The sequence below is a fragment of the Lamprobacter modestohalophilus genome, from assembly GCF_016583905.1.
Taxonomy (GTDB): domain Bacteria; phylum Pseudomonadota; class Gammaproteobacteria; order Chromatiales; family Chromatiaceae; genus Lamprobacter; species Lamprobacter modestohalophilus.
On the sequence record NZ_NRRY01000004.1, the window covers coordinates 113,232 to 170,902 of the forward strand.

Annotated in this window: 52 protein-coding genes and 1 pseudogene (2 of these 53 cut by a window edge); 17 read left to right on the forward strand and 36 right to left on the reverse strand. The window is 59.4% G+C overall.

All coding sequences use genetic code 11. The features are described 5' to 3' along the window. From CKO42_RS04415 to CKO42_RS04440, 6 genes are all read left to right on the forward strand, one after another. Positions 1-944: the 3' portion of a pyridoxal phosphate-dependent aminotransferase gene (locus CKO42_RS04415; RefSeq protein ID WP_200239788.1), read on the forward strand. It extends 286 nt beyond the left edge of the window; 944 of the gene's 1,230 nt are visible here — the last part of the coding sequence; its start codon lies off the left edge, out of view; the stop codon is at positions 942-944. 151 nt (positions 945-1,095) lie between these two features. Beyond that, complete coding sequence (locus CKO42_RS04420) at positions 1,096-1,977, forward strand: class I SAM-dependent methyltransferase (protein WP_200239790.1); 882 nt, start codon at positions 1,096-1,098, stop codon at positions 1,975-1,977. A 145-nt stretch (positions 1,978-2,122) separates the two neighbouring features. Continuing rightward, the gene (locus tag CKO42_RS04425; protein ID WP_200239793.1) at positions 2,123-6,019 is read left to right on the forward strand and encodes a glycoside hydrolase family 99-like domain-containing protein; all 3,897 of its coding nucleotides are present in this window, start codon (positions 2,123-2,125) and stop codon (positions 6,017-6,019) included. Positions 6,020-6,023: 4 nt separating this feature from the next. Continuing rightward, a complete protein-coding gene (locus CKO42_RS04430) occupies positions 6,024-7,403 on the forward strand; it encodes a glycosyltransferase (RefSeq protein ID WP_242479111.1) in 1,380 nt (459 codons plus the stop codon). Between the two features lie 15 nt (positions 7,404-7,418). Then, complete coding sequence (locus CKO42_RS04435; protein ID WP_200239797.1) at positions 7,419-8,735, forward strand: rhamnosyltransferase WsaF family glycosyltransferase; 1,317 nt, start codon at positions 7,419-7,421, stop codon at positions 8,733-8,735. A gap of 2 nt (positions 8,736-8,737) precedes the next feature. Next, on the forward strand, positions 8,738-9,706 hold the full coding sequence (locus CKO42_RS04440; protein WP_200239799.1) for a glycosyltransferase family 2 protein: 969 nt from the start codon (positions 8,738-8,740) through the stop codon (positions 9,704-9,706). A 68-nt stretch (positions 9,707-9,774) separates the two neighbouring features. Here the strand turns inward: CKO42_RS04440 and CKO42_RS04445 are convergent, their stop codons facing one another. Beyond that, positions 9,775-11,109, reverse strand: coding sequence for an FtsW/RodA/SpoVE family cell cycle protein (locus CKO42_RS04445; protein ID WP_200239801.1), 1,335 nt, complete (start codon positions 11,107-11,109; stop codon positions 9,775-9,777). Positions 11,110-11,111: 2 nt separating this feature from the next. Further along, positions 11,112-12,707, reverse strand: a complete 1,596-nt coding sequence (locus tag CKO42_RS04450; protein ID WP_242479112.1) for a peptidoglycan D,D-transpeptidase FtsI family protein — start codon at positions 12,705-12,707, stop codon at positions 11,112-11,114. 97 nt (positions 12,708-12,804) lie between these two features. On the opposite strand from CKO42_RS04450, the gene CKO42_RS04455 reads away from it, so the two are divergent. After that, a complete protein-coding gene (locus CKO42_RS04455; RefSeq protein WP_200239806.1) occupies positions 12,805-13,230 on the forward strand; it encodes a YajD family HNH nuclease in 426 nt (141 codons plus the stop codon). Positions 13,231-13,254: 24 nt separating this feature from the next. Here CKO42_RS04455 and CKO42_RS04460 read toward each other — a convergent pair whose 3' ends face one another. The 19 genes and pseudogenes from CKO42_RS04460 to CKO42_RS04545 all read right to left on the reverse strand — a co-directional run bounded on the left by CKO42_RS04460 (position 13,255) and on the right by CKO42_RS04545 (position 33,301). Beyond that, a complete protein-coding gene (locus CKO42_RS04460; RefSeq protein ID WP_200239808.1) occupies positions 13,255-14,346 on the reverse strand; it encodes an acyltransferase family protein in 1,092 nt (363 codons plus the stop codon). Positions 14,347-14,352: 6 nt separating this feature from the next. Then, a complete protein-coding gene (locus CKO42_RS28205) occupies positions 14,353-15,504 on the reverse strand; it encodes a glycosyltransferase (RefSeq protein ID WP_200239811.1) in 1,152 nt (383 codons plus the stop codon). A 30-nt stretch (positions 15,505-15,534) separates the two neighbouring features. Beyond that, positions 15,535-17,349, reverse strand: a complete 1,815-nt coding sequence (locus tag CKO42_RS04470; RefSeq protein WP_200239813.1) for a beta propeller repeat protein — start codon at positions 17,347-17,349, stop codon at positions 15,535-15,537. A 197-nt stretch (positions 17,350-17,546) separates the two neighbouring features. Next, a complete protein-coding gene (locus CKO42_RS04475; RefSeq protein ID WP_200239815.1) occupies positions 17,547-18,527 on the reverse strand; it encodes a hypothetical protein in 981 nt (326 codons plus the stop codon). A 455-nt stretch (positions 18,528-18,982) separates the two neighbouring features. Beyond that, entirely contained in the window at positions 18,983-21,340 is a 2,358-nt protein-coding gene (locus tag CKO42_RS04480) for an O-linked N-acetylglucosamine transferase, SPINDLY family protein (protein ID WP_200239817.1), read from the reverse strand. Positions 21,341-21,427: 87 nt separating this feature from the next. Then, entirely contained in the window at positions 21,428-22,009 is a 582-nt protein-coding gene (gspM, locus tag CKO42_RS04485) for a type II secretion system protein GspM (protein ID WP_200239819.1), read from the reverse strand. After that, the gene (locus CKO42_RS04490; RefSeq protein ID WP_200239821.1) at positions 22,009-23,103 is read right to left on the reverse strand and encodes a PilN domain-containing protein; all 1,095 of its coding nucleotides are present in this window, start codon (positions 23,101-23,103) and stop codon (positions 22,009-22,011) included. Before CKO42_RS04490 ends, gspM (CKO42_RS04485) begins: the two co-directional genes overlap by 1 nt. A gap of 64 nt (positions 23,104-23,167) precedes the next feature. Beyond that, a complete protein-coding gene (locus tag CKO42_RS04495; protein ID WP_200239929.1) occupies positions 23,168-24,112 on the reverse strand; it encodes a KpsF/GutQ family sugar-phosphate isomerase in 945 nt (314 codons plus the stop codon). Positions 24,113-24,140: 28 nt separating this feature from the next. Next, positions 24,141-26,243 carry a type II secretion system secretin GspD gene (gene gspD, locus CKO42_RS04500; RefSeq protein WP_322827744.1) on the reverse strand — a complete coding sequence of 701 codons (2,103 nt, stop codon included), beginning with the start codon at positions 26,241-26,243 and terminating at the stop codon, positions 24,141-24,143. A 749-nt stretch (positions 26,244-26,992) separates the two neighbouring features. Further along, positions 26,993-27,601, reverse strand: coding sequence for a type II secretion system protein GspM (gene gspM, locus CKO42_RS04505; protein ID WP_274608879.1), 609 nt, complete (start codon positions 27,599-27,601; stop codon positions 26,993-26,995). Beyond that, complete coding sequence (locus CKO42_RS04510; RefSeq protein WP_200239827.1) at positions 27,598-28,626, reverse strand: PilN domain-containing protein; 1,029 nt, start codon at positions 28,624-28,626, stop codon at positions 27,598-27,600. Before CKO42_RS04510 ends, gspM (CKO42_RS04505) begins: the two co-directional genes overlap by 4 nt. Before the next feature lie 131 nt (positions 28,627-28,757). Then, on the reverse strand, positions 28,758-29,657 hold the full coding sequence (locus tag CKO42_RS04515) for a type II secretion system minor pseudopilin (protein WP_200239829.1): 900 nt from the start codon (positions 29,655-29,657) through the stop codon (positions 28,758-28,760). A 70-nt stretch (positions 29,658-29,727) separates the two neighbouring features. After that, positions 29,728-30,501, reverse strand: coding sequence for a prepilin-type N-terminal cleavage/methylation domain-containing protein (locus CKO42_RS04520; RefSeq protein ID WP_420844263.1), 774 nt, complete (start codon positions 30,499-30,501; stop codon positions 29,728-29,730). After that, positions 30,435-30,722, reverse strand: coding sequence for a hypothetical protein (locus tag CKO42_RS04525; protein ID WP_242479114.1), 288 nt, complete (start codon positions 30,720-30,722; stop codon positions 30,435-30,437). The genes CKO42_RS04520 and CKO42_RS04525 overlap by 67 nt, the downstream gene beginning before the upstream one ends. A gap of 27 nt (positions 30,723-30,749) precedes the next feature. Continuing rightward, positions 30,750-30,854, reverse strand: a pseudogene (locus tag CKO42_RS28210) (type IV pilus modification PilV family protein); the annotation flags it as partial. Next, complete coding sequence (locus CKO42_RS04530; RefSeq protein ID WP_242479115.1) at positions 30,851-31,354, reverse strand: GspH/FimT family pseudopilin; 504 nt, start codon at positions 31,352-31,354, stop codon at positions 30,851-30,853. The pseudogene CKO42_RS28210 and the gene CKO42_RS04530, both read right to left, overlap by 4 nt. Continuing rightward, the gene (gene gspG, locus CKO42_RS04535; protein WP_200239835.1) at positions 31,339-31,785 is read right to left on the reverse strand and encodes a type II secretion system major pseudopilin GspG; all 447 of its coding nucleotides are present in this window, start codon (positions 31,783-31,785) and stop codon (positions 31,339-31,341) included. Before gspG ends, CKO42_RS04530 begins: the two co-directional genes overlap by 16 nt. A 121-nt stretch (positions 31,786-31,906) precedes the next feature. Further along, positions 31,907-32,074, reverse strand: coding sequence for a hypothetical protein (locus CKO42_RS04540; RefSeq protein ID WP_200239837.1), 168 nt, complete (start codon positions 32,072-32,074; stop codon positions 31,907-31,909). An 18-nt stretch (positions 32,075-32,092) separates the two neighbouring features. Further along, positions 32,093-33,301, reverse strand: a complete 1,209-nt coding sequence (locus CKO42_RS04545) for a type II secretion system F family protein (RefSeq protein WP_200239839.1) — start codon at positions 33,299-33,301, stop codon at positions 32,093-32,095. A gap of 146 nt (positions 33,302-33,447) precedes the next feature. Between CKO42_RS04545 and CKO42_RS04550 the strand changes: the two genes are divergently transcribed. After that, positions 33,448-34,317, forward strand: a complete 870-nt coding sequence (locus CKO42_RS04550) for a Uma2 family endonuclease (protein WP_200239842.1) — start codon at positions 33,448-33,450, stop codon at positions 34,315-34,317. A 92-nt stretch (positions 34,318-34,409) separates the two neighbouring features. Here CKO42_RS04550 and gspE read toward each other — a convergent pair whose 3' ends face one another. Beyond that, positions 34,410-36,344 carry a type II secretion system ATPase GspE gene (gene gspE / locus CKO42_RS04555; RefSeq protein ID WP_242479116.1) on the reverse strand — a complete coding sequence of 645 codons (1,935 nt, stop codon included), beginning with the start codon at positions 36,342-36,344 and terminating at the stop codon, positions 34,410-34,412. 194 nt (positions 36,345-36,538) lie between these two features. Between gspE and CKO42_RS04560 the strand changes: the two genes are divergently transcribed. Together CKO42_RS04560 and CKO42_RS04565 are read left to right on the forward strand one after the other, a co-directional pair. Next, entirely contained in the window at positions 36,539-36,817 is a 279-nt protein-coding gene (locus tag CKO42_RS04560) for a type II toxin-antitoxin system TacA family antitoxin (protein ID WP_200239845.1), read from the forward strand. A 9-nt stretch (positions 36,818-36,826) separates the two neighbouring features. Then, positions 36,827-37,336 carry a GNAT family N-acetyltransferase gene (locus tag CKO42_RS04565; RefSeq protein ID WP_200239847.1) on the forward strand — a complete coding sequence of 170 codons (510 nt, stop codon included), beginning with the start codon at positions 36,827-36,829 and terminating at the stop codon, positions 37,334-37,336. Here CKO42_RS04565 and CKO42_RS04570 read toward each other — a convergent pair. From CKO42_RS04570 to CKO42_RS28215, 5 genes are all read right to left on the reverse strand, one after another. Further along, positions 37,311-39,212 carry a polysaccharide biosynthesis protein gene (locus tag CKO42_RS04570; protein WP_200239850.1) on the reverse strand — a complete coding sequence of 634 codons (1,902 nt, stop codon included), beginning with the start codon at positions 39,210-39,212 and terminating at the stop codon, positions 37,311-37,313. The genes CKO42_RS04565 and CKO42_RS04570 overlap by 26 nt on opposite strands. Positions 39,213-39,297: 85 nt before the next feature. After that, a complete protein-coding gene (locus CKO42_RS04575; protein WP_242479117.1) occupies positions 39,298-40,470 on the reverse strand; it encodes an MraY family glycosyltransferase in 1,173 nt (390 codons plus the stop codon). Between the two features lie 25 nt (positions 40,471-40,495). Continuing rightward, entirely contained in the window at positions 40,496-41,050 is a 555-nt protein-coding gene (locus tag CKO42_RS04580) for a DJ-1 family glyoxalase III (RefSeq protein WP_200239853.1), read from the reverse strand. Between the two features lie 40 nt (positions 41,051-41,090). Further along, complete coding sequence (locus CKO42_RS04585) at positions 41,091-42,761, reverse strand: S41 family peptidase (RefSeq protein ID WP_200239855.1); 1,671 nt, start codon at positions 42,759-42,761, stop codon at positions 41,091-41,093. Positions 42,762-42,872: 111 nt separating this feature from the next. Next, entirely contained in the window at positions 42,873-44,015 is a 1,143-nt protein-coding gene (locus CKO42_RS28215; protein WP_200239857.1) for a peptidoglycan DD-metalloendopeptidase family protein, read from the reverse strand. A gap of 160 nt (positions 44,016-44,175) precedes the next feature. On the opposite strand from CKO42_RS28215, the gene CKO42_RS04595 reads away from it, so the two are divergent. The 4 genes from CKO42_RS04595 to CKO42_RS04610 all read left to right on the forward strand — a co-directional run bounded on the left by CKO42_RS04595 (position 44,176) and on the right by CKO42_RS04610 (position 46,818). Continuing rightward, positions 44,176-44,574, forward strand: a complete 399-nt coding sequence (locus tag CKO42_RS04595) for an ArsR/SmtB family transcription factor (protein WP_242479118.1) — start codon at positions 44,176-44,178, stop codon at positions 44,572-44,574. A gap of 173 nt (positions 44,575-44,747) precedes the next feature. Then, the gene (locus CKO42_RS04600; protein WP_200239958.1) at positions 44,748-45,164 is read left to right on the forward strand and encodes a rhodanese-like domain-containing protein; all 417 of its coding nucleotides are present in this window, start codon (positions 44,748-44,750) and stop codon (positions 45,162-45,164) included. Between the two features lie 53 nt (positions 45,165-45,217). Beyond that, positions 45,218-45,727: a protein-export chaperone SecB gene (gene secB / locus CKO42_RS04605; RefSeq protein WP_200239859.1), complete on the forward strand. Its 510-nt coding sequence runs from the start codon at positions 45,218-45,220 to the stop codon at positions 45,725-45,727. Between the two features lie 83 nt (positions 45,728-45,810). Then, positions 45,811-46,818: an NAD(P)H-dependent glycerol-3-phosphate dehydrogenase gene (locus tag CKO42_RS04610; protein ID WP_242479119.1), complete on the forward strand. Its 1,008-nt coding sequence runs from the start codon at positions 45,811-45,813 to the stop codon at positions 46,816-46,818. Here the strand turns inward: CKO42_RS04610 and CKO42_RS04615 are convergent, their stop codons facing one another. After that, positions 46,819-47,274: a tRNA (cytidine(34)-2'-O)-methyltransferase gene (locus tag CKO42_RS04615; RefSeq protein ID WP_200239861.1), complete on the reverse strand. Its 456-nt coding sequence runs from the start codon at positions 47,272-47,274 to the stop codon at positions 46,819-46,821. It abuts the gene before it with no gap. Between the two features lie 172 nt (positions 47,275-47,446). On the opposite strand from CKO42_RS04615, the gene CKO42_RS04620 reads away from it, so the two are divergent. The 3 genes from CKO42_RS04620 (at position 47,447) to CKO42_RS04630 (ending at position 49,492) form a co-directional block, all read left to right on the forward strand. Beyond that, complete coding sequence (locus CKO42_RS04620) at positions 47,447-47,671, forward strand: hypothetical protein (protein WP_200239862.1); 225 nt, start codon at positions 47,447-47,449, stop codon at positions 47,669-47,671. Positions 47,672-47,986: 315 nt separating this feature from the next. Beyond that, positions 47,987-48,712, forward strand: coding sequence for an ABC transporter permease (locus tag CKO42_RS04625; protein ID WP_242479120.1), 726 nt, complete (start codon positions 47,987-47,989; stop codon positions 48,710-48,712). A gap of 9 nt (positions 48,713-48,721) precedes the next feature. Beyond that, positions 48,722-49,492 (forward strand): ABC transporter ATP-binding protein, encoded by a 771-nt coding sequence (locus CKO42_RS04630; protein WP_200239866.1) that lies wholly within the window; start codon positions 48,722-48,724, stop codon positions 49,490-49,492. Positions 49,493-49,504: 12 nt separating this feature from the next. Here the strand turns inward: CKO42_RS04630 and CKO42_RS04635 are convergent, their stop codons facing one another. The 8 genes from CKO42_RS04635 to CKO42_RS04670 form a co-directional block, all read right to left on the reverse strand. Further along, positions 49,505-50,656, reverse strand: coding sequence for a glycosyltransferase family 4 protein (locus tag CKO42_RS04635; RefSeq protein WP_200239868.1), 1,152 nt, complete (start codon positions 50,654-50,656; stop codon positions 49,505-49,507). Between the two features lie 15 nt (positions 50,657-50,671). Continuing rightward, positions 50,672-51,826 (reverse strand): ABC transporter ATP-binding protein, encoded by a 1,155-nt coding sequence (locus CKO42_RS04640; protein WP_242479121.1) that lies wholly within the window; start codon positions 51,824-51,826, stop codon positions 50,672-50,674. A 189-nt stretch (positions 51,827-52,015) separates the two neighbouring features. Further along, the gene (locus CKO42_RS28220) at positions 52,016-53,128 is read right to left on the reverse strand and encodes a glycosyltransferase (protein WP_200239873.1); all 1,113 of its coding nucleotides are present in this window, start codon (positions 53,126-53,128) and stop codon (positions 52,016-52,018) included. 3 nt (positions 53,129-53,131) lie between these two features. After that, the gene (locus CKO42_RS04650) at positions 53,132-53,884 is read right to left on the reverse strand and encodes a class I SAM-dependent methyltransferase (RefSeq protein ID WP_200239876.1); all 753 of its coding nucleotides are present in this window, start codon (positions 53,882-53,884) and stop codon (positions 53,132-53,134) included. 134 nt (positions 53,885-54,018) lie between these two features. Continuing rightward, positions 54,019-54,621: a class I SAM-dependent methyltransferase gene (locus CKO42_RS04655; RefSeq protein WP_200239878.1), complete on the reverse strand. Its 603-nt coding sequence runs from the start codon at positions 54,619-54,621 to the stop codon at positions 54,019-54,021. A 19-nt stretch (positions 54,622-54,640) separates the two neighbouring features. Beyond that, entirely contained in the window at positions 54,641-55,762 is a 1,122-nt protein-coding gene (locus CKO42_RS04660; protein WP_200239880.1) for a glycosyltransferase family 4 protein, read from the reverse strand. A gap of 98 nt (positions 55,763-55,860) precedes the next feature. After that, positions 55,861-56,907: a glycosyltransferase family protein gene (locus CKO42_RS04665; RefSeq protein ID WP_200239882.1), complete on the reverse strand. Its 1,047-nt coding sequence runs from the start codon at positions 56,905-56,907 to the stop codon at positions 55,861-55,863. 27 nt (positions 56,908-56,934) lie between these two features. Continuing rightward, positions 56,935-57,671 carry the 3' portion of a class I SAM-dependent methyltransferase gene (locus CKO42_RS04670; RefSeq protein WP_242479122.1) on the reverse strand. 193 nt of this gene lie beyond the right edge of the window, so only the last 737 of its 930 coding nucleotides appear in the window; its start codon lies off the right edge, out of view; the stop codon is at positions 56,935-56,937.

A 57,671-nucleotide genomic window follows, 5' to 3' on the forward strand; every position in this document is an offset into this window, starting at 1 on the left:
TGGCGCTCGCCGTTGCTGCGCCGGCTGCCGCTCAGGCCAGTCACCCAAACGTCAGTCCCAGCCTCAGCCCCAACAGCCCAGCCACAGGACTCGACGACACCTGTCACGATCCCTCGCTCGAGCATTCGCAACCGTGGCGCCCGAGTCTACTCTCGCTCGATCCTGGCTTCGTCATGTACCGGATGATCGGCCTCTTCGCCGGACTCGAGTATGTCGGCGTGAATCTCAACGCCGCTGATTTCTCGCTGGATCTAGAAGCCACGCTGGCCGCCATCGAGCGTCATCAGCCGCTGCTGACCTTCATCGCCTATCCGAATAACCCGACCGGCAACCTGTTCGATCCTGCGGCGATCGAGCAGATCATCGCCGCCAGCCCCGGCCTCGTCATCGTCGATGAGGCCTACGCCCCCTTCACCGATGCCAGCTTCCTGCCGCGGCTCGGCGAATGGCCAAACCTGTTGGTGATGCGCACAGTCTCTAAGATGGGGCTCGCCGGTCTGCGGCTCGGCTATCTCGCCGGGCCAGCGGAGTGGATCGAGCAGATCGATAAGGTACGCCTGCCCTACAACATCAACGTCCTCAGCCAGGCCAGCGCCGCCTTTGCGCTACGTCATCGCGATGTTCTCGACGCACAGACCGCGTCCATCCGCGAGGAGCGTGGACGGCTTGCCGCAGCCCTCGCCGATCTCGATGGCGGCCGCGGCCACCTCCAGCAGTACCCGAGCGATGCCAATTTCATCCTCGTTCGCACCCAGCCTGGACGCGCAGGCGCGCTCTTCAAAGGCCTGCGCGAGCGCAATATCTTGATCAAGAACCTCGATGGCGCCCATCCGATGTTGGCCGACTGCGTACGGATTACTGTGGGTACGGCGGAAGAAAATCAGCTTCTGCTCGATATGCTGAGAGAGCTCCAAAATAATGACCCCAAGACATCTCACTGTTAAGTAATTAGGGGGATCGAGTGACTCTGATAAAGCGTCCATTGCAGCGTATTGCAACTACTATCAAGATGCGAGAAGTGCAAATCAGGAATTTATACCGGCACTTCTCAATACGCTCAACCAGCATAAAAAAAACAGGAAAGGCCCAGCAACAATGCTTCCAGAATTCGTAAAAAGAGAACTCCGAGAAATTGAAAAAAGGCTTTTACCAGAAACCACTCAAACTCAACTCTTCCAACAGTTAAGACATTTAGGCCTAGGGGATTTTGGGCTGATTTTGCTCAGCATGCCGAACCCTGACTATCCGCAGATTTCCAGGCTCCTGCCACGTATGGCAAGCGAAGAAATCCAACGCAATTGGACTGGGAGTTGTGGCATTGAGCTCTTAACGCAGACCACTGAGTTTGTGCGTGCAGTAGCCGACAACTATTGCCGCCTTACAGGAGAAAGCCTAGAAGGCAAAGAAATTCTCGACTTTGGTTGCGGTTATGGTCGTATCGCGCGGCTGATGTATTTTTTTACGAATCCTGAGAATATTTATGGCGTTGACCCCTGGGACGAATCCATATCGATTTGTCGAGCAGATGGTTTCGCCGAAGATCACTTTTTAGTCTCTGAATACTTACCGACCGGATTGCCGACCGGAGAAAAATGCTTCGATTTGATCTATGCCTTCTCGGTTTTTACTCATTTATCAGAAAAGAGCACCACTTTATCGCTGCGAACACTCCTTGGACATGTTAAGCCAGGTGGCATATTGGTTATAACAATCCGGCCGGTAGAATATTGGAATCACGACCAACACGCGGCTTCCCAAAATAAGGTCAATGAACAAATAGAGCTTCACAGAAGCAATGGTTTCTCATTTTTGCCCCACAATCGTCCTCCTATCGACGGTGATATCACCTACGGCGACACATCGATGGATCTTTCTTGGCTAGAAAACGCTGTACCCGAGGCAGAAATCCTTGGCATGGACCGTTCCCTTCGCGATAGCTTTCAGCGTTACATTTTCTTGAGGCGGCGAGGTTCCTAAGTGGCCTGAACTGAGCACCCACGCCGATTCTCTAATCTTCGTAGTAGGCCCATCCTTGACTTCCAAGTTATTTACGTACCCATCTGGCCCCGCGCTGTTCGTTACGCCTTGGCTAAGCGACCTAGTGTCCGGAGCCATGGGTGCGTTGTCGTACTATGTTCAGTCGAATCAACACTGCGATGTCGTCGTGCTGTTTGGAGACGCCAGTCAGCAAGGTCTAGAACAGCTGTCCTCCGAGCTTATCGAGGGCTTATCCGACCGGGCTCTGCACTATTTGGAGATCGATGAACAGGCAGTGCCTGCCGACACGACGATCTCGTCTCAGCTGATGGACCTGGTGATCAAGGCGGAGAGCGCCGTGATCTATGCCAGTAACACCTATTGCGATGCACTAGCTACGCAACTTTCCATGCGGCTAGCGAGAGAGGCGGCGCGCCGCATCAATAGCTGCGAGGCGTTGGTTCTGTTCGAGACTGACGTATTGCTGCAGGATTTCCAGCTCGCTGACATTACACCGATCTTGGAACAGAAGAGCAAGGCGCTGCAAACGGTCAAACTCACGCGGGAGCGAGGCATAAAACCACCAGCGGTGATGGCGCGCGATGCCTTCCGAGCAACTTTACTGGAGTCGACAGAGACGCGTGCTTGTGAGGCCTATCAGCGTATTCCCTGCGAGCAACTGCGTCGCGCTCTGCCGCCAGCCGAACTGCTCAGCTCGGCTCCGACAGTGGGTGTCGCGCTTGAACCTGATCGGGACACCACCAATCCGCTGGTCTCGGTCATCATTCGCTCGACCGGGCGTGCTGAGCTGCAAGAGGCCTTAGCCTCGGTCGCGGCGCAGACCTATTCGCCTATCGAGCTGATCATAGTGGATGCGTCAGGCACCGGATCGATACGTTGCCCAGCGCAGGTGGGCCATGCAAAAGTGAAGCTAGTCGCTGAGGGTGAGCGCTTAAATCGTTCACGCGCGGCCAATGCTGGGTTGGCGGCAGCCTCGGGTACCTATCTGGCTTTTCTTGACGACGATGATTGGTGGAGTCAAGCGCATCTTGCCCGCTTGGTGGAGACGTTACGGCACAGCATGGCGCGGGTTGCCTATGCCGGCGTTAGCTGCGTGCAATATTGCACTGATGGTTGGCAAGAAGTCCATCGCTTCAACGACGCCTTCGACTTCGGTCGTTTACTGGTCGATAACTTCATCCCCATCCACGCCCCGCTCTTCGAGCATTCGCTGCTCGCCGAGGGTTGTCATTTCGACGAGGCATTATCGGTCTATGAAGACTGGGACTTTTGGGTGCAACTTGCGCGGCACTCCGAGTTTATCCATGTCGATGAGATCACAGCCTTCTATCGCGTCGCCGATGGCTCTGGGTTTGGTATCGGACCCGATAGTCTGGCCACGGCGGGGGGGCTGTCGGCATTCTTCAAGAAATGGGTGCAGCAATGGTCGGACCGCGAATGGCAAGTGGTCCTGGATCGCGCCAGGCGGGCTCAGGGTATCAGCACCATGCAGCGCCAATGCCAAATCCTCGAGCAGCAGCGGGACGCTGCAAATCAGACACATACCGAGAACACTCGAATCATCGCCGGCCTAAAGGACCAATTGAACCGCGCTCATGAGCTAACTCAGTCGGTTTTCGATCAGCAGACGCAAACCCGCGAACGGATGCTAGAGCAGCAACGGCTGCAGGCTCAAGCCGAGCTGCAACATGCACAAGCATGGGCCGAGAAGGCACAGGCCGAGCATCACAGGCTGAAACATGATCTCGAAACAGCGCTGAGTGCCGCAGAGCGACAACGAGCGGTTTTGGAGGAGCAGTACCGACAACTCGAAGCTAATTATCATGACGCACTCAGGATGTTCGAGCATAAGGTGGGGGAGATTGAGAGTATCCGCGCCTCGACCTCTTGGCGCTTGACGGCCCCGGTGCGGGCGTTGCGCGAGGTTCCGATGCTGTTGCTGTCAGTTGGGCCTCAGGCCTACCGGCAAGCGGTAAGAAAAATACTCCGTCGTCTGCGTGACAAAATCGTCCCCCCCCAACAGGCAGGGGATGACACGGAAGCGCCTGTCACGAGCTTGCCTGAGAGCCATTCGGCAACCTCGACGAGGACGTTCTCGGCTGCGGGAAACTATTCGACGCGCGCTTCTCGCTATACGCCCAAGGCATCTTTGCCGCTGATCAAGCTGAAGAAGAGCGACTTTGAGTCAACCCTGTCGCACTTGAAATTGCCCACTACGGATACGCCAGTGGTCAGCGTCATCATCCCGGTTTACAACAATGCACTCTTGACGCTCGAGTGTCTGGCGTCGATTGCTGCCCACCCACCAGTCACGCCCATGGAGGTCATCGTTGTCGATGATGGCTCAACAGAGCCTCAGGTCGCCCGTCTCAAGGCTATCAGCGGCCTGTGTTACCTCCGCAATAGTAAAAATCTTGGCTTTCTGCGCGCGGTTAATGGTGCTACCCACAAGGCGCGTGGTCGCTATCTGCTTTTACTCAATAACGATACCCAGGTGCGGGACGGTTGGCTCGATCACCTCGTCGAGCTGATGTCTGACCCCGATGTTGGCTCCGTCGGAGCCAAATTGATTTATCCAAGTGGCCACTTGCAAGAGGCGGGTGTCTGCATGCGTAGCGACGGATCAGCGCAACTTGTCGGATTGAACGCTAATCCGCATGAGCCACTGTTCAATCAGGTACGCGAGGTCGACTATTGTTCCGGCGCTTGCGTGCTGATAGAGAAGGCACTGTTCGATTCGATTGGCGGCTTTGATGAGCGTTATGCTCCAGCGTACTTCGAGGATGCAGATCTCGGTTTCCAGGTCCGCCAACAGGGTAAGAAGAATCTCTATTGCCCAAGCGCGGAGGTCGTACATCACCTGAGTGTCACGACTGGCGCCCAGGGAGATAAGCTCAAGCGCATCGCGGCGAATAAGGAAAGATTCATCGAGAAATGGGCCGATGAATTGTCAGCACTCGATCAAGTGCGCCTGGTTGCTTTCTATCTGCCACAGTTTCATCCCATTGCGGAAAATGATCAGTGGTGGGGCAAGGGCTTTACCGAATGGGCCAATGTCGCCAAGGCTAAGCCCAATTTTACCGGCCATTATCAGCCCCATATCCCTGCCGATCTCGGTTTTTACGATTTGCGTCTGCCCGAGATCCAAGAGCAACAAGCTGCGCTAGCGGCCGAGTATGGCATTCACGGCTTCTGTTATTACTACTACTGGTTCAACGGGCATCGGCTGCTGGAAAAGCCGCTGGAGCAAATGCTGCGCTCAGGCCGACCTGATTTCCCGTTCTGTGTCTGCTGGGCCAACGAGAACTGGTCGCGCCGGTGGGATGGGCGTGAGAAGGATCTTTTGATCACTCAGCACTATTCGCCAGAGGATGATCTGGCGTTCATCGATGCGTTGATCCCTCTGTTTGAAGACCCACGCTATATTCGGATCAACGGGCGCCCTCTACTGATGATCTATCGTGCTGGCCTTTTGCCCGATGCTGTCGCAACCACCGAGCGCTGGCGCCAAGCCTGCGCCAAGGCAGGCATAAAAGACCCTTATCTGGTCCATGTGAAAAGTTTCGATGCCAAGGCAAAGGTCCTGCCTGGCTTTGATGCCGCGGTCGAATTTCCACCGCACGGTGGCGCCCTGAGCTATGACGGACCGTTGGAGATGACTAACACCGAGTATAGCGGTCGGCTCTATGACTATGCTCGCACCGCTCAGGCTTTCCAAGCGGCCCTCTACCCGGATCAGCTCATTTTCCGGGCGGTCATGCCGAGTTGGGATAACACGGCGCGACGGCAGAACGACTCCGATATTTTTGTCAATTCAACCCCCGAGCTTTACCAAAGCTGGTTGACAGAGGCAATCAAGGAAACCCGCGAACTGAAGTTTGGCGACGAGCGACTCGTATTCATCAATGCTTGGAACGAGTGGGCAGAAGGCAATCACCTCGAGCCCGATAAGCGTTATGGGCACGACTATCTCGAGGCGACGGGACGCGCCCTGAATGCGGCACTGGGCCGTGAGAGCTAGGCAAATGAGTTTACTGCGCCGGCTATGGCTCTGGCTCCATCGGTTCCGACTGGTCCAACGGTTGCGGCGAGTCGCCTCTGGTGCCCGTCAGGGATGGCGCGCACCACTGCCGATGCCATCGCTATTGGCAGAGACAGCAGCGACCGACGAGCAGCCTGCGCCATCGCCCACCGAAACGAACAACGAGGCGCTGATCAAGCCCGATCCCGCATACGCCTCCAGCCCCGATACTGCCCGCCTCGTGCCTCCACGGCTGGCAGGCGTTACCCTGGTTGGACACCCCTTTTTGATCTCTGGGCGTGGCGAGGATCTTCGAGCCGCCGCTGGCGCCTTTGCCGCCGCACAACTCCCATTCGATCTCTATAATACCTTCGGTGCTGGACAGCAGAATGCCTCTAGGCTCGGTCATTTCGGCTTCTTTGACCGCTTAGTGGCCGAACCGCGGCGACGGGCGCAGCTATTCTTTCTGAACGCCGATGAGATGGCGTCTGCTCATGGACACCTAGGCCATGAGTGGTTTTCCGGAGCGGTGCGTATTGGCTACTGGGCCTGGGAGTTGAGCCGCTTCCCGGACGCTTGGCTGCCAGCGTTCGATCATGTCGACGAGATCTGGGCCCCGTCCCGCTTCATCCAACAAGCGGTGTCCGAACGGACGGATAAACCCGTGGTGCGTATGCCATTGGTGGTTGAGCCCAAAGCCTCAGAGGTTGGTCGGGCGCGCTTCGGCCTGCCCGAAGATCAGTTTCTCTTCCTGTTTTTCTTCGATTTCACCTCATTCATCGCGCGCAAGAACCCCTATGCCGCGATCGAGGCGCTGCAGCGTGCCTTCCCCGCTGGACGCCCCAATCATGTCGGTATCGTCGTCAAGCTCAATGGAGGCCAACTCAAGCCGGATGACTATCAGGCCTTCAAAGAGAACAGCTTGCTACGGGCAAACAACGTCTATCTGGTTGATGAGGTGTTGTCCGATGGCGAGATTGGCGCATTGATGAAGGCTTGTGATGCCTTTATCTCGCTGCACCGTTCCGAGGGCTTTGGTCGTGGACCAGCGGAGGCGATGTACTTTGGCAAGCCGGTCGTGACGACGGGGTATTCCGGCAATCTGGATTACTGTCATGAGCAGAATTGCTGGTTGGTTGACTATCAACTCAAGCCGCTGCGAGCGGGAGAATATCCACAAGCCGAAGGGCAGGTCTGGGCCGACCCGGATGTGGAGCACGCCGCTGCGCTGATGCGAGAGATCGTTGATCAGCCGCTCGAGGTTGAACGCCGCGTCAAGCTCGCCCGCGAGATCATCGATCGGCACCACAGTCCAACGGCAGTCGGCGCGGCTGCTCGGCAACGCTTGATGCGGCTGGGTGTGCTGGATAATTCCACCGTCTAGCTTGGAGTACTGACCTTGTCCCTGCTCGATGGTAAGCGGCTGCGTAGGCTTGCAAGCTCGGGCTGGTTGCTGCCCGTCAAACGTGTTGTGAGTCAAACGCTGCAGCAGACTGCCGAGCGTGCAAGCCTACATCGGCTGGAGGAAAAGCTCAGGCCGCTTGTAGTCAAGGTTGACGCAGGTGCACCAAGACGGATCAACCTGCTGATTCCAGAGCTACACCGTGGCAGTCTATACGGCGGCTACATCGCCAAACTTACTTTGGCTCAACGCCTAGCGGCGATGGGCAACAGGGTTCGGCTGGTCATCGTTGATCCCGGCCCGTTCTCGTTAGCTCGGTTAGGAGAGGCCCTGCAGGGCAATGCCCGTTTTGCACAGCTCCTCGAGCAGGTTGAGGTCGTCTACCAGGGCGATCGCAAGGCGGCTTTGCGAATCAGTGACGCGGATGCCTTCATCGCGACCACCTGGTGGAGCGCGCATCTCGCGGCCGAGGTTGTCGAGTCGATGCGGGGCAAGCCATTCCTCTATCTGATTCAAGAGTATGAGCCCTTTACCTATCCGATGGGCAGCTGGTTCGCCATGGCTCACGCCTCTTATCAGTATCCGCATCACGCCCTCTTCTCGAGCAGCCTGCTGCGGGATTTCTTCGAACTGAATGACATTGGCGTCTTTGCTGCACAAACAGCCACGACCGGTTATCTAGGGCAGACTGCGTTCGAGAATGCAATCGTCTCTTATACAGAGCCCGAGCTATCCGCCTCACTCTCGGCATCTGCGGCGCGTTTACAGGCTGGCAAGGGTCGCTTGCTGTTCTATGCGCGCCCTGAGGGGCATGCACATCGTAATCTGTACGAGCTCGGCTACCTGGGCTTGAGCCGGGCCATTGAAGACGGGCTCTTTGCCGATGGCTGGGAGTTCCACGGGATTGGGAGCGAACGGGGCGATCAACCGCTGCCTGGGGGGCGAACCCTGAAGATGCTCGGCAAGCTGGGGTTCGATGCCTATCGCCAACGGTTGCTCGACTATGACCTTGGTTTGAGTCTCATGTATACCCAGCACCCGAGTTTGCTGCCGCTCGAGATGGCAGCGGCTGGCCAACTGGTCGTGACCAATACCTGCCTGAATAAGAGCGAGCAGCGCCTGGCGGCGTTATCCGGCAACCTGATCGGTGCCGTGCCCACCCTCACCGGCGTGCGGAACGGCTTAGGCTCTGCACTCGAGGCCAGCCCGGATATCGAGCGCCGCCGCCAGGGCGCCCAGGTTGCGTGGGCACGGACCTGGGATGAGGCCTATCACGATTCACTCATGGCGGATGTGCAGGCCTGGCTGTCCTAGCGATGAGCGTTGCCCTAATCATCGTCAACTACAACAGTGGCCCATTACTTGATCGATGTCTCGCCGCCGTTCACGCGCAAACCAGGCTTCCAGATCGTGTCTTGGTGGTCGATAATGCAAGTGATGATGATTCCCCCGCGTGCATTGAGCACCGCTGGATGGGCGTCGAGCTATTGTCCTTTGATGAGAACCTGGGCTTTGCTGCGGCAAACAATCGTGCATTGGAGCGCTGTCGCGAGAGCGACTGGGTTGCATTATTGAATCCAGATGCCTTCCCCGAGCCGGACTGGCTAGAGGCACTGTTGCGGGCAGCGGCTGATTGCCCGCAGGCGGGAAGTTTCGCGAGTTGCCTGGTACAAGCGGAAGACAGCACTCTGCTCGATGGCGCCGGTGACGCTTATCATGTCTCCGGGCTCGTTTGGCGGATTGGACATGGTTTACCGCGTGATCAGGTTTCAATGCAGCGACACCAGGTCTTTGCTGCTTGCGCCGCCGCCGCGCTCTACAAGCGATCGGCTCTTGATGCAGTGGGTGGCTTTGATGAGCGCTATTTCTGCTACAACGAAGATGTTGATCTGGGTTTTCGACTGCGGCTTGCTGGGTTGAGCTGCTGGCATGTGCCAGATGCGGTGGTCAGACACATGGGTTCCGCCATCACAGGGAAGCACAGTGATTTTTCGCTTTACCACGGCCATCGTAATCTGGTGTGGACCTATCTCAAGGATATGCCAGCGACACTGTTGAAACGCTATTGGTGGCAACACCTGCTGCTCAATCTGACGAGCCTCATCGTGCTGAGTCTTCAATATCGAACGACGGCGATTTTCCGCGCCAAGATCGCCGCGCTCCGAGGGATTCGGCAAGTACTGAAACAGCGTGAGCACGTTCAGGCAATGAAACAGTGCCAAGATGCCGAGCTTATCGCGTTCATGTCACGACAGTGGTGGCGGCCCTATTGGGGACGCCATTGATAGACCCAGTCAGCTGCGCGTTAAACCAAGCTGCCACGCCGTTATGCCGTCGGCTGCTTTGCTTTCACTTACCGGCGCGCAACGCCAGTGGCTTGCGTTGAACGACGCTTAACCGGCTCGCCGTCGGAGATCGCAAGCACCAAGCCAAGGCTGGCAAACACCGTCAGTAGGCTGCTGCCACCGTGGCTGATGAGCGGCAGCGTGATACCCGTCAGCGGCAGTGCCTTGGTGACACCCCCGATATTCAATAGCGTCTGCACGCTCAGCACAGCCGCAACACCAGTTGCGGCCATCAGCCCGAAAGGCGTACGCGCCCGCGCGGCCAAGCTGAGCAAGCGGATCAGCAACAGCGCAAACAGCAGCACCAGCAGCAGGCTGCCGGCGAAACCAAGCTCCTCGGCCCAGACCGCGTAGATCAAGTCAGATTCGGCGATCGGCGTATAGCGTGGACGCGCCTCGCTAAAGCCCTCGCCCCAGAGTCCGCCTGCATACATGCCCGACAGGCCCTGCAAGACCTGCCAGCCAGCCCCGGTTGGATCGGAAAAGGGATTCAGCCACACCTCGACACGACGCTGGCCATGAGCAAAGAAGCTGACCAAGGCGACGCCGGCCGCGCCTCCCAGCACCAAGCCATAAGCCAGATAACCGGAATGCCGAGTGCCAGCCGCCAACACCGCAAGCAGCATTACACCGAGGATCAACACCAACCCGAGGTCGCGCTGCACCAAGAGCATCGCAAGCACGAGCCCCCAGACCAGCAGCAATGGCCAGAGTGTCCGCAGCGGCGGCAGCAGACTGCGCCACCGACTGAGCCGCTTCAGGTGCTGATCGATAAAGGCCGCAGTGAACAATACCATCGTGAGCTTTAGTAGTTCAGTTGGCGTGATGAATCCGAACCCATAGACCGCACCTCGGTAACGTTGCCCAGTCGCGAGCACCAACGCCAACAATAGCAACGAGACCCCGGCCCATAGCCAGGTCACGCGCGTGGCAAGGCGGTAACGTCCGCCCCGTCCGGCGATCGCAAAGATCAGCATCAAGGCAACACCGAGCGGCAGTGGAATCAACTTGGCGGGGTCTAACGCCGCCGCTGCAAAGAGCCCCGTGCGGGCCTGGGCGATCAGGCCAATCGCACTCAGCAGCGCGGTGAGTGGAAGCAGCAACTGATCGCCTCGGAACCGCGCCAGCACCAGCAGCAGATGCGCGCTAACGAAGGTACCCAGGTAAATCAGGAAGGGCACCAGCGCCGCAAACTGCACGTCCAGTCCATCCTTCGGCCCCGCGCCCAGCAGCATCAAATAGCCTAAGAGCGCGATGAGCAGCGCCCAGAGCAACAGTCGGCGCTCGGGTGCGCGCAGCTGCCAGTAATCGCTGATGCTGATCGGCGTTCCGCGTCGTGCCATGGCTAGAAACCCTGCTCGGCGGCCTTGAGCAGAAGATCGCGTGCGATCGGCGCCGCAACCGTCGAGCCATAACCGCCATGCTCGACCAAGACAACGAATGCCAGCCGCGGCGCCGACGCCGGCGCGAAGCCAATGAACCAGCTGTGCGAGGCGCCTTGCGGGTTTTCAGCGGTGCCGGTCTTACCCGCAATCTCTAGCCCCGCGGTCTCGATCCCTTGCCCGGTGCCATCGGTGACTGCACGTCTGAGCATCACCCGCAGCCGGCGCGCCGTATCCGCGCTCATGAATCGCCCGAGCACCTCCGGCGCTGTATCGCGGAGCAGGCGCGGCCGCATCGCAACCCCATCGTTGGCGATCGCCGCCGCGACCAGAGCCATATAGCCCGGCGTCGTCGTGACGCGGCCCTGCCCAATCGCCGCCTGCGCCAGCCCATAACGGTCGCGCTCCGGGATTGGTTCGAGCTGTGCGGCCTGCAGATGGACGGTTCCGGAAGGCCCGCCGACAAACGCAATCGATCGGTTGAAGAGGAAGCGCTCACCGGTCTTGGCCAGCGCTCTATGGCCGCCGAGCACACCGAGCTGCGCGAAAAAGACATTCGATGATTTGGCCAGTGCCGTCGTTAGATCCAGCACCCCATGGCCGGCCCAGGCCCGACCAGAGCGCTGCGCCTCGTAATATTCGTGATCTCGAATCGGCCGATACCGACTCGAGGTGGTGTAACCGTTAGCGGGATTGTCCAGGCGACCGCGGAAGCCGTTCTCTAACGCCTGAGCAGCCAGGATGACCTTGAAGACGGAGCCAGGTGGATACTGGCCCTGGGTGGCACGGTTCAACAGCGGAGTCGCCGGATCACCGCCCCGAAAGAGGGTCGGATGCAGCTGATTCGGATCGAAGCCTGGCACGCTCGCCATCACCAGGACCGCACCGTCCGCAGGCCGCATCAGGACCACCGCGCCACGGCCGATGCCCTTCGCCGACGCAATCTGCTCGACCGCCGCCTGCTGCAAGCCGGCATCCAGGGTCGTCACCAGATCCTGCCCGCGCGGACGTTTGCTCTGCGTCAGCAACTGACGCCCAAGCTCACCCCAGTCGCCGAGGCTGTCCAACGTCGACCCATTCAGCGCAGGGTTGGCCATCGACTCGACACCGCTCAGCCCGAAGCGCGGATCGGCATAGCCGATGGCATGCGCAAACACCGAGCCAAAGGGGTAAACCCGCTCCGCAGCACCACCCCGATTCCGACTCTCGGCCAAGACCTGCCCGCGCTGATCGAGAATCCGGCCGCGTTGAATCCAATGCGCAGGGTTGAACTGGCGGCGATCATGCGACTGCATGAAGGCAATGAATTGCGGCCGCGCCGTTCCCCCCAGCTGCCAGGTTGCCTGATACCCAAGAATAGCGACCAGGCACAGGCCGATCAGGCCGACGGTTGGCAGCAGCCACGCGCGCGGTCGCGCCAGATGCTTCAGCGGCACCACTGACCGAAGCTGCAAGGCTTGCCAGAGCCAAAACAGCAACGCCAGCCCGAAGGCCAGGTGCAGACCGAGGCGCACGGCCTCCCAGGGCGGTGAGCGAAACAGAGCGTTGAGCAGTTCCATAGCAGGCGAGATCATACCGAAGAATCTGGCCACACTTGCGGCTACAATCAGACGAAACCTCCAACCACCGTCGCCGCAAGACCCCGCGGAGCCCAAGATGCCCAAAGAGACACCCCGCCACGGCCGCACCGGCCAAACAATCGATAGTAGCAAGCTCGACCGCGTCGTTGCCGACGCCCGCCGCGCCATGGACGAGCGCGCCGCCGGCTATCGCGAGCAGGCCCTCAAGCTCTACCCCTGGGTGTGCGGACGTTGTGCGCGAGAGTTCGACCGCAGCAATCTGCGCGAGCTGACCGTGCACCACAAAGATATGGATCACGACAACAACCCACCCGACGGCAGCAACTGGGAGCTGCTCTGTCTCTACTGCCACGACAACGAGCATCAAAAGTACGAAGAGCACATCGCCGCCGTCGCCGCCGGACGCGATACCAGCGCCACGGGCGGGCGCAGCGCAGCGCCGAGCACGCATAATCCCTTTGAGAATCTTCGATCCTTGATGAAACCGAAGCCGGATCGTTGATGGACAGCGACAGCAGGTATCAGCCTAGCTGGGCTGACCAGAGACCCCGCTCGGCTGGCGGCTAAACGCTCGGTAGCCGAATCGCAACAGCGGCTGTTCGGCGTAGCGATAGCCGAAGCGCGCAACCAGCAAGGACACTGCGCAAGCGATACCCATCATCAGCAGCGTCGGAAACCAAGCAATGGGCGCGAGCAACCAAAACACCATCTGGATCACAATCAAATGCGACAGATAGTAGCTGTAGCTCGCGTTTCCGACCGCAACGAGCCACGGTGAGACCCTCGCCTGCTGATCACGCTCGGCCAACGTCGCGCCGAAGACGATCAACGCTGCCGGAAGTCCGAAGAGCACAACGCGATTCCAGGCATTTGCATCGAGGTCGATGGCAAAGAACACATACACCACAAACACAGCCAGCAACACCAACACACCGAGGCCTAACAGGTACCGCGAAGCCCAGCTCAGGTAAGTCTTTTGTTCATAAAGGAAACCAACCAGCGCACCCATCGCAAACTCAAACATGATTGGGTGCATGGTGAGAAACAAGGCCGGCTCGCAAGGAGCCATGGGCGGCTGACTGCAGACCCATTGCCCAGTCAGCATATAAAGAAGCCAGCCGCCGGCAGCGCTCAAGCGGTAGCGCCCTGGCAAGAACAGGATGAACGCACAAACGGCATAGAAATACAGCTCGTACTTCAGCGTCCAAGACACCGGCAGCAGCTGAGGTGTCCAGGTCGGTATCAGCAAAAACGAGTGAAACAGATCGGTGATTTGCCCCGGCTTCAGCAGCATGATCTGCGGCGCACTCAGGTACACCAAGAAGGCGACCAGAAACCAGAGCCAATAAGGCAGATACACGCGGGCCGCGCGTCGATAGAGAAAGCGGCCAGCCGCAGACCAGCCGGCCGACTGCCGATGGCCGATCAGGTACATGATGAAGCCGCTGATCACGAAGAACAGATCAACGCCAGCATGGCCGATACCCGCCCAGCCGACATGAGCCACATCGCCCGGACGGTAATGAGCGGCGAGGCTCACCAGGTGCAACAACAACACGAGGAAAATGGCGACTGCGCGTAACGCCTGTATGCTCTGCAGCGTTGACCTGCTCGCCATGCTGCACTAATGCCGCACGATGCTTGCGAACAGTTCCTCGAACCCTCGCACCATGGCCGCGACGGGATAGGCCTGCGCGCGCTTGACACCTTGTTCGACGAAATGCGCACGCTTCTCCGGCGCACTCACGAGCGCATTCAACGCCCGCGCGAGATCATCAGCGCGGCCGGGACGCACGAGCACGCCATAGCGCCCCCCGTCGAGGAGCTCACGCGGCCCCGTCGGGCAATCGGTGGCAACCACCGCTGCTTCGCAGGCCATGGCCTCGAGCATCGCGTAGCCAAAGCCCTCGAACTCGCAGGTGTGAACGTAGATATCGGCGCGCCACAGGAAGGGATAGATCGGCGTCTGGTAGCCAGTGAAGGTGACCCGTGATTGCAGTCCAAGCACAGCAGTCAAGTGCTCGAGATCCGCCCGGGCGTGACCGTCACCGACGATGACGAGGCGGGAAGGGCTCGTTTGGCGAACAGCCGCGAACGCGCGAATCAGCACCGCGATGTCTTTTTCCGCCGAGAGGCGCGCGGCAACCATGATCACCAACTCATCGGGACTACCGAGGTCGAGAGTCGGTGGTGAAAACGCCGAACGATCACGCACAGCGTCGTAATCGATCCCATTAGGGATGACGTTGATGCGCTTTCTCGGGGCCAAGAAGTGGCGGCGGCTATCGTCCGCCGTGCCCTGCGATGGCACAAGGATGCGGGTTGCCTGACGGCTCCCCTGAATCAGATAGCGGTAGATCAGCAGTTTACGCGCTAGCCCGGGTTCATAGCGGCGTATATGCTGGGAGATCGGGCCTCGGAAGCTGGCAACCGTTGGGATGCGCGGGCGGCAACGGGCGCCCGCCAATGCCATCAACATCCCTGAGTAGTGCATCATCCCAAGTACGACATCCGGGCGGACGCGCTCGAGCAGTTCGACCGCTGAGTCGATATCGCGCTCGACGGCCTCAGCCTGCTGCGGAAACCAACCGTGCGGGATGACCCCGCCGAGATCGACGAACGCGTCGATCTCGGCGGGCATCATGGCTTCGACATTGGTAGGCCCGGCAAGGGTGACCCGCTGGATCTTTGCCCGATCGCGATGCGTGAGCAGGTTAGCGGTGGTGCGTTCAGCACCACCGAATTCCCAGGCTTGGTGGAGGATGAGTAGATGCACGAAAAGCCCTATTCGTGACCGTTCGATTGGTCAATAACGGGTGTACTTGAGGTCCATACCCTCGCTGTAGAACTCACGGTACCACTGACCGTCAATCCATAACCATGTATCCCGAATTGGCACTTTGCGCTCATCTTGCTCGATCAGCTCGCCCGTAGTAGGTGCTCGGAATGGGATGACATTTCCTCGAACTACTCCATTCACTTGCGCGATCGTACCCATCAGGTTGATCTCAAGGGTTTCGTAATCAGAATAAGTGATGTTACCCGTAAGCGATGTAAAACGCTGTTCTGTGTTGAGTGCGCGAAAGAATGGATCGTAAAAATAGTATGCAGCAGAGAAATCACCCGCTTCCATCGCTTGCCAGAATTCGGAAACGCGTGTCCTTAAGGCTTGCAGTCGCCCATCCAGCTTAGTCACGCCGTTGCTCGACGTATCATCGTCAGCTGCTTTACTACTCCGTAATAGGTCAGATTGCTCAGCAGTGACTAGATCTGCAACGGTGAAATCGAAGGCGATCAAATTTTTTTCGAGGAACGTGTCGGCAAACTGTTCGGCGATCACCTGGTAGCCGTCGTCAGTCGCAAACACTGATGATACCGAGAAACGCAACCCGAGATTGCCATCAGGCTGATTTGGTAATTGTTGATTCTTAAGCTGCCAACTTTTACCGTTGTCGTTAGAAAAGTGTCCAAAGAGTCTCGGCCTTATTGTTTGCCAATCTTCCCAGATGACCAAAACTTGATCTTGAGTTGGACCAAGCGCCACTGATGGACTACGTGCATGGAAAGCCTCCATGCCGCCATTGGCGCGTAAATCAGACATGCTCCAACTTGAGCCATTGTCGATAGATTGGATGAGCCACACGCTCATCTTTTCATCCCTAGCTTTCTGAGAACGGTCGATCGCATCGACAGCGATAAAAACCCGTCCAGTGTCATCGGAAGCGATGTCCGCACTCGCGATGTCGTAACCCCGCAAATCTTCGATTTCTTCTCTCGTCCAACTCTCCCCTTCGTCATCGGTATAGGCAAGGTGAAGCGAATATGGATATGCTTGATTATCTTCGTGTTGCGCGTGCCACAGCACGAACCATCGATTACCACTACGAAAGGCCCGAATTAAAGGGGTGATCTCGACATTTTCAGCAATCACGCTTCGGGAACTGAAATCACCGCTCTCGACATCGCGAAAGCGTGCAGCGATTTGTGGCGGATCTTCCCCAGCAGTCCAACTTGCGACCATGATCTTACCATCGGCACCGACAGCCCATGTAGGATAGATCCCTGGCATCACCTTGACCATGCTTGACAGCTCACCGCTTTCAATGGCTTGATTTCGGTAATAGATGTGGTATCTCAGTTCGGTGTCAGGATCAACGCGCTCCCCATACCAAAGCGCGTGTATTCGGTTGTTGCTGCTCGCTGCGAGAATGCGCGCGAGCGGCTCGCTACCATCGTCGAGGTTTTCAACAACATTGGATCCAGCGTCGCTATCCCAAAGAAATAATCCTTTTGAGGGCAGCTTATCGCGCCAGAGTACGGCAACAAGATCTCGGTCTTTCTCTGCGGTCAAACCAAGCCCAGAAGGTGCCTTATTTCGATCTTCACCCCCAACCTGCTCCAACGAACCATCCGGTCTGCGCAACCACAAGCGTTTCGATGTGTCGTAGTACGCAACCCAGACCGCTCCATTTCCATCCTGTACATAATCCCAATTGGACAGTGAATCCAAGGGTTCATTAGTCAGTCGTTCAGTTGCACCGATGGGCGGGATTGATAAAAGAGTCACGGCCAGCAGCACAAGTCTCAACCAACCAAAGGGCTGCAAACTCAGTTGTATCATCTTCTTTGACCTTATTCGCGAGCAAGATTCAGCTGAACCGCCATTCACCATTTCATTATCCCGACTTCGAGGCGTATTTGCTGGTTATTTGTTCTAGGAAGTGCAATCCGGAATGTATTTACCCTAAAACTAAAACGCCGCCTGTTAAGGCGGCGCATTAGCTAATGCCACTTACTTTTAGTGGCTAGACAAGAGATTTATTTCAGCTCGAAGCTGTTGTTGAAGGTGCCAGACATAGTCTCACCGTTGAAGGTACCAGAGCCATATTCGAGCTGGTAGACAACAGCACCCGTTGTTCCAGCAACAATACCAGCGGCATTGGGCAGGATTTCTAGGTTACTCCAACCACCATCAGGCAAGAATGTCTGAGCACCAGCGCCCACTAATTCTGTAGCGTTTACGCGCCCTACACATACTACAGGAGCTTCAGCTGCACCAGATACCGGGTTCTCGTCTCGGTCATACATGACACCAGTAATCCCATTTGCCTGAACTCTCATTCTGAGAGTCACTGAATCGTCTCCGCCTGTGCCATCTAAAGCACCCATATTGGCGGAGACAGGGGTTACCATGAAGCTCGTGTTGATCTCAGCGAAGGGCTTGATTGACACTTGAGAGACATCGTCAATGCCAATAGTCAATCCAGAATTTCTGAAGTCGCTATTAAAGCTTTCTTCGGCTTTATATCCCCAAGTTGCCCCGTTTGTATATTCAAGAACTAGCGCATCGCCAGACACATCGGTGGCGGTTGTGCCGGAATTGTCAACCAGTAAATATCCACGCAGAGGATTTTGACCTGCTGCCTGGGCTAGCGCAAAGGTTCTGGGATCAGCATCCCAATCGTTGTTTACGGAAGGATCGTTAAACAGAACACCCTTTGTTGTGGAACCGAACACGGCGCCTAGATCGATAGTCTGGATATCGTTTGGACTGGTCGGCTTGAAAACGTTGACTTCTTGGCATGCCGCCGTATTGTCAGTTGCGTCCTTGTAGTAAAGAACGTAGTGCAGATCGTCGCCACTCTGGTTTTGATTGATCACACTGACCACAGTCGTGACCGACGGCGAATAGACAACGTGCGGCCAAAAACCCGTGCCGGCAACAGCAGCGCCAGTCGCAATGGCAGAGGCGCCTAGCGCGACGGTGATGGAGGCGGCAAGCTTGGTTTGCTTGATCATGAGCAAAGTTCTCCTACTTAAGTTCACTTTTCGATGGGCGGTTCTTCGAATGTCGACTGAAGCATCGAGAGATTCAAGCTCGCTGCCAGCCATCTGTCACGCTTTTCCAAGTGTCTAGGGGGCGGCCATCGACATGGATCCAGCAGTGTTCTGTGGAAGTCTACGCCAGATGAGCTGGCACGCCAAGCTCTAGCTGCCGTCAAAACCCCTTTGAGGTCAGACCGTGCGTTGCGACTGAGCCCTCGACGGCCTTAACAATACCTCATCTGCTGTTGTTGTCAACCCACATGCGTTATTTTTGGCTCGACTTCGCACTTTACAGTGCGCTTTCTGTGGTCTCTAGCCCACTTCGGCTGGTCGTTGAGGTCATGCTCCGGCCATGTTGTAGCTCATGTTGCGCGCGGCAACAGCCGTTTCGTCGCACATAAGAGACAGTAGATAACCCGTGATCTACGTTAGTTGCCTGTTGATGCGCCGATGTTGCTGGGCGGTAGGCCCGCTTGCTGGCGATCGAGCATCTGCTGGAACAGGGCCTCGAGACTGGCTGCGAAGTGGACCGGATCAAACAGCCGAGCACCCTGCCTCGCCTTTACTAGGTGCGTGCGGAGCTGTAAGAGCCGCTCGGGCTCGCGCGTAAGCGCGATCGCCTTCTGCAGATAATCCTCTTCGCCCTCACAGACGAGCTGCGACAGATCGACTGCGTTCAGGAGGCTCGCAGCCACCCTCGAGGGAAAACTGTCCCCGCGCTTAGTCAGCACCGGTACGCCAACGGCCAGGGCGTCCCGAGCCGTGGTGTGGGCGCCGTAGGGCCAGGTATCCAAGAACAGATCGGCCTGCCCCAGCCTGGCTAGATGCTCTGCGTTCGCACAATGGTCCGCGAACACCAGTCGACCCGCGTCTACGCCGCGCTCTGTCGCACTATGACTGAGGTTGCGCCGCAGTTCGTCTGCGGGTGCGTACAGCCACAGCACCGCTCGCGGCACTTCACGCAACAGTTGGCACCAGAGATCGAACAGGGCCGGCGAGAGCTTGGACGGGTTGTTGAAGCAACAGAATACAAAGGCCTCCTCGGGGAGACCCAGCGCCTCTCGGGTGGGTTGCGCAGCCGGAGCAATGGTTGGGTCAAACGGCTGATAGCAGATGGGTAGGTAAGCGAGCGATTCAGCAAAATAGTGCGCGTCTTGAGGCGGCACCACCACCTCGTCCACTAATGCATAGTCGATGAATGGCGCGCCCATGGTTGCCGGGAAGCCGAGCCAGGCCACTTGGATCGGCGCCGGCCGTCGGGCCAGGATCCCAGTCCGGGGCTGCTGTGCGTAGCCATTGAGATCGATGAGGATGTCGATGCCATCGTCGCTGATCCGCGCAGCTGCCGCGTCATCATCTAGCTCATGCAGTGCGATCAGGCCACCGAAGGCCCTGGAGAGGCGCTCGCGCATCGGATCAGCCCGTGCTGGGCCGATGGCATAAGCCCGGTACTCAAAGGCGTTGTGATCCAGATGTTCGAAGACCGCCGCCGTGAGCCGGGCGGTGGCGTGGTCATAGAAATCGCTGGACATGAAGCCGATGCGCGGGCGGGCCTGCGGCGTTCGGGGGCGCGTCTGCCACAGTGGCTCGGCGTCGGCCCAGGGCTGATAACGTTGCGCGTAAGCGCGCATGAAACGCAGATGATCGGCGGCTGATAGCCCGGGCAGCGTCAGACATCTGAACGGCGCGATCGCCTCACAATCACCGGCCTTGACCTGCTCAACCAGGGCTCCCAACCGCTCGGGCCAATGCCGCCAATCGCACAGGGCTTGCTGATTGGCGACAAGCTCACCCAGCAGGCCCGGCACTGCGTTACCCTGCTGATGGAGCATGTCTTCAAGGATGGCCAGTGCGTCTACCTGTCCACCACCGGCCGTGAGCAGCCTGATCAGCTGCAAACGCAGCTCGGGTCGGGTCTCACCGGCCTCGAGCGCGCGCTTGGCGGCGTCTGCCGCTTGGTCTGGCTGTCCGCGCAGCTGCAACAGATTGGCGCGAACGGTCCAAAGCTCGACGGCAGGTGCTTGCGCCGAGGCCGCGGCCCGCTCATGGTATTGCTCTGCTGTGGCGAGATCGCGCTGGTCGAGCGCCAAAACAGCCATTGCGAGATTGGCGCGCGGATTCGTCGGGTCTTGTGCCAACAGGCGCTTGTAGGCCTGTTCTGCGCTGGCGAGATCGCCCCGTTGACGCTCGATATTGCCAAGATTGAGCCACAGATGATGCAGCTCGGGGCGCGCTGCCAAGAGCGCCTGAAACAGGGCGGCGGCCTCGTCCAACCGGCCCCGCTGGCGCAGGAGATTGCCGAGATTCATCCTTGCCTCGATCGACTCCGGCGCCAGCTCGAGCGCCTGTCGGAAGGCGTGCTCCGCATCTTCGAGTCGCCCCTGGGATTGTAGGCAATTGGCCAGATTGTAATACGCGCGGGCGTGAGCGGGCGCCAGTGCTAAGGCTTTGCGATAGCTCGCTTCGGCCTCTTGCGTTCGATCGAGCGCGGCGAGTGCGTTACCGAGATTCGCGTGGGCATCAGCACTCTCGGGCGCGACTTCGGTACAACGTCGCAGTCTGCGCTCGGCGAGATCGAACCGGCCGTCGCGAGCCGCAATCAGACCGAGAATGTGCAGGGCATTTGGCTCAGCGGGCCGTTGCTGCAACACCCGTTGCATGATGCGCCTGGCTTCATCCCAGCGTTGCGCTTGGAAGGCTTGGATACCACGCTCGACCGAGGCGGTTTTTGTCCGTTGACTGCCTTTCCCTGGCTCAGCGGCAGCTGATGATGGCGGGCGTTTCATCGCGGTGTTGGTGCTTGCATTTGGCTTCTAGGAATGAACGGCCCGACATTGCTGCTGCCAGAGCGCACGAAAGGCCTATTAAGGTTTTCAGCTACGGAGCACGATGCCATAGACCTGTAACTGTATCACCAAGCCCGGAGCGTTCGTTACCTCCGCGGGCCCAGGTCTTCTCCGCGCCGGTTGCGGCAGCGGCCGCACCGAGAGATCTTCGACGATCAGGAACGGCGTGGCTGACTCGATACGATAGAGCAAGTCGGCCAGCTGCTCGGTTGTTCCCTGCACCTGTGCGCGGATGCTGATGCGATCAGGCGCCTCAGAGGCGCGCTGCGGCAGCGCTTGAACACTGGCCACCATCAAGTCGGCATCGCTCATCAGCGCATTGAGGTTGCCCTGGGCGAGCGCGGCGGCCAAGCTCCAGGTTTCGCCTTGAAAGGCGTATTGGTTGAGGTCATCGCGAGAGCGCTCCGCTTGCAGCGCTGCTTGCAGCGCTGGAATGACAGCGACGCCGCTCTGAATGCTGCGGATCTGGTCACGGTGATTGGCGACACGCTCACTGAGTTGGCTCAGATGGCCCGACCAACTGACGAAGATTGCGCCCAGGATCACAAGCGGCAGGATGCCTGTGAGCAGCCAAAAGAGGGCACAGGTTTTTTGCTTTGATGTTGCCATTACTCGGTTTCAGCCGGCTGCACGCTCAACTCGATATGAAAGCGTTGGTTTTCTCTCCCCGCGGCGGTCGTCACCGGCGAACGAAAGGTGACGCTGGTAAATTCGGGCTCGTTTTCGAGCAAACCGATGAGCGCGGCGGCATTATCGGACTCCCCCCGCATCTCAAGGCGCCCACCACGATAGTGCAGGTTGAGCAGATAGGTGGTGTCAGGCAGCAGCGTCGTCACCTGACGAATCAGATTGGTCACAAGAGGCTGGTTAAGCTTGGCCTCGAGTATCTCAGCCGTCGCCGCACGCGCCTGTTCAAGACGCTCAGTCAGTTGCTCCTTTTCGTCGAGCTTGATGCGCGATTGCCGCAATTCGTGTTGGAGTTGTGTTAATTCCGTGTTCATTTGCCAGATAGGCGTCAGCAAAACGGCACTCAGCAGCAGCAACGGCAGGAGAGCGAGGGTGGCAGTGGCCAGGATGCGACCTCGCGACGGCTGCGGCCGTGCTTCGGCCGGCAGCAGATTCGCACCCGGCCAGGCATGACGGCTGCTGATCTTTGTGACCGAACCTCCCGCAGCCGTGACCGCCTGCAGCCAAGGATCAACATCAGCGCGCCTGCAAAACGCGATCAGTAGATCAAGCTTCGCACCCTGCGCAAGGGTACCGTTGATTGAGGCATCAAAAAAGAGCTCTGCACTCGAAAAGGGCGTAATACGATCAATTTCAAACCGCACCGCCTGCCGCAAGTTCTTCGCGACTTGAGCCGGAAGACGGATCTGCCGATAGAGCATCCGCTGCTCGGGGACTTCGATCCAGATGCCCGTGTACGCAGCAAGCGAAGGGGTTTTCGCGGCCTGCTTGAACTGTTGAAGGTCCTGAAGAGTGAAGCTGCCGATCGTGGTGCGCTCACCAAAGGTTTGGCGGCTGAACTCAGCCATGTCACCCGTTGGGGTGATCACCAGCACCGGCCGCTTGGCCGCGAGCGGACGGACAATAAACGTCGGCAGGCAACTGAGCAACGCTTGTTGCCAAGCCTCGAGAAGGCGATGCCAAAGGGTTGAGCCGTGACGAGCGAGCTCGTGGTATCGGTTACTCACGGCCGGCATGGATCTGCGGCTGATGGCCGGATGCTCTCGACCACTCCTGATTCCTGACGCCTATCCACAGGGCTTACTTTTGCACAACTCCAACCACGGAATCGTCGTCGACGACGACCAGTGCTGTAATCTGATGCGTCGCCATCAGTTCGAGAGCGGTGTTCATGCTGCTATCGATTCCGATCGTGACCGGCTTTGGCGACATGAGCTGTTGCGCCGATAAGGCAAAGAAGCCCTCGCGCAGGCGCTGTAAGGCTCGACGCAAATCCCCGTCGGTGATGATGCCGATGACGCGGTGCCGATCTGAGCTGACAAGACTGATGCCGAGCTTGCCTGCGGTGGTGGTGGCCAAGACTTCATCAGCGCTCGCCTGTGGGTCGACGAACGGAAGCTGTTCGCTTTTCATTTCGTCTCGGACACGCTTTAGCAGACGCCGGCCTAGGCTTCCGCCAGGATGGAAGCGAGCGAATTGATGCTCCTCGAAGCCCCTCGCCTTCATGAGCGCGACCGCTAATGCATCGCCCATCGCCAGTGCTGCGGTGGTTGAGGCAGTCGGCGCGAGCTGGAGTGGACAGGCTTCGCGCTCGACCCGTATCGAGAGATGAAGATTGCTCTGTGTTCCGAGTGTGGACTGCGCATTCCCGGTCATCGCGACGACCGCGTTGCCGTTATCGCGGAGGAACGGAATCAGCTTGACGAGCTCTTCGGTCTCACCAGAGTTAGAGACGGCGACGAAGACATCAGCAGGCGTGACCATCCCGAGATCGCCATGCAGCGCTTCGGCTGGGTGCATGAAAAATGCTGGTGTGCCTGTACTCGCGAGCGTCGCAGCGATCTTGTTGGCAATAATTCCGGACTTTCCCATACCGCTGACGATGACGCGTCCACTCGTGGCGAGAATCTCAGCAACGGCACGAGCAAACTGCGCATCCAACACCTGCTTGAGGCCGAGTATTGCAGCAGCCTCGATATCAAACACCTCCCTCGCAACTGCCGTTGGGTCTTGTGCGTTAGCCATGCCGCAATCGCTGGCGCGGATCTCGGGCTCAGAACCGGGGGTCAAGATTCTTTACCTTGCGGCGGAAATCGCGCGTCACTGCATCGATGTCACTGTCGCCTGCGATGACTCGCGGCGTTAACACAACAACGAGCTCGGTGCGTCGAGCATTTTTATTGGTCTGGCCGAATAAGGAACCGACAATGGGTGCCCGGTATAACCCGGGAATACCAGACTTGCCGCTCGAAGTATCGTCTTGGATCAGACCGCCAAGAACCACGGCCTGATTGGAGCGCACAGCAACATTGCTGGTGATGGATCGGTTACGAAATGATGGCGAGCCTAAGGGGCCGACATCTTCGAGTACCGAGCTGACCTGCTGATCGATCTGCATTTGAACGAGTCCGCCGGGTGTCACACGAGGCGTCACAGACAACTGTACGCCGGTTTGGCGATATTCGATTTGGTTAAGGATGCGATCGGTATCTGACGTGCCCTGTTGTGCGGTCGTCAAGATCGGCACCTCATCGCCAACCTCGATCTTCGCTTCTTGATTATCCATGACCATCACGGTCGGAGACGACAGCACATTGACCAAATTATCTTCTGCTAGCGCGGACAGGGTCGCCTTGATGGTGCTTGGCTGGAGAACCACCGACCAGTTAAATCCCGGGAAGGTTGGGGATGGGTTATCAGAATTGCTCTGGGTCAACGATTGGCGGCTTTGGTAGCCCTCAATCGCTGGCCCTTTAAATCGCCACTGGACGCCGTAGCGCAGACTGCCGGTGAGCTGGATCTCGACGATCGTGGCCTCGACCAGCACCTGTAGCGGAACGATGTCGAGCTGCTTCAGTGCGTCGAGAATCTTCTTGTAGTCGCGCGGGCTGGAACGGACCAGCAGCGAATTATTCACGACATCGGCAACAATACTGACCTCGGATGAGAGATTGAGGGTGCTCGCGGTCGCACCGCGCGACGCTGACCCGGTTGTACCTGAGCCGGCGCTAGAGCCATCTCCGCCCATGGATGCCTGTTCGCGACCAGGCGCGACACCGCCGACAGTGCGACTGACTCTGCTACTGCCGCCCCCATCGGAGAATAAGGTTGTGAGAATGTCGGCTAAGCTCTCGGCGTTGCCGTGGCGAACCCGGTACACATAAAGCCGCTGCGCTGAGGTTCCTGCGGCTTCGGCCAAGTCCAAGCGCTCGATCCAGTCTTCAATCCGTGCGAGGTAGCGTTGCTGGGGAGAGACGACAAGCATGGCATTGGCGCTCTCGATGGGAATGAACCGGAAGAGCCCTTTCGCGGCATTGGCTGATTCATCGGCGAGCAACGTCTCGAGCTGGGTCACGACGTCAGTGACCTTCGCGTACTCGAGACTGAAAAAGCCCACCGACAAGCCGGCCATCCAGTCGACGTCGAACATCTGGATTGTGTCGAGCATGCTCGTCATCTCTGGCCCGCTGCCGGCCAACACGACGAGATTCCTGAGTGTGTCGACGCGAACAATACTGCCTTCGGGGGCCAGAGGCTCCAGAATGTTGGCCATCTCTTCGACACCGACGTATTGCAACGGGACAACTTGCACGCTGTAGCCTTCGGGGATTGAACGCGCCGTGCCACCGAGCTGCGGAACGACCCGTCCCTGAACCGCATTGCTCACCGGAACGACCTCAAAGCGGCCGCTACGGTCGACCAGTGCCGCGTTGTTCATCCTCAGCAGGGTCTCGAGGGTCGGAATCAGCAGATCGCGACTTAACGGCCGGGCCGTGGTTAGGGATGCGGTGCCCTGAACGGCGGGATCAAGCGTGTAGCTCACTTCGAGCACGTCGCCGAGGATGATCTTGACGATCTCCCGAATGTCGGTGTTATCGAAATTCAGAGAGACATCAGGGCCTGCGATATCTGCACTCGCGGATCGCGGGGCGGCGACGGGTTGAACGAAGACACCGGTGCCGGCTTGAACAGAGTCCGGCGGGCGCGCAGGGGCATCGTCGCCAAGCGCGATGCCGCCACCAGCGCGCACCGGGCCCTGAGCACCAGAAGCTCGCTCTTCGACATTGGTATGGCCCTCGGCGCTCGAGACCTGTTCCGTCGGATCCCAGACAAGGGACTGACAGCCCGGCAGCATGGGTAGCAGGGCGAACGCCAACAAGCAGCGGAGAAGCCACCGTGGCTGGTGAAAAGCGAGGCCGATGGCTGACCGGCCGGTGCAAAGTATGAGCATAGATGCGCGCTAAGGGCTCGACACGAACCCGGTTGTGGAGAAACGATGCGCCTTGAAGTACCTTGAGATGCTGCCGCAGCTGCTGGCTAAGGCCTCAACGAGGCCGAGGAGGCGTTCGGGTCACGGGCTGCCGAATAACCTGTCGTCTAGCTGCGGGGCTTTGGGCATCGGGACGTGAAAAGTCTAACAGCTCTAAGGTATGAGTAGCACCTTGTGTCTCCATGACGACCCGGTCAGTCTTGATGTCAGCGACTGTCCAGCCCTCGTAGACGTCACCTACTCTTAGACGGACAAGGCTGCGATCGGCGACGGCTGGATCCTTCAGCCAGACGGAGGCGTTTTCCGGCGACAAGATCAGGATTGCTGACACATCTAGGCGCTCTAAATCGGCAATCTCCCCCGCGAGATCCTCGGTCTGTGCTTCTGGCTCTTCCTCAGGAGGCCGTCGACTTGGCACAAAAAGCGGCCGCTCAGAGATAACGGCGTAATCTTCACGTGGTCCAAGGCTCGCGACAGCGGGGGAAGCGGCCGGACTGATCGTAAGCTCGGCTGACCCCTGAACAGGTAGTGCGTCGCCAGCCGGCGACGGCCGCGGCCAGTCTCGCCACTGCATCGCGAGAACCGCTGCGAGGGCCACTGATATGAGCAACAGTATCTTTTTCACTTTACCGAACTCATTTTACTGAACTCATAAAGTAGCCGAAGAGATCGAGCCTGACCGTCAGCAGTTCCTGATTGTCGGCGATCGGGCTTTGGCGCCTTCTATTAAGGTTGACTTGCTGTCCCGAGCGGGCCTGAGAGCGTATCGACATTTGATCGACGATCAAAAATGGCCGCGCCGACTCTGCTCGGTAGAGCAAATCGAAGAGCTGATCAGTGGTGCACTGAAACTGGACGCGGAGCCGGACTCGTGGCGGCACTTCCTGGTCGTTGCCTGGCAGAACCTGCGCACTCACCGGGCGCGCGCCCGCCTGGCGGATCATGTCTTGAACCTCGCGCTGCACTTGCGCTCCGGCAATCGGCTGAGTATCCGCGTCAAAGTAATAAATCTTGAATGAATCATTTGATTGCGCGTCTGTGATCGCCACGCGAAGATTGGGCAATGTCGCAACCAATCGCTGGTAACGTTCGAGTCTTTCAGCGTCAGCCTGAATCCCGTTGTCCATATCGCTGATCTGCCTGAGCCACATCTCAGCGACAAGCGCAACGACAATGAGCGGTAGCAACAGCATCGCAGCGAGCGCTGCGACACAGGTTCGCCGGGCCACAGCTTTGGACCTCATTGCACCGCGACCGTTTTATAATCGAAGGCGATATGGAAGCGCTCGCTGCCACTCGCAGAAACCTGCATCACAGGCGACCGAAAGGTGACATTGCTGATACCAGGCCCGCGCTCGAGCACACCAATGAGCGCAGTGGCTTGCGACGATTCCCCACGAATGTCGACGGCGCCATCGCGATAGTTGAGCGTCTGCACCCAGGTGCCGTCAGGAAGGAGCTCGGTTAACTCGAGGAGCAAGCCGGTCATCCGCGGATAATCGCGTTTGTGCTCGAGAACAGCCAGGCTCCCGACTCGCGCACGCTCAAGTGCCTCTCGAAGCTCCGAGACCTCTTCGGCCTGAGCTGCCATCCTGGTCAATTCCTGTGCCAATCGGTCTTGTTCGTGGGCACGCTGCCAGAGTGGCGTCAACAGCACGGTCACGGTTAGTCCGACGACCAGCAGCAACAACAGCCCGCTGATGATCCAGGCGAGCCGACGCGGTCGAGGTTGCTCATCGGGGGGGAGCAAGTTGGCCTCAGCCCAGGCGCCAGGCCAAGTAATCTGCGAGGGGGGCCTCTTTACGGCGCGCAGCTGATCAACCCATGTTGTTACTTGTCCCCGCGGACAGAGCGCGAGCTCGACATCGATGGTGGTACCCCCTGAAAGACCGGCCACCACGCGCGCATCGAAAAAGACCTCAGTGGGTGCAAACGGGGTGAGCCGATCAAGCTCATAGGCGACCACTCGGCGCAGGTTGCCACGCACCTGGGCTGGCAAGACCAAACGTCGAGTCAAGATCAGAGCCGACGGCAGTTCCAGGATGATGCGGCGCCAGCTTCGGGTTTCGGCCACGTCGAGCACCGGCTTCATGTCTGGTGCATGCGCAACGAGCGCACCAACCGGCTGTCGCTCGCCGATCACATCGCGAAAAAGCTGTGCGCGATCGCCCTGAGGGGCGACAACAAGATCCGGATGCCGAGAGGCCAACCATCGGCCAAACCAGCGCGGCAGACAGCCGAAAAACGCTTGCCGAACTTTAGCAAGCATAGAGCCGATGTTGCCATCCATCAGGGTGGACAACTTTAGGTCAGACACAGAGTCGAGGGCCATGGTGAAAACTGCAACGTCGGTGACGCGATTTGGTTGTTACTTGCGTTCGCCAGATCACAGCGTACCGCTCAGCCATCGGCGCCAAGCGTCGTGAAGGCTGGCTCAGCAGTGTGCGAAGACGCACCAAAGCGCTGCCAAACGAGCTGGAATGCACTCGATCCGCCCGGCTCAACTCGGATGAGCGCTTCCATGGTCGGACCAGAAGCGCCGGCTTTTGGCTTGGTTATCCGGAGATGATAAGTCGGACCTCCGCGATCGAGCGGCGCGAGCTGCGGAGTTGGATCGTCAGCAAAAAGACCCTGTGAGCGCTCATCGACGATGCGCAGCGCTTCATCCAGCAAGTAGCCGTTCAACGCAACCAAGACCGGTGCTGAAGCGAATGCCTCGACGGTCTGACGACCGACATCTTCGACCGTTAAATGCGGCGTGAGTCGATCAGACAAAGACGCGGACATCCCCAATACCTGGCGCAATTCTTCGACGCTACTAAATGGTCCATCGCGAGATCCGTATGGTAAGCCCGCAGACGCATAGTCTGCATCCTCGGCACCGTTCAGCATGGAGAGATTGTTTTCGTCACGCCAATCGAGGATCGCATCGGCGATCTGCTCCGGCAGCAGCGCATCCTGACCCTCGGCGACCTGCTCATCGATCTGCGCGGCCTCGATGAGGGCGACCAGCTGCTCGCGTGTGATCGCATTCAGATTGAGCTTGGATGCCTCGTTAGTGAGCGTAACCCGAAATTCCTCGCCATCGAACTGAAATGGCCTTGGTTGACCATCAGGAACCCAAACCACGGCCTCCTCAAAGGTTGACGAAGGCGTACTCAGGAGATTCAACATCACCAGATTCATCACGGCGCTGGCCTCTGACCGAAAACGCGCGCTATCGATCTGGTTAGCCGTAAGCGCACCCTCGGTGCGTTGGATCTGTGTCAGCGCAAGCGCCATCACCGTGAGCAGGGACAACACCCACATCACCAGTACCAGCGCAATACCCCGCGACCTTTGTTTTCCTCGCCGTTGCGACATCGCTTTTCTAGAAGCCTTGGTCAACGATAACGTCTGGCCCTGGCAGCCGTATCATTGCCGCGGGCCAATCTTGGCTCGGCGTGCTCAAACTCAGGCGCACGGCCTCGGGCAGTTCGCGCTGTTCGATCCATTCGTCAGACCATTCTCGGCCAAAGCCGGTTTGCTGACCGAAGTATTCGAGCTGCAGGCGCGCGACCTGAGGTAATAGAACCGTGCGACCGTAGGCGCCTGCAGCGAGGTCGCGATCGAACGGGCCAAGGTCACCAGCCAAGCCAGCCTGATCCATCAAAGGCTCCCACGCGGGGATCTCATCGGTTCCTTCGAGAATCTCTGGATGAAATAGCCAACGAGTGAGGACGAGGCGAGGATACTCGCCAGCCTCTTCCAATGTTAGGCGCAGGACGTAGAGTCCAGGGATGCCGACATGCGCGGACAACGGAGCAACCCACTCTAGCGCTTCGGCATCTCCAGCAAACACGGGCACCTCAACACCATCGAAGACAACAGCTTGCGCGCGCGTTTGACGCAATGCACGCTCGATGAAATTTCGTGCAATGCGCAGGTCGGCAACCCTCTCCGAAACGCTGTCAACGGCCTCCCAACTCCGTGAGCCTAAGCGCAAACCGGAGAACAGGAGCAGCGTAATGATGCCGATCAGCGAGAGCGCGATCAGCAGTTCCACGAGTGTGAAGCCACGGGATCGATCTGAGCCAATCAAAGCGGTTGACCTAGTCGGATGGTGCGCAGCGTGACTCGACGCGTCCCCCTCGCACTCGGCCAAGATGCAACAGCCGTGACACGATATGGCTGAAACGGAGGGTCTTCTGCGGGCCAATCCGTGACTTGATAGGGCTCGACGTAGACGATCCAATCCATGCCTTGCTCTGGATCGCCAGTATGCACGCCTTCCTCAAAGGGAACCTCGGTACCAACCGCATTGAGCTTGGCTTCAGCGAGGGTAACCGCTTGCGCGTAGTCTTCGCTGATGGCCGTTGTTGCCATCGCTTTAGAAAAAATTTGCAACAACACGCCAAGACTGATGGACAAGATTGCAAAAGCAACCAAGACCTCGAGCAGAGAGAAGCCTGTTTGGCGGCGTTTGCAGCCGCGCGTCGTCGCAAGATGAAGCTTCACTCAGGCTCCCAATCAACCACCAAAATGCGACCGGTCAGCCAATTGACGCCAACCTGGTATCCACCTTCGCCGCGCTTCAAGATAAGCCGACCGCCGGTTGAGCTGCCATCAGGAAAGAATCGAATGCCGCCAAGGCTCTCGCTGCGCAGCTCATCTTGTGCCGCTATCAGCTCAATCTCAATGTCATCCGGCAAGCCGCCCTGACGCCCTTGCCCCTCGATGCGATAGCGACCGGTCTCGATATCAACCAGCCAGGTCGCTTCGATGCCACTGGCGACTGCGATCTCTCGGGTCTGGCGCAAGGCGCCAGCGGCTCGTCGAGCTCCGGCCTTGAGCTCGACACCTGGCAGTGCAGCGGTAATGAGCGGTGGCGTCAGGGCTAACAGGAGCCCACCAATCGCGAGAACGACGATCAGCTCGACGAGGGTAAATCCGTCTTGACGCTGCGAGCGCCGTTTGAGCCGACGCGGCATGAGCGCGTTGGTTACGACGATTCCCAACTCTTGATGTCCTGGTTCTCACCCTCGCCACCTTCTTGGCCATCGGCACCAAGCGACCAGACGTCATAAGGACCGTTTTGGCCTGGCGAGCGGTACTGATAGGCGTTGCCCCAGGGGTCTTTCGGCACCTGTGATTTCTTCAGATAGGGTCCGTTCCAATTCGGGGTGTTTCCGGGGTTGACGACTAGGGCTTCGAGTCCTTCGGAGGTGCCAGGATAACGACCCACTTCGAGCCGATAGAGGTCGAGCGTGGCACCGAGGTCTTCGATCTGCAGCGCGGCGGTCTTGGTCTTGGAGCTACCCAGGAATTTCATGACCTGCGGGCCGACTAGGCCCGCGAGCAGACCGAGGATGGCGAGCACCACGAGCAACTCGACCAGGGTGAAGCCGCGGGTTTTTCGTTGGGAGTTTGAGCGTTGTTTTGTAAGCATCAGAGCTATGTTCCTGGATCGATAAGAGGATGCTGGGCAGGGAGGAAAATAGAGAGAAAAACGTCTAGACCTCAGACAGCTCGAGCCGCCTTTCAATGCGTTCGACACGCTTGATCACGCGCTATAGCGTTTCTCGATCGCTCGCTGACAGAACATTGAGACTGCCGATGGTGTACTCGATGGCCGACAGTCGCACATCCATCCAATCTAAACGCTCTTTGACCTCGCTGAGATCGCCACGAATGGCTCGCAAGTGCTCGAGCACGAGATTGTCGACCTGATCGGTCATGGTCTGCTCCTGAGATCGTTAAAACACCAGCTCATTGGCGCCAAGGATCGCCATCAAGATCGAGATGATGATCCCGGCGACGATGACGCCAAGGCCGATAATCAAGGCCGGTTCGAGCAAGGTCAGCATGCGCTGCACGCTGGTGCGGGTCTCGCGGTCGAAGATGTCGGCGACCTTGGCGAGCATGGCGTCTAGGGTACCGGATTCTTCGCCGACGCGGATCATCTGTAATGCCAGTTGCGGCAGCACGGCGCGACTGGTCAGTGGCTCGGCGAGGCCACGGCCGTGCTTGAGATCTTCGGCGACCTCATCGAGCCCGTCGCCAACCTTGCGGTTGTTGACCACCTCCTTGGCCAGGTTGAGCCCACTGAGCAGCGGCAGACCGTTTTTGAGCAGGGTGCTCAGGGTGTGACAGAGGCGCGCGGTCTCCATCTTCCAGATCAGGTCACCGAACAGGGGCAGGCGCATCACCCGGTAGTCGAAGGCGCGGCGGTTGTCTGGGTTCTGCAGCCAGCGCTCCATCACCACCGCGATCAGCGCCACCAGCACCAATAGCGCCCACCAGTAGTCACGGAACAGATCGCCGGCTCCGACCACGATCCGTGTCGGTGTGGGCAGCGCGGCGCCCATGTCCTCGAACAGCACGGTGAACTGCGGCACGACGAACACCAGCAGCATGATCACCGACAGCCCAGCGACCACGAGCAGGATCATCGGGTAGACCAGCGCTGAGGTGACGGTGCCGCGCAGCTCGGCGCTGCGCTCGAGATAATCGGCCAGCCGGCCGAGCACCTGATCCAAGGCGCCGCTGGCCTCGCCGGCGCGCACCATGTTGACATAGAGCTTCGGGAACTGGCCGCCTTGCGCCTCGAGCGCAGAGGAGAAGGTGGCGCCGCCGCGCACCCGTTCTTGCAGGTCGGCGAGTACCCGAGTCACATGCTCCTCTGGCGTCAGCTCGGTGAGCACGCCGAGCGAGCGGTCGAGCGTGAGGCCGGATTCGAGCAGGGTGGCGAGCTGGCGAGTCAGGCTCTCGATATCCTTGGCCTGCAGGCTGCGCTGGCGCCTGCGCGCGAGCTGAGCGGTGAAGCCTCCCGCCGAGCGGGTCTTCAGGGGCAGCAAGCCCTCGGATTGCAAGCGCAGGATCAGCGCCGCCTCATCAGCGGCCTCGTGCTCGCCCTCGACCTCTTCGCCGTCGAGGCGAACGGCTTTGTAATAATAGCGTGGCATGGCTTGGATTATAGGTTGCTTCGACCTGTGATGACGAATAGCGCGGCTTGTCGCGCGGCTTGTCGCGAGCCTTGTCGCGCGCCTTGTCGCGCTTCTGGAGCCTGGTTAGACTGCAAACACAGGCCCGTTTGCGCAGGAGTCCCATCATGTCGTCCCCCGCCTTCGCCTTACATCGCCCGCCACCCGACGCACCCTGGGATGACGATCAGGGTCCGCCGGAAGGCACTCCGGTCAGCGAGGCCGACTACTGGGCTCACTACTATGAGCACGATAACGGCTACGAATGGAACAACGGTCTTCTGGAGGTCAAGCCGGTGTCCGATGCCCTGACCGCCTGGATCTATCAATGGCTACTCGGCCTCTTGCGGCTGTATCTCGACACCCAGCACAACGCCCGCCTGACCTGCCTGGAGTTCGGCTGTCGCCTGAGCCTGCCGAACAAGGTCGTCATTCGCAAGCCCGACCTCGGTCTGGTGCTCGACAGCAATGCCCAGCCGCTGCGGGAGCACGACCGCTCTTATCGCGGCATCTTCGATCTCTGCATCGAGGCGCTGTCGGATAGCACCCCGGCTGAGATCCGCCGCGATACCGAGCAGAAACGCGAGGAATATCAAGCCGCCGGCATACCCGAGTACTACATCATTCACCATGACCCGCGCTGGCAGTTGTTCTACCGGCGCAATGCCTTGGGGCTGTATGAACCCATCCCCTGTCAGGATGGCATCCTGCGCTCGACGGTGGTGACGGGGTTTCGTTTTCGCCTAGAGGACCTGACCCGCCAGCCGAGTCTGGAGACGATGATCGAAGACCCGGTCTATGCGCCCTTTGTCTTGCCGAGCTGGCAGCGCGATCGGCAGGCGCGCGCGCTGGCCGAGCAGCTCGCCAGCGCCGCTGAACAGCGCGCCAAAACGGCTGAACAGCGCGCCAGCAGCGCCGAACAACTCCTTGAACGCGAGCGTGCCAACAATGCCCGACTGCTCGCGGAACTGGCGAAACGGGGTTCGGCCTCGACATGATGTCGCGTGATGTTGTGACGTAGCAAGAAGAGGCTCGCGCAGAGATCTCTTTTTCTTGTCTCGTCTAAGCCACCTGCACCGCCAGCCCGGGCTCACCTGTCCTCCGCGACACGGATGACCTCCTCAATGGTCGTGCGACCATCGACCGCCTTGCGCAGTCCGTCGCGGTACATGGTCGCCATGCCTTCCTCGACGGCGATGCGATGGATCTCACCGGCGGTGGCGTGGCCGAGCACGGCCTGGCGGATACGATCGCTCATCAGCAGCACCTCGGCGATGACCAGCCGGCCGCGATAGCCGCTGTGGTTGCACTGCTTGCAGCCCACTGCACGATAGAGCTGGAGCGGCGGTTCGGCACCGGGATCAGGCATCAGCCCGGCGTCGCGGATCTTCGCCGCCAGCTCCGGCAGCGGCTGATAGGGCTGGCGGCAGTGCGGGCAGAGCCGGCGCACTAGACGCTGGGCGAGGATGCCGTTGATGGTGCTGGTGAGTAGATAGTCCTCGACGCCCATGTCGAGCAGCCGGGTGACGCCGCTGGCGGCATCGTTGGTGTGCAGGGTGGAGAGCACGACATGGCCGGTAAGCGCCGATTGTACGGCGATGCGCGCGGTCTCCAGATCGCGCATCTCGCCGACCATGATGATGTCGGGATCTTGGCGGACGATGGCGCGCAGCGCGCCGGCGAAGGTCATGCCGATCGCCGATTTGACCGGAATCTGATTGATGCCGGCAACCTGGTACTCGACCGGGTCTTCGACGGTCAGGATCTTGTTCTCTTCCGTATTGAGCCGGCTCAGCGCGGTGTAGAGGGTGGTGCTCTTGCCGCTGCCGGTGGGGCCGGTGACTAGGAAGATGCCGTAGGGCTGCTCCAGCACCTTGATCAGCCGATCGCGCGGCGGGCCGTCGAAACCGAGCGCGTCGAAGTCGAAGCTGACGCTCTCCTTGTCGAGCAGTCGCATCACCACGCTCTCGCCGAACATGGTCGGCACGGTGGAGACGCGCAGATCCAGCTCCTTGCCCTGGATGCGCTGCGGGATACGCCCGTCTTGCGGCAGTCGGCGCTCGGCGATGTTGAGCTTAGCCATGATCTTGATGCGCGAGATCACCGCGGCGGTGGAGCTGACCGGCGGCGACTCGCCTTCCTTGAGGATGCCGTCGACGCGATAGCGCACCTTGAGCTGGTCGGCGAAGGGCTCGATGTGGACGTCCGACGCACGCATTTCGACCGCCCGCTGCAGGATCTGGTTGACGAGCCGAATCACGGGCGCCTCGCTGGCCAGGTCGCGCAGGTGCTCGATGTCTTCCTCGCTGAAGTTGCCGAGTTCTGCCTGGATCTCGGCCTCGGTCTCATCGTCGGCGGGCTGCTCATAGACGCGCTCGAGTGCCGCTTGGATCTCGGTCGGCAGGCCCACTTGCATATTGACATGCTTGCATGTTGCCATGTTCACAACCTTGGGGATGAAGTCATCCAGCGGGTCAGCGACGGCGAGGGTGATCTCTTGCTCGGTCTCGGACAGCGGCATGATCCGAGCGTCTTTCAAGAAGCGCAGACTGAGCTGTTCCTCGGCGATCGGCTCATCTGGATACTGTTCGGCGGCGATCAGCTCCAGACCCAGCACCTCGGCGGAGGCGGCGGCCATGTCGCGTTCCGAGACTAGCCCGAGACGCACCAGCATCAATCGCAGCGGATCACCGCTGTCTTCGGTGAGCTTGCGCGCGCGCGCCAGATCGCCCGGCGTGCATTTGCCGCGCCGCTGCAGCGCGCTGATCAGCGCTTGTTCGGGTGTTGGGCCGGCGTCGACAGGCGATTCGGCGTCCGTGTCCGCAGCCGCAGCCGTAGCCGTAGCCGTAGCCATAAACTCGTCTGCATCTGCTTCCTCGTGGGCATACAGATCCTTAAGCGCAGACGGACCCGACTCAACCTCGAACGCAATCATTGCGGCGTCGGTTTCGGACGCGGCTTCTGGCTCTAGCTCATCGACCAGATTCAGTCGCGGCTCTCGGGCTAGCGCTTGTTGCATCATCATCTCGGGCTCTTGTCCCACGCCGTTTCAGTCAGGCTGACCGGCTGTCGCTTGTGATTCAGGCTAAGGCGATTTCTGTCAAAGCTCATACTGCGTTGTTTCCTGCTCGAGCATCGACTTCCAGTCTCTCTTGTCCGGATGTCGTCCGTACATTATCATGCTCTGATGATACTGCCGACAATGATAGGGGGATTGTCATGCCTCAGGTTAGTCTTGCAAAGAACCAGCGCATCGATGTGCGGACCAGTGGCGCCGTTAAAGAGTTGCTGCAGGAAGCGGCACGGGCCGATCATAAGAGTGTCAGCGAGTTCTTGCTGGACGCTGGCATCACGGCCGCTAACCAAGCCCTTGCCGCACGGCATCGTTTCGTGCTCGATGAGGCAGGGTGGCAAGCCTTTCATGAGGCCTTGGATCGCCCGGTGCAGCATAAGCCAGAACTGAAGCGTCTGCTCAGCGAGCCTGGGCTGCTGGATTGAGCCAGACTGATGACCCAACCTTACGACCCCATCCGCAAGCTGAATGCTGCAGACGAGGTTGAGGATTTTGGTTGCGGCCAACCGGCGCTGGATCAGTTCCTGCAGCGCTATGCGCTGCTCAATCAACGCGCTCAGAGCGCGCAAACCTACGTCTGTTGTCGGGCCGGGCGGGTGGTTGGCTTTTACAGTCTGGCGGTCGGCAGCGTCGATCCAGGCGAGGTGCCGATAAGAGTGATTAAGGGCTTAGCGCGGCACCCAGTGCCGGTGATGATCTTGGCCCGTTTGGCGGTAGATCGAAGTTGCCAAGGTCAGGGGCTGGGCCGAGCCCTGCTCAAGGATGTGTTGCTCCGCACGGCTCAGGCCGCTGACATCGCCGGGCTTCGCTGCCTGCTGGTGCACGCCAAGGACGCTGCGGCTCGGCGTTGGTATGAACGCTGGAACTTCGAGCCGAGTCCATCCGACCGCCATCACCTGTTCTTACTCACCAAGGATATTAAGGCTCTGCTGAGCGAAGAGTAGGCGCGGCTTGCGCTCTCCAATCTGGTTGAGCTTGGCATTCCGGCTGGACTTGCCATTCCGGCACCAGCGCGCGGAGGGCCTGCACGAGTCCATGCGTATCCAGCTGATCGACCCCGGCGCGCGATTGCTGTAGGGCAGCGGCGACTTCATCAGGGGCAACCAGCGCACGCCTTGCCGCGCGAATCTTCGCATGTTCGGTGAATAACAGGTCTTCTCGCTCGTAGAACAGCTCCTCGTAGAGCTTCTCCCCGGGGCGCAAGCCGACATATTTGATCTGGATATCCTGGTCTGGTTCACGCCCTGCGAGCCGAATCATCTGCTCGGCTAGATAGCGGATCTTGACCGGCTCGCCCATATCCAGGACGAAGATCTCGCCGCCGGTGCCGATGAGCGCGGCCTGCATGATCAGCTGGCAGGCCTCGGGGATGGTCATGAAGAAGCGCTCGATCTCGGGATGGGTCACGGTGACCGGGCCGCCTTGCTCGATCTGGGCTCGGAACAGCGGGACGACGCTGCCGGCGGAGTCGAGCACGTTGCCGAAGCGCACGGTGATGAAGCGCGTGCTCGATCGCTGGGCCCGCGCCTGGCAGATGACCTCGGCAGCACGCTTGGTGGCGCCCATCACGTTGGCCGGGTTGACCGCCTTGTCGGTCGAGATCAGCACGAAACGCTCGCAGCCGTGGCGGTCGGCGCAGTCGGCGACGATCTCGGTCCCGAGCAGGTTGTTGCGCACCGCGGCGCGGATCTGTGCCTCGAGCATCGGCACGTGCTTGTAGGCGGCGGCATGGAAGACGGTCTGCGGACGCTCGCGCTCGAACAGCTGTTGCATCGCCACTTGATCGGTCACGTCGACCAGATGGACGCTGAAGTCAGGGGCATCTGGTCTGGCCGCCAGTTCGAGGTCTAGCCGATAGAGGTTCAGCTCGCTGTTATCGGCCAGCACGAGTCGGCTCGGCCGCGCGGCGACGATTTGGCGACACAGCTCAGAGCCAATCGAGCCACCCGCGCCGGTGACCAGGATCACGCGGTCGGTGAGGCCAGCGCGGATCGCCGCCCAGTCGAGCTGGACCGGGTTGCGCCCGAGCAGATCCGCGATCGACACCGGCCGCAGTTGGTTGATGGTGATGTCCCCGGCCAATACGGACTTGAGCTGCGGCACGGTTCGGAACGGCTTTCCGGTGCGCTCGCAGAGCTCGACCAGCCGCTGCATCTCGGCATCGGAGGCGGTGGGCTCTGCGAGCATGATCAGGTCGATCGCCAGTGACTCCACCAGAGCCGGGATCTGAGCGGAGTGGCCCTTGACCGGCACGCCGTGGATATCGCCACCTTGACGGCGCAGCTTGTCATCGACGAAGGCGACCGGATTGAACTGGCGGCCCCGATCGCGAAGCATGTCGCGCACCAGCATCTCGCCGGCCCGATCGGCGCCGACCACCAACACACGCTCGCCTGGGTGCAGACCAAGACTATGGTCCTTGAGACGGCGGTAGAGCAGCCGTGGCCCGGCGAGGCCGATCAATTGAAACACCAGGAACAACGGCGGCACCGAGCGCGGCAGGAACTCGTTGCGGCTGAGGACGAAGAGCGCCAGCACGACCAGCAGCGTACTGACGGTTGCCGCTTGGGCGATGCGCGACAGATCGGGCAGGGAGGCAAAGCGCCACACGCCGCGGTAGAGGCCAAAGGAGGAGTAGACCAGCGCACAGATCAGCATCACCAGCGGCAGCAGCTCCCAGGCGGCGCCCCAGAACTCGCCCGGCACATCGCCAAGGTTAAAGCGCATCCAGTAGGCGCCGATCCACGCCAGAGGCACCCAGAGCAGATCGTGCAGAAAGGCCAGGAAGCGCGAGCGCAGGCGCTCGTACCAGCGCGTCATCATCGGTCGTTACCGTGCAACAGACGCTTCATCGTCCGGGGTGGCGACGCGCCATGAAGATGGGCCATGAACCTTAGCCGCAACCCTAGCCGCGCGCCACGCGCTCAGCCAGGCCGACGCGCAAGTGGATCAAGATAAAGATCGCGGCCCAACCGGCGATTAGCTGCCACTGCTCCGAGGTCGTCAGGCTGCTGGCGGCGATCGCGCTTGCGGTGGCGGCTGCGATCAGCGCGAGCGCCCAACCGAGGGTGCGGCGATGGCCCCAGCCGGCCAGCACCAGACGCTGATAATGGTGCGAGCGGTGCGCGTCCCAGAGGCGCTCGCCCTGCTTGGCTCGGCGCAGCAGGGTCCAGGTCGCATCAACGATGAACGGGGAAAAGATCAGCCAGCCGACCCAGAGCGGGAAGCGTCCGGCACTGGAACCCCAAAGGGTAAAACCAGCGGCGAGCAGGCCCAGGCTGGAGGAGCCGACGTCGCCCAAAAAGATCCGCGCTGGCGGCAGATTGCCGGTGAGAAAGCCGGCGGAGGCCGCGGCAACCAGGGCGCAGCAAGCGGCGTAGGTCAGGTCGCCAGCGTTGTAGCCGAGCAGCGCAAGACCGGCAAAGCCGATGCTGGCCATGCCACCGGCAAGACCATCCATGCCATCCATGAAATTGTAGAGGTTGAGCATCCAGACAGCGTAGAGCAGGGTGAGCGGCAGCGCGAGCAGCAGCGGCAGCGGGATGATCGGCCCCGGCAGCCCAAGCTGATCCCAACGCAGCCCCCCCATCCACAACAAAGCCGCGGCAGCAACGTGAACCAGCAGCCGGAGCCGGCGTGAGAGCCCGACGCGGTCGTCCCAGAACGAGACCGCTGCGACCAGTAAGAGCGCGGCGCCGAGCCAGGGGAGTGGGGCAAGGGTCTGGGACGGCAGAGGTTGCGGCAAGGGTTGCGATGAGGGCTGCGATGAGGGCTGCGGCAGAGGCTGCGACAAGGAATCCAGCGGCGCTTGCAGCTGCAGCGGCTGCAGGCCAACTGGCGGAAGCAGTGGGATGAGCGAGAACAGCAGCGCTAGCAATAGCCCGCAGAACAGGCCGCCGAGCAGGGCGAGTCCGCCGGTACGCGGCACCGGCCGCGCATGCAGCGAGCGCTCGTTGGGATGGTCGAGCACGTGCAAAAATCTGAGACGCCCGCGCGCGAGCAGCGCGGTCAGGACCGCGCTGACGACGAAGGTGCTACCGATCACGGCGGCCAGCGCGAGCAGGCGCGTGGCAGGCAAAGGCTCGATCATCAGCAGGGTGCCGTCAGCGAGGTCGCATGAGTTTTGCCTCGACCGCGGCACGGCGATCAGCATCCAACAGCAGCTCGATCAGTTGCAGCGCGAAGTCCATCGCCGTGCCTGGTCCACGTGAGGTGACAATCTTGCCGTCGATGACGACTGGCTGTTCAAGCAGCCTAATCTCCGGATAGCGCTTTGGATCGACGGCGCCGGGGAAGCTGGTCGCTGAGCGCCCATCGAGCAGGCCGGTGCTGGCGAACACGCTGGGTGCCGCGCAGATGGCTGCAGTCCAGCGATCCGCCGCCGCTTGGCGGGCCAGCAGATCGTGGATACGGGTGTCGCGATCAAGGTGCGTTGCGCCGGGCTGGCCGCCGGGCAGGATGACCATCTCGAAGTCGTCCTCGACGACATCGTCAAGATCAACATCAGGCACTAACACCGTGCCTCGGCTACAGGTCACGGGGCCAGGCTCGAGCCCAGCGGTGACGACCTCGATCTCCGCCCGACGCAACAGATCAATGATGGTGACCGCCTCCAACTCTTCGGAGCCGGAAGCGAGCGGGACAAGCACGCGAGGCATCTATCGTCTCTCCTGGTTTGCAGTCGATTCAAGCAGGTACTCAGTTGCCGGTGTTTTCAGTTGGCGCCGCAGCGTCTTCAGCAGGCGCTGCAGCGCCATCGGCTGGCATCACTGCTTCTTCAGCTGTTACCGCGCCGGCGTCATCATGACTGAGCGGACGCTCAGATGCGCTCGGAGCCTGACCGAGGATGACCAGCCCTTTGAGCACATTCAGGGCCTCGGAGAGTTGATAGTCCTCGGCCGCGAGGGGCTTATCATCAGCCTGTTTGGGGTCTGCAGCGTCAGCGGCAGCGGCATCCGCTGGGGCCGCGTCGGTCGGCTGATCACCGTCGTCGCCGTTGTTGTCCTCAAGGTGGCGCACGAGATTGGCCTCTTTGAGCGGTGCCAAGTCGGATTTGGCAGCCAGCGTCAGACTGCCGCGCTCGAGGATGATATCCGGCACGATGCCGAGCGCCTGAATCGAGCGGCCCGCTGGGGTGTAGTAACGCGCTGTCGTCAGCTTCAGCGCGGTGCGCTCATCGACTGGGATGATGGTCTGCACCGAGCCCTTGCCAAAGGTTTCGTTACCCATGATCAGCGCGCGGCGCTGGTCTTGGAGGGCACCGGCGACGATCTCGGAGGCCGAGGCGCTGCCGCCATTGACGAGCACGACGAGCGGTGCACCGTCGAGCACATCATCGGGGCCAGCCCGGAATTCGAGCTTGGCATCGTCGAGTCGGCCCTCGGTGTAGACGATCAGGCCCTGTTCAAGGAACGCATCACTGACGCCAACGGCGGTGTTGAGCACGCCGCCCGGGTTGTTACGAAGGTCGAGGACAACACCTTTGAGAGGCCCGCCGTTTTCGCGCTTGAGTTTCGCCACCGCCTCTAGCAGATCATCGGTGGTGCGGGCCTGGAAGTTGGCGATGCGCAGATAGCCGAAGCCGGGCTCGAGGATGCGCTGTTTGACCGAGGCCACCTTGATCACGGCGCGCTCGAGCTTGACGCTGAGTGGCTTGGACAGGCTGTCACGCGTCAGGGTGAGCTCGATCGTGCTGCCTGGCTTGCCGCGCATCAACTCGACCGCATCGCCGAGGCTCATGCCCTTGACCGGCTTGTCATCGATGCGCACGATCAGATCGCCGGCTTGGATGCCGGCCCGCTGAGCAGGCGTATCGTCGATCGGTGCGATGACCTCGACGAAGCCGTCTTTCATGCCAACCTCGATTCCGAGCCCGCCGAATTCACCGGTCGTGCCGACCTGAAGATCTTGGTATTGATCGGGATCGAGATAGGCCGAGTGTGGGTCCAGGCCCGCGAGCATGCCGCGGATCGCACTCGCGAGCAGCTCGCGGTCGTCGACGCGCTCGACATAGTCACTCTTGATGCGGCCGAACACCTCGGCGAAGACCCGTAGCTCATCGAGCGGCAGTCCCTCCGGCTCTTCGGCCTCGGGCTCCGCTGCGGCCGCTTGGAGCGCCTGCTGCACCTCTTCGACGCTGGGCTCCGGGCGGGTGCCAGTCGGCTTGAAGCCCGGCGGTGGAGGCTGCACGGCGGGTGGTGTCGCCGCTGGAATCGCACCGGGTGGGCCGGATAGCTCGTCGGCAGCATCTGAGCCGCTCTCGCTCGGCGATATGGCCTCAGGCTCAGGCGTCGCTGCGGGCTGCGCAAAGGTGCTTGGCGCAAGGCCGACGCAGAGGAGGGCGAGAAGGGCTAGCTGGAGTTTTGTCATGTCTGGGTCCCGCGGGCCTGTAGCGCAGCCCGGCTGTTGTGTTCTTTAAGGCTCACCTGAGCTATTGAGGACGTTTTCAGGATCGCGTTCCCGAATCTGGAGTTGGCCGGATCATCCTCGCGTGGTTTGACACCAGCGGGCAGGGTCAATGGCGCGCCCGTCATGCCGGATCGCAAAGTAGAGACCATTGACCTCAGTTCCGCCGCTGCTGCCGGCTAGGGCGATGAGATCGCCGGCGGCGACCCATTCGCCAACCTCCTTCATCAGCGCCTGATTGTGCCCATAGAGCGACATATAGCCATCACCGTGGTCGATCACGATCAACATGCCGAAGCCACGCAGCCAATCCGCGTAAGCGACGCGGCCATGGTGCACAGCACGGACCTCGGCGCCTTGCGTCGCGGCCAACAAGACGCCATCGGCATGCAGGGCGCCATGCTCGCGCCCCTCACCGAAGGCCCTCAGGACGCGCGCTCCATCGAGCGGCCAGGCCAGCTGACCGCGCAGATCACTGATCGCGGTCTGGCTGAGACCAACCACGTCGGCGATCTCAGCATCACGCTTAACCCGCTCGATCAGGGCGCGCATCGCCTCTGCATCCGCCGCCAGCCCTGCGGCCTGACTTTGATCGGCCGCAATGGCCTGGTCAAGATCAGTCATGATGGTCTGCCGCACTCGCAGCGCATTCTGTAAGCGCGCGCGTGTCTGATCCTGGCGCGCCGCTAAGCGCGTGAGGCGTGTCGTTTCTGCTCGCTCCTGTTGCTCGAGCTGCTGTAAGGCGCGCTCCAATGTCCGAATCTGCTCGACCCGAGCCGCTCGCCTTGCACCGATGACCTGATAATAACCCAACATGCGTTCGGCTCGACGAGGATCATCCTGACCGAGCAACAAGCGGACCTGATCACCACGCCCCATCGCGTAGGCCGACCGCACGAAGCTCGCCAGATCGGCACGCGCAATGCTGAGCTCGGCGCGAGTGTCTTGGAGACGGGCCGACGTTGCCGCAACCGCCTCTTGTTGAGCCGTCACCATCACGCCGAGCTGGTGATTGGCCTTGGAGAGTGCATCGATGTCTTGCTCAAACAACCTAAGCTCCTCCAAGAGCGCGTCCCGATACTCGAGGTTATCGGCAATGCTCTCACGCAGCTGGGCAAGGCGCGCCTGCAGCTGCTCGAGCTCAGCCTCATGCTGGCGCACGACATCCGGCTCCTGAGCGGGTGCCTGCTGCTCGACGGTTGCAGCGGTCGTAGCCACAGCTACGCACAGGGCAAGGCTGGTGGCGAGGCGGATCACGGACCGGATCGGGGGCCGGATCATCGCGGCGTCAAAAAAATGCTTTGATCGATGAAGACTTGTCAGACCCCTGGAAAGGTTTATCATCGTTTTATGAAGCATTGATATTTGGGCCGACGTCATGGCGGGAGAAGATCAGGTGTTGGGTCAGGAGAAGGACGCAGGTCCGCCGCGCGAACAAGGGCATGTGAGTGGTTACGAGCTGGGATTTTCGGAGCTCGAGCTGTTCGCGGACGATGCCGATATCGAGCGCGCCTCGCGCTCGCTGAAGGCGATGTCGCATCCGTTGCGGCTGAAGATCCTCTGCACGCTTGGTGATGAGGAGGTCAGTGTGCAAGACATCGTCGAGCATGTCGGCACCTCGCAGAGCAATATATCGCAGCATCTCGCGATCCTACGTGACAAGGGCATCCTCGCTGCACGCAAGGACGCCAACCGTGTCTATTATCGTGTTGGGGACGCCCGGACCCTGCGGCTGATCGGCATGATGCGTGAGGTCTTCTGCACTCGCGCCCCCTAACGATCATGGCGCGGTGCCACACCCTTGGTGCCACCCTCGACAATGGTATCGCGTGAGATTCACGTTAAGTGCACGTGACGCCGAACCTGCAGATCCCTATACTTAAGGGCTGATCTCATTGACCGTGTCGCCGCGTGCGGCGCCGCGGCCCTGCCAAAGTCGACATCTTCTCCATGCTTCTCGAATTCGTCGGAAACCACTGGGTGTTGTTCGCAGCACTCGGCGTCATTCTCGGGCTCCTGACCTTCACGCTGATCATGGGCGAGAAGGGATCGGTGGACCCGAGCGCCGCGACCACGATGATCAACCAGCGCGATGCCGCTGTCATCGATGTTCGCCCTGCCGCGGACTTTGCCAAGGGGCACATCATCAACGCCGTCAACGTGCCGATGAACGGCTTCAAGAAGCAGACCGCCGCACTGTCTCGGTACAAGGGCGGCCCAGTGATCGTCAACTGCCGGTCGGGCTCGCAATCACAGGCGGCCTGCCATGTGCTGCGCAAGGAGGGCTTCAACGAGGTCTACAACCTCAAGGGCGGCATCATGGCTTGGGAAGCGGCCAACCTGCCGTTGACGCGCAAGAAGCGCTGAGGCTAGCTGCTCACCGTATTATCTGCTCACCGTTCAGTCGACCGGAGTTTTCCATGGCCGAGAATCAACAGCCGCAAGGCGAGCGCCAATTTGCGTTACGCAGCATCTACATCAAAGACCTCTCCTATGAGGCACCGAACGCACCTGAGATCTTCCGTCAGGAGTGGAAGCCAGAGACCTCGCTGCATCTCGATATCAAGCTCTCTGCACTCGCCGAAGACACGCACGAGATCGTGCTCACGGTGACGGTGACGACCAAGGTCGGCGAGCAGACTGCGTATCTGATCGAGGTGCAGCAGGCGGGTATCATCAGCGTCGCTGGTTTCGCGCAAGAAGAGCTGGGACCCCTCTTCTACGTGTACTGCCCCAGCTTGCTGTTTCCCTATGCGCGCCAGGCGGTCTCTGATCTGGTCGTCAAGGGCGGCTTCCCGCACTTGGTGCTCCAGCATGTCAGCTTCGACGCCATCTATGCGCAGAAGCAGGCCGAGCAGGCGGCGTCGGGCGAGGCTGCAGCGGCCGCAGGCCAGGCAGAAGCGCCAGCCGCCGGCGAGAAGACGCATTAACCTGAATCTCAGGCGAGTCTCAGCTTTCAGGGTGCGACCTGCATCTAAGCGTTAGGCCTAGCCGCTTCGCATTCTCTTTAACGATGGCGACCCTCATGCAGCGTATCGCGGTCATTGGTGCCGGTTCTTGGGGTACAGCACTTGCGGTGCTGTTGGCTCGGAATGGCCATCAGACACCACTCTGGAGCCATGACCCCGAACAGGTTGCCGCACTGCAGCGCGACCGCGAAAACAAGACCTTCCTGCCCGGCATCCCACTTCCAGATCTGATCGAGCCGACGACCTCGCTCGCGCAGGCGCTCGACGGCGCGACGGGGATCTTGGTTGCGGTGCCGAGCCAGTTCTTCGCCGATGTGCTGAGCGCAACGGCGCCATTCCTGCCGGCCGACCTCGGGGTGCTCTGGGCCACCAAAGGTTTCGACCTCGCGAGTGGGCGGCTACTGCACGAGGTCGTGCTCGAGCGCACCGGACAGCGTGAGCTTGCCGTCCTCTCGGGTCCAAGCTTTGCGGCAGAGGTTGCGCAGGGCTTGCCAACGGCGGTCACCCTGGCCGCATCCAGCATGGCCTTCGCCGAGCAGTGCGCGGCCTGGGTCCACTCGGAGCGTTTTCGCGCCTACACCCATGATGATCTGATCGGTGTGCAAGTCGGCGGGGCGGCCAAGAATGTGCTCGCCATCGCTACCGGCATTGCGGACGGCTTGGGCTTCGGCGCGAATACCCGGGCAGCGCTGATCACCCGCGGGCTCGCCGAGCTGATCCGACTGGGAACCGCGCTCGGCGCACGCCGCGAGACCTTTATGGGCTTGGCCGGCCTTGGCGATCTGGTGCTGACCTGCACCGACAATCAGTCCCGTAATCGGCGGCTAGGACTCGCGCTTGCCCGCGGCGACAGCGCAACGGCCGCCTTGGCGGAGATCGGCCAAGAGGTCGAAGGCGTGATCACCGCCCAAGCCGTGCAGCGGATCGCCCGCGAGCATCAGATCGAGATGCCGATCTGCGAGCAGGTCTATGCGGTGCTCCATCAGGGCCAGACTCCAGAAGCCGCAACCCGTCGATTGCTCGAGCGCTCTGGTCGCTCAGAGCTCGACTGATCAGCGGAATCCATTCTGACGCCAGGCCTCATAGACGACCACTGCCACCGCGTTGGAGAGGTTGAGGCTGCGGTTATTCGGTCGCATCGGTAGCCGCAGACGTTGCTCGGGTGGGACGGATTCCCGCAGCTCGACCGGCAAGCCGCGCGTCTCCGGACCGAACAGGAAGGCGTCACCCGCCCGGAAGCGGCTGTCTGCATAGGTGCAACGGCTGTGGGTGCTCAGCGTGAAGATCCGTGGCTGCCCCAGCACCTGCTGGCATGCTGACATGCTTGCATGTACCTGCACACCGACCCATTCGCGATAATCGAGCCCGGCCCGGCGCAACCGGCGGTCGTCAAGCTCGAAGCCCAAGGGCTCGATGAGGTGTAGACTAGCGCCGGTATTCGCACAGAGCCGGATCACGTTGCCGGTGTTGGGCGGAATCTCCGGCTGATAGAGGATGACATGGAACATGCTGGCGTTGCTTGACCGGGTATCAAGCGACCATGGTATATTAATCGTTCGGCATATTCTTTTGAGCCGCCCACCTCTCCGGATCTGCCGCGCAAGGCGACGAACCTTGCCGGCAACGGTTCCATCCGGCGTTTGCACTAGAGATCAACGATACCCTGCGGGGGAGAACACCATGACCGACATCGCTGCCTTGAAAAAAGAGAAGCAGGACCTGATCGACAAGATGCTCGAGATGCAGAAGCAGTTCATCGACTACGAGCACGAGCATGGCGTCAGCGGCAAGGACTACTGGGCCTCGCAGGATGGCTTGTTGGCCGATTACCGCCAAGAGTACGCGGACATGGCGAACCGCGTCGTCGACATTGCGCACGAGATCGTTGGCTCAAGCCGCATCTAAATTGAGTTGCCTCTAGCTAATACGAAATACAGCATGCCACGTTAGTGGTCTGCTCTTAGGCAAGTATCATCATAACCCCAGGCTCGACGACCTGGGGTTTTTTGTTTACCCTGATTAAAGTCGTTTCTTCGATGAGATCCGGCGCAAGGCGCCGACATAGATCATCAATGGCTAATTGATTACGTGCTCGCCAGGAACATGCAAGCCTCAGAAAACCATAATATTCTAACTCAACTGCGCTCGGGCCTTAATACCACTAACTTTGTTCGTGCGATACGAGATCTTCACCATGGGCTCTTAAGGTGGCCGCTCTGGATGATGCTAGGCTCTCAGGAGATCCGACAACGTTACCGTCGCTCAAAGCTTGGTCCTTTTTGGCTCACTATTTCGCTCGGCGTCACAGTTGCTGCGCTTGGCTTTTTGTATGGCAGCCTCTTTAAGCAACCGCTGACTGACTATCTACCTTATCTCGCTGCAGGATTCGTTGTCTGGGGTCTCATCTCAGGGTTAATTAACGACGGAGCGCGCGCGTTCATCGATTCCGAAGGGTTGATTCGACAGTTATCTGCGCCGCTATCGATTTACGTGTATCGAACCCTATGGACTGGTTTGCTGACGTTTCTGCACAACGTTGTTGTTTTCTTTGTTGTTGCTCTCATTTTTTTACGCTGGCCTGGCTGGCCACTAATCTTGCTAGGGCCAGCTATCATTTTATTGTTACTCAATGGCGCATGGATGATTTTGTTCATTGGTGTCATCAGCGCGCGCTTCCGGGATGTGCCACAGATTATCGCCAGCATCGTCCAGGTAATGTTCTTCATTACGCCAATTCTTTGGACAACAGACATGCTACCGGACAGAGCACTATTTTTAGAGCTAAACCCATTCTTCCATTTTGTCGAAATTATTCGCAGCCCTATGCTAGGCGAGTGGCCATCAGTTGAGACATGGATGGCAGTCATCGCTATCACCCTAGTGGGTTGGAGCCTTGCTTTGGTGGCCTACACGGTCTATCGTTGGCGGATTGCCTACTGGCTGTGAGATTTAAAGATGGCACGCATTCAGCTCGACAACGTCTCCGTCTCTTTTCCAGTTTACGACAGCAGCACTCGGTCAATTAAAAACCGCATCTTATCAAATAATGCTGGCGGCAGTATTGACAATGATACCAATAAGCACCAATCGACCGTTAATGCCTTAGAACAAGTTACTGAGACATTTGATCACGGAACCCGTGTCGGTCTGGTTGGACATAATGGCGCTGGCAAATCTACCTTGCTACGTGTGCTTGCAGGAATCTACGAGCCATGTTCAGGCAACCTACTGATTCGCGGTCATGTAGCGCCTCTTTTCGATATCGCTCTTGGAATGGACCATGAGGCAACCGGCTATGAAAATATTCGCTTAAGAGGCCTCTTCTTAGGGCTATCGAAATCAGAAATCGATCGCAAGACGGACGACATCATAGATTTCGCTGAACTGGGGGGATTCCTGGACCTACCCGTCAGAACATACTCGGCCGGAATGCTCCTGAGACTTGCTTTCGCGGTCTCTACAGCGATTGAGCCTGAAATCCTTCTGATCGATGAAGGCATTGCTGCCGGCGACGCCGCCTTTCTTGAGAAAGCGAACAAACGGCTACATGAATTCACGAATCGTGCTTCAATTATCGTCTTAGCCTCACATTCGCCCGACCTCATCATGAGTATGTGTACTTCTGTTGTTATCATGGAACGTGGACGGATTATAGCGTCTGGAAACCCAGCTGAAATGTTGCAGTTCTACGCTGACCCCACCACTTCAGCGCATCGGGCTCAGTAGACCTACTCCAGGCTACTCCAGCAATACCCGGTATAGCGCGAGGGTGTCTGACTCAACCTTTGCGTTCGAAAACTCCCGCTCAGCCCGATTTCGCCCAGCGATTCCAAAAGCCATACGCATTGCTGGGGACTGAATCAGAATTCGCATCGCTTCAGCGAGTGCATCAACGTCGCCCGGAGGTACGAGCAGTCCGTTTACGCCGTGCTCACAAACCTCGCGACAACCTGGAACATCAGTGGTGATAATCGGGCGGCCTGCGGCGAGGGCCTCGAGCAATGCTTTAGGCAGGCCTTCTCGATACGAGGGCAACGCGACGATGTGCGACTCGGCGAGCAGCGTTGGTATATCGCACCGCTCACCAAGCCAGGTGACCAGCCCCTCTTGCTCCCAGTCTCGCAACTGCCGCTCACTCAGGCTGCCTCGATTTTCGCGGTCCCGCGGTCCGACCAGCCAGTACTGAGCATCGATCCCGTTTTCCCGCAGCTTGCGTGCTGCGCACACAAACTCCTCAACGCCCTTCTCCTTCAACATCCTCCCAATCAACGAGATGCAGACGCTCCCTTGCGGCTCTGGCGTCGGCTTGAAGCGCGCCAGATCCACGCCCGCGCCGCGGATCAAGTAAGCGGACGATGCCAGCACAAGCCGGTTCTCGATGGCATCGCGTCGATCATCACGATTCTCAAAGACGACCTTTGCCCCCCGGATCGGGAGCAGGCGCCGATAGAGAAATTGGATCATCGGACGGAGTCTTCGCGCGAAGACCGTTTTCGACGAAAACGTAAAGCCCATACCTACCGGTGCATTAACGATCTGGCCAACGGTGCCAAACGAGGCAGCAAGGCCGCCATAGACGATGGGCTTGAGTGCGACATGATGAACAAGGTCAGGCCGCTCTCGACGATAAATGCGCATCAGCTGTAACAAAGACCCAAGCTCGCGCCAAGGAGCAACACCATTCCGAGAAACCGACCAGGGAATCACGCGTATGCCCAAGGACTCTATCGCATCCTGATGTTGAAGCGGACGACAGACAACAGCCACTTGATAGCCGGCGTCGCGCGCTGCTAGTGCCCTTTCAACGAAATGGGAATAGAAAAACCAATCGACCGTGACGAGGTAGAGAATCAATGGGCGCTCGCGCGCAGCTTGATGGCGAGTATCCATATTGGTGCGTCAGAGCTACATGGATGCCCAGTGCTCGACCTGCCATTGTCGCGGCAGATCGAAGGCACCAACGGCTTTGAAGCCATCTTCAACAACGAACGGACAGACGCCTTCTGCCTTGGTTAACACCGAGAGACCATACTCGTCATTCACGGCGACCCGCCAATGGTAACGACCTGCGAGCAACGGGAAACTTGGAAACCGAATCGTCACCCGCCCGGCGGGCATTCTAGCGAAAGGCTTATGGCCATCCATTAACGTTGTTGCACCACAGACATAGAGTCCATCAGCTCGGTACAGGTTGAACACAAAGCTCAGGGGCTCGTGTAGGTCTTCGCACAAGCGTTCAAATGAAAAGGACAAACGGATACTGTCGCCAGTACGCACACATTGAAGCGGCTCACCCGCAGCGTCCAACAGCCTAATCGTACTGATCTTAACCGTCGGCCGCTCCTCTGGCGCGACGCCTTCTTCCGAGCCACACTTGAACCCTGCACCGCTGTGGAGATCGGCGAGGTAGGCATCGACGACGCTACCAGCCTCTCCAAAGTTCACCAAACGCCCAGCGCGTAGATAGAGCGCCCGCTGGCAGACCGCCTTGACTTGATAAGGATCATGCGACACAAACAGCAAGGTGACTCCCTGCTTGCGCAGCGCAAGCATCCGCTTGATGCACTTTTGCTGAAACCCGAGATCGCCGACGCTCAACGCCTCATCAACAACCAAGATATCAGGGTCTACATGCACGGCAACGGAGAACGCAAGCCGCGCAAACATGCCGCTGGAGTAGGTCTTAACAGGTCGCTCGAGATACTCGCCGATGCTGGCAAACTGCGTGATCTCTTCAAAGCGCATATCGGTCTCTCGTCGCGAGAGGCCTAGAACCGCCGCACTCAGATAGACATTCTCGCGTCCGGTAAATTCAGGATTGAAGCCGGAGCCCAATTCAAGAAGTGGAGACACCCGACCGATGACACTCACAGCGCCGCTGTTTGGTCTCAGCGTGCCACAGATCACTTGGAGCAACGTCGACTTGCCAGAACCATTTCGCCCTACGATGCCGACCGCCTCACCTCGCTCGACCTCGAAACTGACACCGTCAAGGGCGTGTGCTGGGGTGTAATAGGTCCGCTTCTGCAGCTGGGAGAACAGTTGCCGTAAGCGATCCAAGGGATGCTTAAAGACGCGATAAGTCTTCGAAAGCTGGGTCGCGCGTATAGCAACGGGATGTTCAGAAGACATAGGGATCGCTAGAGAACATCAGAAAAGGCATCGCGTGCTTTGCGAAAGGCCAGAAGACCCAACGCGAGGCAAACCAGGAACAAGAGCCGCGGCGGTTGCTGGTTGGCCCCGGCGCCATCAGAGGTGCATTTCGGCCGGCGGGCTCGACCAGGGTGCAGGCGTTATCCCAGCAGCTTCGGCCAAACGCGCGGCAACGATGGGCCCCTGCAGCTGCAGTGAATACTGCGCCTCCACCCGCCGCCGACCGGCTCTTCCAAGCCGACGCCGTAACAGGACATCAGCGCCCAACCGGCGCAGCGCTGCGAGCCATTGATCGGGGTTGCTCGCGAGTAACCCCACCGCGGGCGTGGCAATCTCCACATTCACACCCACCGGCGAAGTAATCACCGGCTTGCCACAGGCCAGATACTGGAGCAATTTATAGCCACATTTGCCCTGTTCCCAAGGGCCATCAGTCAACGGCATGATGCCGAGATGTACGCTGCCCAGCAGCGCTGATTCGGTGCTCGCTGACCAGGGGTGGTGCTCAACCGGGACGTCCATGCTGGGGATCGCCTCGGCTCCAATCACCACCAGTTGCACCGGGCGTTCACGCGCCAAGCGCTGCAGCGGCTCGCGCACGAGGCGCAGATAAGATGCCGTTGATGGGGAGCCAATCCAGCCAACCCGTAGCAGGGCAGCGTCGGGCTCGGCAGCCAGCGCGTACTGATCCACATCCAGCACCGTCGGTACCAGGCTTACGTCTGGCGCGCCGGCGCGCTGCGCATAGTCGGCGAGGTAGGCATTCCCCGCCGTCACCAAATGGGCACCGCGCATCAGCGGCACCAAGCGTCGGCCCAGCAGCCTGCGCACCAAGACCGAGCGGTGTGCATCGTAGCGGTGGAAGGTGGCGTCGTCGTAGTCGACCACATAGGGAACGCCGGCCCAGGTCAGCCAGCGCTCGAGCACTCCTGGCAAGAAGGGGAACAGTTCTTTCTCCACCCATACCAGTTGGATCTGCCCCAGCTCCATCAGCGCTCGCAGGCGGCGCTGGTAGACGCGCATGATACTGCGAGCGCTCGAGCGTCCGTTGGCATAGCGCGCGCGCAGTTCGTCATCCTGAAATAGGGCGCTGACCGTTACCCGAAAGCCGGCCTGCTCCAACCAGGGGCGATAAGCCATCAGCCGCAAGCGGCTGCTCGAGCCGAGCTCGCCGTAACGGGTCAGGAGTAACAGCGTTGGCGCCGACACCGTCTATTTCTGAGCCACCACCACGACGCGGTGACCACGGGTAAACTGCTCGTAGTCGTCGGCCTCTGGCTCGACAAATTCGACGGTAGAAAAACCGGATTCTTTCAACAGGTAAGTCACTGCGGCCTTGCTCGGCACCAACGCAAACCCGGTCATCCCCCCTTCGGAGCTGTTGGGATAATCTTCGCAGAGGGCAAAGCAGCCTCTGATCTGGCGCAGGTTTGTATAGTCACCGTCCTCGACGTGGCCGACGAGGTCCATTGGCATCACCTGGGTTTCCAAACAGAGCGTCTGGCGCGTAATGGTGGCCAGCATGCGGATGAGATTCACCGGGTTTTCGTGGTGATAGAGCAGGCCATAACAGAGCACGAAATCGAACGGAGATGCTGAGCCGAAGGCCTCCAGGCTGATGTTTTCAAAGCGAATCCGGTCGGGCGCCAGTAGATCGCTGATCGCCTGTGCTTTTTGAATTGAATCGGGATTTTTATCAATGCCGGTAACGGATTCAAAGTACTCGGCGAGTATCAGGGAATAATAGCCTTCGTGACAGGCGACATCTATGGCGCTCGCGCGATGCGTCGTGGTGGAGACACTGGCTTGCAGTGCATTGCACAACATCTTCTCGCGTGTGTCATGGATCTTGCGGACGCTGGGTTTTACACAGGACTTGGTTTTGCTGCCGTCTGGCAGGTGAAATTCATAGAACCATTCTTGTTCTTTAATTGCGCGCAGACGCGGATCTTGGTGGCTGCTCATAGGCTGATGTTGCTCTATAAAAGTAGAAGAATGAGGCATAAAGGGCACATGCCCTGATTAACCTATGGATCATAAGCGGGATATTCGGTTTTTCAGTGTTTGTTTCAGCCAGAGCTTGATTTTCGTCTTCACGTTCAGCCCGGCTCTTTTTTTTTAACTGATTCAATCTTCATCTGCCAGCAGGCATTAAACAGAAAGGTTCTGGCGAAGCCAAACGGAATCAACATCCGCACCAACATGGGCAACCGTTTCCACGCCACACTGGGGTCGTAGTGCTCGTGCACGATGGTAAATTTGCGCTGAAAATTGAGGTTTTCGTAAAACCATCGTTCGGTCAGGAAGATGTGATGACCGGGATAGAGGCCTTCGGCTGAATTGGCGTAGGGCACAGTGAAGACAAAGCGTCCGCCGGGAATCAGCACACGCCAGGACTCATTGATCACGTGATCGAGATTGGAGTGCTCCAGAAAATGCGACGAGCGCACCTCGGCGACGCTATTATCGGCAAATGGCAGCGGCCCCCGATCAAGGTCCATGAGGATATCCGGGGCATTGTCCGCATTGGCAATTTGTGCCCCCTCGCCGACGAGGTTGTCGATACCAATATAGCCTGGCGGCTTGTAGTAGCCACAGCCTAAGTCCAAACGAATGCCGTCTTCCCCCTGTGCCTTTGTTAACTGCTCCATTGACGCCCAGCGGGTATTGAGTGTTAGGTCTTTTTGCTGTGCGTATTGCATTGGATCATCTCCTTAGAAATCAGGAAGCCTTGAGCAGTGAACGCCATTTTTGGTAGCCGCGTACCAGGAGACGTGCGAGCACTCGAAACCATCCCTGTCTACGTAAACGGCCAACCAAGAATTCGGTGGGATCGGCAAGCAAGCGCGCATTTTTTGCAGATATAGGCGGGTCTGATAGCAATGGCTCGCCACGCAGTTCACCATAAAAATAGGCAATACTCTCTGCAACGACACGCTGCGGTGAAGACAGCGCGCGTGAGGGATCAACCAGCAGGGCTTGTAATGCTTGTTCTAAACGATTAATGGAGCTGTCCCAGTTCCAGCGTGCAACTGTCGCCCGACCATTAGCGATCAGGTGCTCACGCAGCGCGGTATCCTCCAGCAGGCGTTGCACGGCAGCACGCGCCGCTTGGATGTCGAATGGATCGACTACTAAGGCGTTCTCTCCGTCGATGATGTATTCGTCGTAGCCAGTGACGCGACCCACTACCACCGCCCCCCCGCAAGCCATCATCTCCATGGGTGGCCCAAAGAAGCCTTCGACCCGGCTCAACTTCAGCAGCAGGTCGCAGCTTGAATAGATCTCGCGCATCTGCTCCATGGGGACAGCGCTGAAGAATCGATCACAGCGCCAGGCGGGGTCAGGCTTTCCGCATGAACTGACACACCAGATCTCAGCATCAATAGGCTTAACCGCTTCGAAGGCCTCCCACATCCCTTTGTATGGCAGCGCGATGGCGCCTTCTAACAGGATGCGTGGCCGCCGGCCCCGCGGCGCAAGCGGCTCGCAGGGATAGAAGATCGAGGTATCAAGCCCGTTCGGCACCAAGGCAGCTTCATGACCAAATTGCGCTTGCAGCCAGGTTCGAATCCAGTGCGCCTCGGTTAGATAATTGAAGGGAATGACGTAGGATAGGCGGGTGATATGCTCCCAGCAACTGCCCGGTGGATGAAAGCGGGTCTCATCCGATTGCACGAAGTAGGCATGTCGCTTTGCCAGCAGCAGGGGTACGCGGAAGGCAGTAGCCCAAGAGGTGGCGATGAGGATATCGACCTCCTGCGGATAGTCTGTCAGTGGAACAACCGGCACGCTTTGGCCTGGAAACCAACTCATATCACCCAGCATGCCGTCGACGACCAAGCTGACCTCGTGCCCGCGCGCCTTGAGCCGCTCGCTGTGCTGGCAGATCACCGCGATACCACCAGAGACGCCGCAGCCCGGAATGAGATAACAGATCTTCACCGTGCACCTCCCTGGCGCCAAGCCCACCTTCGACGACCCCACTGCTGGCGGACCCAGAGGGCCGCAGATTGTGCGCGACCGGCTGCGGTGAAGGCGGCAGCTGGGGCGCTGGCGCTGAAGCGTGAGACCTCTGCGGCTTGGATCTGGCGGAGTAACGTCAAGTAGGATTCGCGCCCGTCGAGGCAGCTTCGCACGCGTTCGCACCCGGTCACAGCAATGCGCTGGCGCTCTTGTGGATTGGCCAGATAGTAGGCAACGGCTTCATGCATCTGCTGGGGGGAGTCGACTGCGATGTAATCCTGCCCGGGCCTGAGCAGATCGTTCGGGGTGATCTTCTCACTAATCAGCAAAATGCCACAGGCCAGCAGCATCTGTACGCGAGGCTCCCAAGAAACCTCGTTTTCGGCATGCACATTGAGGCACAAACGCGCTTGGTGAACATAGTCGACCAGCGGTGCACCCCAAACACCGTGGCAAAGGTGTAGAAACTGGTAATGATGTTTGAGAGGGCCGAAAAAGCGTTCACGATGCGGGGTGCTGCGACCAATAAAGAAGAGATCCCAGCGCTTTGGCGGGCTGGATGCGGTTCGCGTTTTCGGGCTGGGCTGGTAGACATTGGTGGCGACCGGAAATGGGAAGTGGCCGGAACAGTTAAGGCCATCGCGCGCCATCAGCGGCAGTGAAGCCGCATCATAGTGGAAGACGTAGTCAAAGGGTAACGAGCGGATGGCGCGAAAGTGAAGGTAGCGGTTGAGGCTGTCCCAGGTCATCTGCAGCTGGCCGTCGATCGAACGCGGGAAGGGTTCACTGGAGAGTGCGATGCGTAGGCCGCGCAATTGCTCTAGAACCTTGGCAGGCATCCATTCGCCACGAAAGATGAGGTTATAGTCGGCTTGCAGCTCGAGCAAGGGGGCGAAATCGCCACTCAGCAGCATGGGTGGGAGTGCCAACTCGTGGACCTCGGCATCGGCATCAAGCGCGGTCTCGTAGGTGAAACGGAAGTACTCCGGCTGGGTGATGAAAGCGATCGTGGGCTTGGGCATGGCGAAGCCAGGTCTCTAGGTGATCGCTCAAGATCTCAGGCCGCGCAGCAGCAGGTTCTTGAGCCAAGATGGAAACCACCATTTGTTCGATAAAGCGGAAAGCTTAGCGAGATCTGTGTCTTTTTGTGCGAGCAATTCAGCAGCTGTGGTCAGATGCGCATCTTTTTGTTCTATGAGCCATTGTGCGTTTTCGAGATCGCGTCGCAACAGTCGAACGAGTTCAGCTTGTTCGATTGGTTGCTCGAACAGGCCGGCGGGCAGGTCTGGTAATTGCCCATCAGAGGCCAATGCAAGCCAGAAGATAGGCGCGGCCAGTCCTGCTTCACAACTGAGGAGGGTGCCAGCGCCATTGGTATAGGTCTTCATGGACGCGGCGGTGCCTTGCGGCAAGATCAGCGAGCCGTGGCAAACACGCTGGCCAAAGTAGCGAACGGATCGAAAGTGAGATTCAACGAGCTGCTTGAATTCGGCCTCATCAAGCTCCTTAACATGATAGGGGTTGGTGGTGCCGGGCAGCTCGGAGTAGAAGTAGCGATCGGGGCTAGAGATCAGCAGCACACCGTCAGGCTGGAGCACGCGCTTGATCTCACGCATCATCTCGGCATGGCGTGTGTGGTGCTCGATGGTCTCGAAGCTGACGATTAGATCGACAACGGCATCTGGCAACGGGATAGCGGTGCAGTCGCCGACGAGGAATTGGAGATTGTCAGCTTGGTAGCGCGTGCGGGCATGGGCAATAGAGGCAGGGTCGATATCCACGCCGA

Bases quoted from the DNA above. Each gene is read 5' to 3' on its own strand.
- CKO42_RS04480 (WP_200239817.1), bottom strand. From the start codon at position 21,340: ATGAAACGCCCGCCATCATCAGCTGCCGCTGAGCCAGGGAAAGGCAGT.
- CKO42_RS04475 (WP_200239815.1), bottom strand. From the start codon at position 18,527: ATGATCAAGCAAACCAAGCTTGCCGCCTCCATCACCGTCGCGCTAGGC.
- CKO42_RS04570 (WP_200239850.1), bottom strand. From the start codon at position 39,212: ATGACGCGCTGGTACGAGCGCCTGCGCTCGCGCTTCCTGGCCTTTCTG.
- CKO42_RS04620 (WP_200239862.1), top strand. From the start codon at position 47,447: ATGACCGACATCGCTGCCTTGAAAAAAGAGAAGCAGGACCTGATCGAC.
- CKO42_RS04455 (WP_200239806.1), top strand. From the start codon at position 12,805: ATGCCCAAAGAGACACCCCGCCACGGCCGCACCGGCCAAACAATCGAT.
- CKO42_RS04610 (WP_242479119.1), top strand. From the start codon at position 45,811: ATGGCGACCCTCATGCAGCGTATCGCGGTCATTGGTGCCGGTTCTTGG.
- CKO42_RS04470 (WP_200239813.1), bottom strand. From the start codon at position 17,349: ATGATACAACTGAGTTTGCAGCCCTTTGGTTGGTTGAGACTTGTGCTG.
- CKO42_RS04540 (WP_200239837.1), bottom strand. From the start codon at position 32,074: ATGACCGATCAGGTCGACAATCTCGTGCTCGAGCACTTGCGAGCCATT.
- CKO42_RS04430 (WP_242479111.1), top strand. From the start codon at position 6,024: ATGAGTTTACTGCGCCGGCTATGGCTCTGGCTCCATCGGTTCCGACTG.
- CKO42_RS04490 (WP_200239821.1), bottom strand. From the start codon at position 23,103: ATGCCGGCCGTGAGTAACCGATACCACGAGCTCGCTCGTCACGGCTCA.
- CKO42_RS04595 (WP_242479118.1), top strand. From the start codon at position 44,176: ATGGCGGGAGAAGATCAGGTGTTGGGTCAGGAGAAGGACGCAGGTCCG.
- CKO42_RS04545 (WP_200239839.1), bottom strand. From the start codon at position 33,301: ATGCCACGCTATTATTACAAAGCCGTTCGCCTCGACGGCGAAGAGGTC.
- CKO42_RS04580 (WP_200239853.1), bottom strand. From the start codon at position 41,050: ATGCCTCGCGTGCTTGTCCCGCTCGCTTCCGGCTCCGAAGAGTTGGAG.
- CKO42_RS04525 (WP_242479114.1), bottom strand. From the start codon at position 30,722: ATGGCAACAACGGCCATCAGCGAAGACTACGCGCAAGCGGTTACCCTC.
- CKO42_RS04460 (WP_200239808.1), bottom strand. From the start codon at position 14,346: ATGGCGAGCAGGTCAACGCTGCAGAGCATACAGGCGTTACGCGCAGTC.
- CKO42_RS04420 (WP_200239790.1), top strand. From the start codon at position 1,096: ATGCTTCCAGAATTCGTAAAAAGAGAACTCCGAGAAATTGAAAAAAGG.
- CKO42_RS04655 (WP_200239878.1), bottom strand. From the start codon at position 54,621: ATGCAATACGCACAGCAAAAAGACCTAACACTCAATACCCGCTGGGCG.
- gspG (WP_200239835.1), bottom strand. From the start codon at position 31,785: ATGCTTACAAAACAACGCTCAAACTCCCAACGAAAAACCCGCGGCTTC.
- CKO42_RS04565 (WP_200239847.1), top strand. From the start codon at position 36,827: ATGACCCAACCTTACGACCCCATCCGCAAGCTGAATGCTGCAGACGAG.
- CKO42_RS04600 (WP_200239958.1), top strand. From the start codon at position 44,748: ATGCTTCTCGAATTCGTCGGAAACCACTGGGTGTTGTTCGCAGCACTC.
- CKO42_RS04495 (WP_200239929.1), bottom strand. From the start codon at position 24,112: ATGGCTAACGCACAAGACCCAACGGCAGTTGCGAGGGAGGTGTTTGAT.
- CKO42_RS04445 (WP_200239801.1), bottom strand. From the start codon at position 11,109: ATGGCACGACGCGGAACGCCGATCAGCATCAGCGATTACTGGCAGCTG.
- gspM (WP_200239819.1), bottom strand. From the start codon at position 22,009: ATGGCAACATCAAAGCAAAAAACCTGTGCCCTCTTTTGGCTGCTCACA.
- CKO42_RS04625 (WP_242479120.1), top strand. From the start codon at position 47,987: ATGATGCTAGGCTCTCAGGAGATCCGACAACGTTACCGTCGCTCAAAG.
- CKO42_RS04630 (WP_200239866.1), top strand. From the start codon at position 48,722: ATGGCACGCATTCAGCTCGACAACGTCTCCGTCTCTTTTCCAGTTTAC.
- CKO42_RS04635 (WP_200239868.1), bottom strand. From the start codon at position 50,656: ATGGATACTCGCCATCAAGCTGCGCGCGAGCGCCCATTGATTCTCTAC.
- CKO42_RS04450 (WP_242479112.1), bottom strand. From the start codon at position 12,707: ATGGAACTGCTCAACGCTCTGTTTCGCTCACCGCCCTGGGAGGCCGTG.
- CKO42_RS04615 (WP_200239861.1), bottom strand. From the start codon at position 47,274: ATGTTCCATGTCATCCTCTATCAGCCGGAGATTCCGCCCAACACCGGC.
- CKO42_RS04560 (WP_200239845.1), top strand. From the start codon at position 36,539: ATGCCTCAGGTTAGTCTTGCAAAGAACCAGCGCATCGATGTGCGGACC.
- gspE (WP_242479116.1), bottom strand. From the start codon at position 36,344: ATGATGATGCAACAAGCGCTAGCCCGAGAGCCGCGACTGAATCTGGTC.
- CKO42_RS04650 (WP_200239876.1), bottom strand. From the start codon at position 53,884: ATGAGCAGCCACCAAGATCCGCGTCTGCGCGCAATTAAAGAACAAGAA.
- CKO42_RS04510 (WP_200239827.1), bottom strand. From the start codon at position 28,626: ATGCTTGCTAAAGTTCGGCAAGCGTTTTTCGGCTGTCTGCCGCGCTGG.
- CKO42_RS04665 (WP_200239882.1), bottom strand. From the start codon at position 56,907: ATGCCCAAGCCCACGATCGCTTTCATCACCCAGCCGGAGTACTTCCGT.
- CKO42_RS04585 (WP_200239855.1), bottom strand. From the start codon at position 42,761: ATGACAAAACTCCAGCTAGCCCTTCTCGCCCTCCTCTGCGTCGGCCTT.
- CKO42_RS04440 (WP_200239799.1), top strand. From the start codon at position 8,738: ATGAGCGTTGCCCTAATCATCGTCAACTACAACAGTGGCCCATTACTT.
- gspM (WP_274608879.1), bottom strand. From the start codon at position 27,601: ATGAGGTCCAAAGCTGTGGCCCGGCGAACCTGTGTCGCAGCGCTCGCT.
- CKO42_RS04550 (WP_200239842.1), top strand. From the start codon at position 33,448: ATGTCGTCCCCCGCCTTCGCCTTACATCGCCCGCCACCCGACGCACCC.
- secB (WP_200239859.1), top strand. From the start codon at position 45,218: ATGGCCGAGAATCAACAGCCGCAAGGCGAGCGCCAATTTGCGTTACGC.